We start from the raw sequence: 57671 nt of genomic DNA, 5'->3' as shown, positions 1-57671 counted from the left end.
TGCCCGAAAGCATTTGCAATGGTATCTTTGCGGCCCAGCCGGAAAAAACAACACCGTGGTTGACCAACTGATGTTGGCACAAACCACCAGCGAACAATTGCGCATTGTTGATGACTTTTTTCTGAACTGGTTATCAAGCGGTCAGCAGTACTTCGCCGCTGCAAACGATTCACTCCAACCAACACCAAAAAGAAGATTGGCAGCATGAAACCCAATGACAGTGATCTAAGTCCCATCACCATTTCAGAGTGCATACGCAGCAACCTGGACAAGTTCTTTGATGATCTTGAAGGTGAATGTGCCAAGTCGGTTTACGACATGGTGTTGTCTGCCGTGGAGCGGCCCATGCTTGAAGTGGTCATGGAGAAAGCCAACATGAACCAAACAATCGCAAGCCAAATGCTGGGCATCAACCGCAACACACTGCGCAAAAAACTGCAGCAGCACGGCCTCATCTGATTTTTAATTTTTTACCGGCCGCCTAAAAAACGGCCTCTGAAACCATGACATCAAATCCAACCATCAAACGTGCGCTGCTGAGCGTGTCCGACAAAACCGGCATCCTTGAATTGGCCAAAGCGCTGGCCGATCGTGGCGTAGAAATATTGTCCACGGGTGGCACTGCCAAACTGCTGGCTGAAAAAGGCCTTGTCGTGAAAGAAGTCAGTAGCCACACGGGCTTTCCTGAAATTATGGATGGTCGTGTAAAAACCCTGCACCCGAAAATTCACGGCGGCATTCTTGCGCGTCGCGATTTACAAAGCCACCTCGACGCCATGCAAGAACACGGCATTGGCGCAATCGATTTGGTGGCAGTGAACCTGTACCCCTTCGACAAAGCAACTGCCGGCGACAATGTGTTGCTGGAAGATGCGATTGAAAACATCGACATTGGCGGCCCCGCCATGGTGCGTGCTTCTGCGAAAAACTACACTGGAGTCACCATCATCGTTGACCCCGCCGATTACGGCAAAGTGATCGATGAAATCAAAAGCAACGATGGCGCAACCACTCTGAAAACGCGCAGTGGCCTGGCTGCCAAAGCTTACGCCCACACTGCCCGTTATGATGGTGCTATTGCCGCATTCCTGACCAGCCTTGAAGGCACTGAAGGTGCTTTGGAAGACACACCAGCGCGCATCGAATACCCCGAAGTACTCTCCATGCAATTCCACAAAGTGCAAGACATGCGCTACGGGGAAAACCCACACCAAAGTGCGGCGTTCTACCGTGAAGCGAAAGCACCCGTTGGCTTGCTGGCCAACTACCGCCAGTTGCAGGGCAAGGAATTGAGCTTCAACAACATTGCTGATTCCGATGCAGCCTGGGAATGCGTCAAAACATTCGACGCCCCCGCCTGTGTCATTATCAAACACGCCAATCCGTGTGGCGTGGCTGTGGCCGAAGGCACCTTGAATGCGTACCACAAGGCTTTCAAAACAGACCCCACTTCTGCCTTCGGCGGCATCATCGCATTCAACCGACCAGTCGATGAAGCCACTGCGCAGGCCGTTGCGAAACAGTTTGTAGAGGTGGTCATTGCACCGTCGTTTGATGAAGCCGCACGCGCAGTATTTTTCGCCAAACAAAACGTTCGCTTGCTGGAAATCCCCGTGGAAGCGGGCATGCACAAGTTTGATTACAAACGCGTGGGTGGAGGCCTGCTGGTTCAAAGCCCCGACGAGCGCAATGTGCAGCAAAGTGAAATTAAAGTGGTCAGCAAACGCCAACCGTCTGATCAGCAATGGGCTGATTTGATGTTCGCCTGGCGCTGCGCCAAGTTCGTAAAAAGCAACGCGATTGTGTTCTGCAAAGACGGCATGACCATGGGCGTAGGCGCGGGCCAAATGAGCCGCGTAGATTCCGCACGCATTGCCTCAATCAAAGCACAAAACGCCGGGCTTACACTGGCCGACAGCGCGGTTGCGTCCGACGCATTCTTCCCTTTCCGCGATGGTTTGGATGTGGTGGTCGATGCAGGCGCAAGCTGCGTCATTCAGCCCGGTGGATCCATGCGCGATGAAGAAGTGATCGCAGCGGCCAATGAGCGTGACATCGTAATGGTGCTGACTGGTGTGCGCCATTTCCGCCATTAATTTCAACACCACACTTACCCTGCCGTGATGCGCATACTTGGCATAGATCCAGGCCTGCGCATCACCGGTTACGGCGTGGTCGACATCATCGAGAGCCAGCAAATTTATGTGGCCAGTGGTGTGATCCGTTCCAACTCCGACGCCTCCCTGCCCGACCGTTTACACACCCTGTTCACAGGGCTTTGCGAACTGGCTGAGCTGTACAAGCCCCAAGTTGCCGTGGTTGAAAAAGTGTTTGTGAACGTGAACCCGCAATCTACACTGCTGCTGGGGCAAGCCCGCGGCGCGGTACTTACCGCACTCACCCACAGCGGTTTGGCAGTGACTGAATACACTGCGCTTCAAATTAAACAGGCGATTGTGGGGCACGGCAAAGCCAACAAAGAACAGGTGCAGGAAATGGTGAAGCGTTTGCTGAAACTGCCTGCCCACCCGTCGGCTGATGCGGCCGATGCCTTGGCAGCCGCACTAACCCATGCACAAAGCAGCAAACTGCTGGGTGCACTGGCCGCCAAAGACTTGCCCACCAGTATTTTCAAAACCCGCACCCGAAAGGGCCGCACCAGCTGGAAATGAATTCGCTTGGCGTATAATCAAATTCAGTTTACTGTGATTATGAACAGTGTGGAGAAACTGCAATGATTGGTCGCCTGAAAGGCACTTTGCTGGAAAAAAACGCCCCATGGATTTTGCTCGACGTGCAAGGCGTTGGCTACGAACTACAGGTGCCCATGAGCACGCTGTTCAATCTGCCTGAAATCAACGGCAGTTGTACCCTGCTGACTCACCTTGTGGTGCGCGAAGACGCGCACACCTTGTACGGCTTTCAAAACATTGCCGAAAAAAACTTGTTCAAAACCCTGATTAAAGTGTCAGGCATCGGGCCGCGTACAGCTTTGGCCATTTTGTCGTCCATTTCCACCAACGATTTTTTACTGGCAGTACAAAGCCAGGAAACAGCCCGCTTGGTGAAAATTCCTGGCATAGGTAAAAAAACCGCTGAGCGCTTGTTGCTTGAACTGAAAGGTCAAATTGTGGCGTTGGGTGGCACGGCCAATATTGCAGAAGGCATGCCCTTGCCGATTGGAAATCAAAGTGAAATCGTTCAGGCCCTGTGCGCCTTGGGTTATTCTGACAAAGAAGCAGCGCTGGCCTGCAAAGGTCTGCCTGAGGGCACCAGTGTCACCGATGGCCTAAAACTGGCGCTGCGCAATTTGTCGAAAGGCTAACCGAGAAAGTCCACAATGATTGAACCCGATCGCCTCATAAGCCCAACCAAAACAACGCCCGCTGAAGAAGCATTTGAACGTGCGTTGCGCCCAAAGCATTTGGATGAGTATGTAGGGCAACAAAAAATCCGCGATCAACTCGATATTTTTATTGCCGCGGCACGCGCACGCAACGAAGCACTAGACCATGTGCTTTTGTTCGGCCCTCCCGGCTTGGGCAAAACCACTTTGGCGCATATTCTGGCCCGTGAAATGGGTGTGAACCTGCGCCAAACATCAGGCCCAGTGCTTGAACGCCCCGGTGATTTGGCAGCGTTACTGACCAACCTCGAAGCCAATGACGTGTTGTTCATCGATGAAATTCACAGGCTTTCGCCCGTGGTTGAAGAAATTCTGTACCCCGCGCTTGAAGACTATCAAATCGACATCATGATTGGCGAAGGGCCAGCCGCTCGAAGCGTGAAACTTGATTTGCAACCGTTCACGCTGGTTGGGGCCACCACCCGCGCCGGTATGTTGACCAACCCGCTGCGCGACCGGTTTGGCATTGTGTCCCGGCTTGAGTTTTACACACCCGAGGAACTCTCGCGGATTGTGGCACGTTCAGCCAATTTGCTGGACACCCCCGCGGAAGCCTCAGGCTGTCTCGAAATTGCACGCCGTTCTCGAGGTACGCCCCGCATTGCCAACCGCTTGCTGCGCCGTGTTCGCGATTATGCACAGGTGAAAGCGGATGGCATCATTACTGCTGAAGTGGCCGATGCCGCACTGACCATGCTTGATGTGGACAAGGTGGGCCTTGACCCCATGGACCGCAGATTGCTGGAAACCATCATCCACAAGTTTGGTGGTGGGCCGGTTGGACTGGAAAGTGTGGCTGCGGCCATTGGCGAAGAAAAAGACACCATCGAAGATGTGCTGGAGCCCTACCTGATTCAACAAGGCTACATTCAACGCACACCCCGTGGGCGTATTGCCACCTTGAACACTTATGCACATTTTGGCTTGACCGCACCGGCCAGTTTGGCGGGCACACATGCCGCGAATTTGCATCAGGGTGACCTGCTATAGCAATTTCGGCGGGACTACTTCGCGGTTGCTGTAGCCACCTCGACGGGGTTGCCTTCTTTATCGCCAACTCCGCGGGGTTGCCCGATTCCGCACAGAAAACCGCTTAACCCCTTTTTGAAGCAAGGCATTCAATTCACCCAAGCCCGACAAAACTGATGGTCGGGTCTTGGGTGTCGCCATTGGGCGAGCATTGAAGCCTTGGTTCAAACGGGGCGGTTTTCTTGAATGTGCGGAACAGGCAAACCCACTGCCGAGTTGGCTGTGCAGGCAACGCCAGCGAATCTCCAAATCTCTTGAAAAGTGCGCGGGTGCGTGATCATTCACCGGCCTGGGATTGCTCACCGGCTGAGTTGCAGCCCAATCAGCAGCGGTGTCCCGACCGCCATGCCTTCAAGAAAACCTGCCCGTTTGAATTCACACGCCACGTTCAGCCAAAGGCTGACAATCCGATCGACCTTCAGTTTTGTCGAGCGGATTGAGTCAGTGTGATATCAAAAAGGGATCAACAGGTTTTCGGCTGGCGATTGGGATTTGCGCTGATTGGGCTTTGTCTTAATCAGCGATTGGGATTCGCGCTGAGTGGGCGAGACCAATGCTGAGTGGGCATTAAACCCGCGCTGATTGCCTACAATCAATCCTCAGGCGCCTTCACCGGCTTACCCGCCCCCACCTTGGCCGTGGCTGGCTTTCGCACAGCAGGCTTCTTCGCCGCTACCGGGCGCTTCTCCGTGACAGGTTTCACAACAGGTTTGCTCGCCCACTTCACACCCAAGGCCGCTTCAAGTTCTTCAAGGGCCTCACCGGTGTAAACCGACAAACGCTGCATGGAAGGCAAGGCGTCGTGATCACCTGTAAACGCCACATTGAACTGGCCTGAATAACTCACCACCGTGATATTCAAAGCCTGCCCATGCGGAATCAGGGAGATTGGGTAGAACTGCTCCAAGCGGCAACCCGAGAAATACAAATCACGTGATGGGCCAGGGACGTTCGATATCACTGTGTTGAAAATTGGACGCGTCAAGCCACCTAAGCCTGACACCAATTGCAACATCATTGGCGCCATCAACATGATGGTGTAGTTGTTGATCGCCTCTTTGGGCATGGCCTGCAAATTGGCTTTGGCCAACTGCGTCGAACGTCGAATTTCTTTCAAACGCGTCAGAGGATCGGCTTCGGTTGTGTACAGGTTGGCGATGATAAAGCTGATCGCATTGCCACCATCCAGATCATCAGCCGGGCGAACAGACACCGGCAAACCCGCTGTCAACGATTCTGACGGCAACGCATCGCGCTCCAGCAAATAACGACGAATCGAACTTGAGCAAATCGCCAGAAAAATATCATTCACACTCACCTTGGCTGCCTCGGCCACGGCACGAACTCGTTCCAGCGGATAAGTTTGAGTAGCCAGTCGGCGCGCGCCACCCACGCGTTTGTTCACAATCGACTTGGGGCCGGAAAAAGGCGTGGCCAAAGCTGGGTCGGTTGGCTTGACAGCCTCACGCATCAAGTCCATAAGTGCACGACCCGCGGCAGGCAGAGACTGGCCGCTCAACTTGGCCGCTTCCCAGGCTTCACGCGCCTGGTCTGCAAAATGCTGGGGCTCAGAGTTCTTTTTCTTTCGGCTGATCGTACCGACAGACCAAGGGGCGGGCAGGTTCATGCTTTCTTTGGCCGACTTGCCAAAAATGCGTTCCATCAAACGCATGCCACCCACACCATCCATGAGGGAGTGATGCATTTTCGTGTACAAGGCAAAACGATTGCCGTACAGACCTTCAATCAGGTGCATTTCCCAAAGCGGCTTACGGAAATCCAAAGGGTGCGAATGCAAGCGCGAAATCAGGGTACCCAATTCGCGTTCACCGCCGGGGGCGGGCAAGGCACTGTGGCGGAAGTGATAATCCAGGTCAATTTTGTCAGCCTCAATCCACTTCGGCATCAAGGTTAGCAAGCGGGGACTGGACAAGCGATAGTTAAAGGGCGGTGCAAATTCAAGCGAATTACGAAGCATTTGAACAATGCGGGCAATGGCCTGCTGAGACGTTTCCCCCTCGGGCACCGTAAAAATCGCCATGCTGCCCACATGCATTGGAGCTTCTTTTGATTCGACGTACAGCCAGGATGCATCCAGCAAAGGGATATTTCGTGCCATGTCAGCGGTCTCCACTTCTCATTGTTATTTGAATATGAATATTTAATTAATTTAATAGTGGCAGGATCGCAAAGTCCCGGAGGACCGCCCTACTCCTGCTTACAATACTGTAAGCATACTAGAGACGGGCCATTTCATGACATTCAAATACTCTCTGCGCGTTTATTTTGAAGACACCGATGCTGGAGGCATTGTTTATTACGGCAATTACCTCAAATTCATGGAACGCGCACGAAGCGAATGGTTCCTGCAACAAAGTATCGGCATGAAATCGCTTATGGAGGACCATCAAATGGTGTTCGTTGTCAGCCGAACCGAGCTGAACTACCTGCGCTCTGCTAAACTTGAGGATATTCTTGAAATATCGACGGAACTTACTGAACTTAAGCGAGTTTCTGCAGTCTTCAAGCAAACCGTAACGCGCAATGGCGAGGTCCTTTGCGAGGGTCAAACCAAGGTGGGATGTGTTAACACGCAAACCTTGAAGCCCAGCGCAATTCCCCCTGAAGTGCACGCGCAACTCAACCGATTGATGCCCTAGTGCGTTACAAGAAACGAATCATTTTCCTTACCGCGGATTGTTAATGGATATCTCTACCGACATGTCGTTCATCTCCCTGATCGCAGAGGCCAGCCTGGTTGTCCAGTTGGTCATGTTGATTCTGGTCATGATCTCCCTCATTTCATGGGCCACCATTTTCAAGAAATGGGCTGTATTGAAGCGCACCAAGCAACAGGCTGACAAATTCGAAGAAGAATTCTGGTCGGGCGGCGACTTGAACACCCTCTTCCAACGCGCAGGTATGCGCCGCAACGATGCTGGTCCGCTTGAGCGTATTTTTGAAGCGGGCATGAGCGAATTCTTGCGCGCCCGTGATAAAAAAGGCCTGACCGATTACTCACTGATCATTGACGGTGCACGTCGCGCCATGAAAGCAGCCTTCCAGCGCGAAAATGAAATCCTCGAACGCAACCTGCCCTTTCTCGCATCAGCTGGTTCAGTCAGCCCCTACATTGGACTGTTCGGAACGGTGTGGGGCATCATGCATGCGTTCGTGGGCCTGGCCAACGTACAGCAAGCCACCTTGGCTTCTGTAGCACCGGGTATTGCCGAAGCACTAATTGCCACAGCAATTGGACTGTTTGCGGCCATTCCGGCAGTCGTGGCGTACAACCGTTATGCCAACGACATTGATCGTTTGTCTACCCAGTTTGAGTCTTTCGTTGAGGAATTTTTGAACATTCTGCAACGTCAGCATTAATTTCTGCACCCATGCCAGAAACCAGCAACAGGAAACTTAATCGATGAAAGCCGAACTTGGACGAAAATCCAGACGCGCCATGAACGAGATCAATGTGGTGCCCTACATCGACGTGATGTTGGTGCTGCTGATCATTTTCATGGTCACGGCCCCAATGATTACCCCATCAGTGATTGATTTGCCGTCCATGGCCAACACCAATCCGCCCAAACAAATGCGCCCAATTGAAGTCACGGTGCGCCAGGTGGGCAGCTTGGTGGTGAAGGACATGAAAACCAATAAAACCACTGAAGTGACCTTGGAAAACCTTGCCGCTGAAGTGAAAAAACTGCAGGCCGATGAGCCCGATCGCCCTGTGGTCATTTCTGCTGAGAAAGCCATTCAATACCAGGCTGTGGTCGACACAATGGACGCGCTGCAAAACGCACAAATCCAGAAAGTGGGTCTGCTGGTGAAGCCAAAAAGTAAATGAGCACCGATTTAACCCGCCCACGCAACGGCTGGGACTTTACACCAGCCCATCAAGCATTGCTTTCCAAAATGAGCAAGGAAAGCGGGTTAGAGGCGCGCCTGGAACCACCAGTAGACCACACTGGCGAGAAAGCAGGCCTGACAGTGTCTGTGCTTGCACACCTTACTTTGGTGGCATTTTTCGTTGTGGGGCTCAACTGGAATACCGAAGAGCCAGCCGCGTTTGAAGCGGTATTGTGGTCCGAGATGCCCGCCAATGAGCCGATTGCCGTGCAACAACCCAAGCCCGACCCCGTCCCGGAACCCGAGCCACCTAAGCCTGTGGTTGAAACACCGCCACCTCCAAAGCCGGTGGAACCACCCAAGGCAGATATCGAATTGCCCAAGCCCGAGCCCAAAAAGAAGCCCGAGCCTAAGCCCGAACCGAAGAAACCTGAGCCCAAGCCCGAGCCAAAAAAACCGGAGCCCAAGCCTGAACCGAAGAAGCCCGAGCCCAAGCCGGAACCCAAGAAACCTGAGCCAAAAATTGATCCTGAACTGGCCAAAAAGCTTCGGCAGGAAGAACTTGCCCGCATTATGGGTGGAGCGCCCAACACAGGTAGCACATCTGCAGGCACCAGCAGAAACAAGGCACAGTACAGTGACCGAATTCGGCAATATGTACGGAGTAAACTGGTATTTCCCGGTGCCGACTCAGTCGACGGAAACCCGGAGGCCGTATTCGAAGTCAAGCAACTTCCCAACGGGGAAATTGTCTCTATCACTCAGAAAAAAAGCAGTGGGTTGCCAGCGTGGGACAGCGCTGTGGAGCGCGCTTTGCAGCGTTCCAGCCCACTACCCAGGGCTGAAGACGGTTCAGTCGAACCGGTGCTTGTCCTCTCATTCCGTCCAAAAGACGTTTAATTCATAGTGAAACAATGAACTACGCCAACCAAGCCATGCATTTACAACAATCAACCACCCTGTGGGACCGCCTGCGTCGATCCGCAAGCATCCTGCTGGCCTTCTTTGCCCTGGTAACCATGACAGTGCCGGCGCAAGCGCAACTGAAAATTGACATTACCGGAGTGGGTGCAAATCAAATCGCCTTTTCGGCGGCACCATTTCAGGGCAATCAGGGTTTGCCTGAAGACATTAAAAAGGTGATTGAAGACGATTTGGTGCGCAGCGGATTTTTCCGCTCTATCAATACCACCAGCAATGTTGAATTGAATGAGTCCACGCTAATCGATCCTTCCGCTTGGAAATCAATTGGCGTAGACGCCCTGATCGTGGGTTCAGTGAAAAAGCTGCCAGATGGGCGCCTGGACTTGCGCTTTAACCTGCACGACACTGCCCAGCAGAAGTCACTCGGCAAATTCAGCTACGTGATTGCCCCCTCGGCTTTACGCCTGCATGCTCACAAAATTGCCGATTTTGTGTATGAGAAGATGCTGGGAGAGAAAGGTGTGTTTTCGACCCGCCTGGCCTATGTTGAAAAAGCCCCTGGGCGCTACCGCCTTATTATTTCGGATGCCGATGGCGCCAACCCACAAGTAGCACTGGCCTCCAAAGAACCTATTATTTCGCCAGCATGGTCTCCAGACGGCACACAACTTGCCTACGTTTCATTCGAAACGCGCAAACCTGTTGTGTTTGTTCACACACTTGCAACAGGTCGCCGCAAGGCCTTGGCAAATTTCAAGGGCAGCAACAGCGCACCTGCCTGGTCTATGAATGGCCAGCAACTTGCAGTGGTGCTGACCAAAGATGGTGGGTCACAAATTTTCTCGATGAATGCCGATGGATCGAGCCTGAACCGATTGACCAGCACAGGTGGAATCAACACCGAACCTGCGTACAGTCACGATGGCAGAAGCATCTATTTCACTTCTGATCGTGGAGGTGGCCCACAAATTTATCGAATGAGCACAAATGGCGGTGATGCGACACGTGTGACATTCGAAGGTGGATACAATATCTCGCCTCGAATTAGTCCCGATGACAAAACATTGACATATGTGACTCGTCGAGACGGGCAATTTCGAATTGCCGCACTGGATTTGGCAGGTGGCACAGAAATGCTGCTGACAAATACCGGGCGGGACGAAAGCCCAAGTTTCGCGCCGAATGGGCGTTACATTTTGTATGCGACCAAGTCGGGCGGCAAAGGGACCCTGGCCGTGGTGTCAAAAGACGGACGAATCAAGTACACCTTGAGCAGTTCCGGCGCTGACATTTCGGAACCCACCTGGGGCCCGTTCATAAATGATTGATTTTGAATTTGTTTTAACTGGTTTTACACTAAACATTCTTTAGGTCTGGAGAAAAAAATGAAACACTCAATGGTCAAGTACTTGGCGATTTCCGCAATGGTGGCCGTATTGGCCGCCTGTAGCTCTGCCGTTCCTTTGAACGACAAACCCACAGTTGAATCAAAAACTGGTACAGCTCCCGGCTCTGATGGCCGTGCCGTGCCCACAGTAACCCCAGGCGATGCTGACCCCCTGAACGACCCACAAGGCGTTTTGGCCAAGCGTAGCGTGTACTTCGACTACGACAGCTACACTGTTAAGTCCGAATACCGTGATCTGGTTCAAAACCACGCCAAATACCTGGTTGCCAACCCTAACCGCAAAGTCGTTGTTCAAGGCAATACCGACGAACGCGGTGGTGCTGAATACAACCTGGCTTTGGGTCAACGCCGTGCTGACGCAGTAAAAACACTGATGCTGGCACTGGGCGTGAAAGAAGGCCAAATTGAAACAGTAAGCTTTGGCAAGGAAAAGCCCAAAGCAACTGGCAGCAACGAAGCCGCTTACGCTGAAAACCGTCGTTCTGACATCGTTTACCAGTAATCAAGGAAACTATTCGAGATGACTTTTAACATCAAGCAAAAAGCCTGGGCAATCGCCCTGTTCTGCGCCTTTGCATCCAATTCCGCATTTGCGATATTTGATGACACGGAAGCACGCAAGGCAATTCTGGACTTGCGCCAGCAGGTTAAAGTGCTTGAAGATCGGGTTGCTCGAATGGAAGCCGCGAATCAGGGGCAGCTGTCACTGGCTCAGTCCCTAAGTGAAAAAGACCGAGAGATCGCCCGCTTGCGTGGTGATCTCGAAGTCGCCAACAACAACATTCGAAAGCTGCAGGAAGACAATCGTTTACTGTATACAAACCTTGACGACCGCCTCAAGAAGCTTGAACCGAAAGCCGTTCAACTTGATGGCGAAGAACTCACGGTTCCCCCCGAACAATTCAATGATTACCAGGCCGGACTTGACCATTTCAAGGCTGGCAACTACAAAGACGCAGCCCTGCAATTTCAGGATTTCCTGAACAAGTACAAGCAAAGCAAGCTTGAACCTCAGGTCCGTTACTTCTTGGGCAGTACCCAATTTGCGCAAGGCGAATATAAAACCGCCTTGGTCACGCAACGCGATCTGGCGAAAGATTTTCCGGACAGCCCGCGCGCGCCTGACGCATTGCTTAGCATGGCCAGTTCACAGCTGGAGCTGAAAAGCATCCCTGGTGCAAAAAAAACCTTGGGTGAACTGATTGCCAAATACCCCAACAGCCCCGCCGCAGCGAGCGCCAAGGCGCGGCTCGAAGCGCTGAAATAATCACACAAAAGTAATCACACCCTGTGCGCCCGTAAACGGGTAGACCCAGTTAAAATACCGGCACTTCAACACAAAGGTGCCGGTTCATGGAAGAAATCAACCTTAGCAGCATTCAAAGCACTGTGCTTTGGGCCACATTTGCCGTGGGCCTTGCCTTCGGTGCCATTTCCCATCGCACCCATTTTTGTACCATGGGTGCAATTGCTGACGTGTTCAACTTTGGTGACTGGAACCGCATGCGCATGTGGCTGCTGGCAATCGCCGTTGCCGCACTTGGCCTTCAGGGCCTAAGTATCACAGGACATGCCAACCTCAACGACACTATTTTCTTGAACAGTCAGTGGTCTTGGTTGTCAGGTATTGTTGGCGGCTTGCTGTTCGGCGCAGGCATGGTATTGGCTTCGGGCTGCGGCAGCAAAACCTTGATTCGCCTTGGCGCAGGCAATTTGAAAGCCCTCATGGTTTTCGTGATTATGGGAATTACCGCGTACATGACCCTCAAAGGGGTTTTCGGCGTATTTCGCGCCAATTACCTGGACCCTATTCGTTTTGAATTCAGCAGCAGCCCTTATTTGCCTGAGCTTTTGGCCAATCTGTTCAGCCAGGAACCCGCTGCCCTGACATCCATTTTTGCCATCGCACTGCCTGTAATCCTGTTGATCGTGGCACTGGGAAGCAAATCAGCCTGGAACAGAGAAGTGATTGTTGGCGGTGCCGGCGTGGGCTTAACCATTGTGGCGGCTTGGTGGGTGGTGTTCCAGGTGGCTTACATTCCCGAACACCCAGATACTCTTGAAGCGGCCTATTTGGGCACCTACGCAAACCGTGCGGAAGGCTTCAGCTTCGTGGCACCCTATGCTTACACGCTGGAATGGCTGATGTTTTTCTCAGACGTGACACGGGTTCTTACCGTAGGAGTAGTGGCTTGCTTCGGGGTCATTTTGGGAGCCACCGCCAGCGCGTTATTAGAAAAATCGTTTCGCTGGGAAACATTCCAAGGCGTTGAAGACACGGCCAACCACACAGTCGGCGCAGTACTCATGGGTGTCGGTGGCGTACTTGCCCTGGGCTGCACCGTGGGCCAGGGGCTAAGCGGCGTAAGCACCCTGTCACTTGCATCATTCGTGGCTTTGGGCAGCATAGTTGTTGGCGCAATGGGAGCATTGAAGTATCAAATGTGGCGCGTTGAGCGCATGGTTTAACTTTCATGACAAAGAAGTGATGAAGCGCTTCTTTTTTTTAGAAAGCTCAGTTATACTCTCGGTCTTCGGCGAATTAGCTCAGCCGGTTAGAGCGACGGAATCATAATCCGCAGGTCCGGGGTTCGAATCCCTGATTCGCCACCAAACAAGAAACCCCTTCAGTGAAAACTGAGGGGGTTTTTTCTTTGTCGATCATCTTTTCCACCGCATTCAAGTTACTTGAAAGTACGTTTTTCAAGCTTCACTATCCCAACCAAAAAGATTCAATAACCTCGTCAAAATACTACTTTTAATTTGTATAACAACGATTGCACAAAACCATAATCACGGTTATTCTTTTTAGAAAGATGCATCTAAAAATGCACATCAACAGTAACAACTGTTAACAATCATGAGAAGTGAGACACGCAGTACTTAGTACCTACATTCTTCACTTCTTCTACAAAAACAGCTTGCTAGGAGGAGATACACGTGTTCAAGCTGAATAAACTATCTGCAGTAATCGCCATTGGATTGGGAGCTGCTCTGCCTGTACAAGCCGGTCTTTTAGACGATCTGATCGGTGCCAAATTCAACCCCATCAGCACTGAAAAAGGCGTGGCGGCAGAGGGTCAGAAAGGCTCCTTTAGTTCGCCATTTGAAGAGCCCTTCGTGTACGAACGCTCAGGCGACAACGACAATAACCCAGATGCCACACCCATTCCGGCACCCGAGAAGTGCATGGGCATTGGTGAAAACGGCAAGCTTCGTTGCAAGCCCGCAGCCGGTACCATCTCGTTGCTGCCGAACGGCGATTTCCTATATTTCAACGCGCTGGAGGGAACTGAAGACTTTGAGTTCAGCATCTTGGTGGATTTTGGTCAAAAGGCCATTAACGACCAAACTCGCCGCATGATCATTCCGAAAGATGCGACTTCTGCGACCAACTGGATTCGACCACTTGAGGTGGACTCTGGCGCCAACCCTGACGGTTACGAGATCACCGAACTGCTGCCAGGTCTCGGCCTAACCAACAAGGAAACCAATAGCTCAGACGGTGCCCTGTTCTGCGCAGACGTGGCCATGCTCGCCGATGGTTCCATCATGGCCGTGGGCGGCACTGCTTATTACAGCGAGCCAGGCAGCAACCTGATCGGGTACGGCCTGACCGAACTGGAAGGTCTGAAGACTAGCCGAGTTTACAACCCCAACACCAACCGCTGGATGCAGGGCAACGACATGAACTTTGGTCGTTGGTATCCTGCTTTGATCACCCTGCCCGACAGCAAAATGTTCGTTGCAAGCGGAGTTACAAAGCTGCTAAAACCTGTATATCCTCAGGCACCAGAGCAAAGTGGCCGCAATGTTCCGCAAACCGAAACATTCGATCCGGCAACTGGTAAGTGGACTGTCAACCCGCAAACTGCCCAGCGCTCTCTCCCTCTTTACCCACGACTACATCTGCTACCCAACGGCCACGTGTATTACAATGCGGGAGGTCAAGCCTTTAATCCCTTTGGTCAGTCCTACGATCAAGCGGTTTGGAACATTTCCGCGACTTACAACCCAAAAAATCAGAATTGGTCAGATTTAGCCTACGCTGGCTTCCCGTTGAAATTCAGTGATGCTGGACTTGAATCACTTACACAGGTTCTAAATCCACTTACTGCAACCAATGCCGCAGTCGGTGCTTTAACCAAAACTTTGACAGATGTTGTGATAAAAAGCCCTCAAGCACTTCAGAAGCTATTGAGCGTGGTAACTACCGGCAACCCAGAGCAGCTCCTACAAAAGGTAGTTGGCGCAGGTATGAGAGGCTCCACATTTTCAATCATGATGCCGCTGCGCCCCAACTCCCAAGGTCTGTACAAGGAAGCCAGCTTCCTTACGGCAGGAGGTGTTCTTCCTTTAGTGGGTCTAGCCTCTCCGGGCGGATATATAGCGGTTGGATCTTCGCGTATAGATACCGTTAAAACTGATGGAGACAATATTATTGACTACCAAAGCGAAGTAACAGGTTCTTTGAACGAAACCCGCTGGTATGGGTCTGGAGTGCTGATGCCCGATGACTCAGTGATAGTCTTTAACGGTGCAGATCGGGATGGAGTTGTCGCGCCTGGCATAGAATTTCCAAGAAAAACCGCTGAACGCTTTGACCCAGCGACCAAGAAATGGACGCAAATGGCTGTGGCCAACAAACCCCGCACTTATCACAACACTGCCCTGCTGATGCAAGACGGCCGTGTGCTGGTGGGTGGTCATGCGCCAATTTCCACGTTGTACTTGAAGAACATCAATCTGGCAGCGTTTGGTTTTGCTCCCAATGACGGCCGTGATCCCTCGTTCGAGATTTACACCCCACCGTATGTGAACAATCCAAACCGCCCCAACTTGATTGGTTTCGCAGGCGGCAACTCGACACCCGCTGGCAATGGAAAAACCATGTTGCGCGAATTCCGCAAAGGTCAACAAGTGACACTGGAAATGGCACCTGGAACTGATATGGGCAAAATTGACTCAGTTTCCTTGGTACGCCATACCGTGACAACGCACTTGACCGACGCTGACCAGCGTACCGTTGTTATTCCCAAGAACCAGCTGACCGTGACTGGGCAAAGCGTACGCTTCACCATTCCAGATCAGGCCGCTGTGGTTCCACAAGGCGCTTACATGACCTTTGTGCGTGCCAAGCAAGCGGATGGTTCACTGCTGCCTTCCAAATCTGTCAGCTTCATGTTGAAGCACGGCAATGGACAAGGAGTGATGACTGCCAATGCCCGTCGTTAAAACGAACTGGGTGAAGAAAACGCTGGGCGCCTGCCTGGCGTTTTCTTTTTCTACCCTAATTATCTCAAGCCCCCTGATTGCCCCTAGCGTCGCTTTCGCACATGCTGAACACGGCACCGAGGGAGGTGTTCCAACTGTCAGTCCAAAAACGAAGCTACCCAAAGGTATCTCGCTGCAGGTAGTGAAAAGCAATGCATTTCAGTTTGCATTGGCCACAGACGGCCAACAACAAATTGAAATTTTGGGCGAGGACAAACGCGCCTTTCTAAGATTCAAAGGCAACAAACTGTATGCGGACTTAAACGCAACAGGTTGGCACCGTTCCCGACAACCCGGTGGCGGCCCTATCCCTGACCGTCTCAAAGACAACCCAAAGTTGAAACCCAATTGGGTTTTGCTGGACAAACAACCTGGCTATGGTTGGTACGATCCCCGTTTGATTAAAGAGGACTTGGCTCACTTTAATCTGGCCATGGTTGCCAACGGCAAACCCATCAGTGTTCGAATCGAACGTATAGAGCCCGAACCCATGACAGGTTACTGGCGCCCAACGCTGGTCAACGAAGCTGACTTCACTGGCCTGAACGCCATGGTGCCAGGCCTGAGTGGCAACAACTTCCTACTCAGCCGCATGGGCACGGCCAAAGGTGAGTTTCAGGTGCTGGATGACCAGGGTGTGCCATTCATCGAGCTTCGAAAAGATGGAGTCTGGCTGAACAGCATGCATGCATGGGCAAACTCAGTTGAACTGTTTCATACCCCTGGCACTGAACAAGCACCATGGGTCAAAGTATCAGAAACTGGAACGGTGACCTATGCGGATCCACGACTGGATAAGAAACCCGCAAAGATCTCTGAAACTGGCAGCTGGGTTATACCTGTCAAACTGAAGGAAGGCGAACAACAAAGTTTGCTGAAAGGCGAACTGACATGGCAAAAGATTGTTGAAAACACCAATTAGTGTTTAGCCGCCTGGAATCACCAGGCGGCATTCTTCTTCAAATCCATATTTGCGTGCAAACGGACAGTCCATCACAGGCAGTATCGATGGAATTTGATAGTACTTCTCCACAGCTTCACGTAACACCACGTCTCTGAACCGGGAGTAATTGAAATTGCTGCCGTCTACGATCGTAAAAGGCACGCCTTCAATCACTTGGGTTTGCACTGAAACGTTACTCAGATAATCTTGATAAAGCGCCGGGTCGATCGGCTTGGCTTTGGCCACAATCCGAATGGGTTTGCCGTCCATTTCCCGCCAGTCAACAAAGGTATCGTCATTGCGTGCATGGTATTTTCCAGGACCAAAAACAGGCACCACCTTGCCGTAGTGATAAGTCATCAAGGCGGCAGGCGAATAAGCCACAGTGGTCAATACGCCGTCTGAAGGCATGTCGCGAGTCAACTCATCCAGAATAGCCGGCATTTCGCGGTGAAACAGCACGTCTTCCTGAAAATCCTGTTTTGGCCATACCGATACTTCAGCATGCATCAAGAGACCAAACAACACCAAGTGTGGGATCGACAACACAGCATTGAAGCCAATGTAACGTTTCATCCAGATGCCCGGCGTGCACAAGGCAAGAAGCACAAAGGCAATGGGTAAAAAGCCCAGCACCCAATGCAAGCCAACTGTTTTTTCGAGTGAAATGACAAAAAACAGGGCCAGTGGCACCAAGAGGGCAAACGCCAAGGCGCTTTGGCGCAACCAAACCCGACTGCCCTTGAGCAAACTCCACAAAGCCCACGGAGTAATCAGGTAAATCATCATGCCCAGGTACGTAAGCACCGTGCCCCAACCCAACTGGGCATCTTCATGCCTGTTCACCAGGTTGAACATGATGTTGTTCCAGCAATTATGTAGGTTGTAGCCAATATTCACGCTGGCAAACGGCAAAACACCAGCCAACAACAGAAACAGGTACTTGAAACGCTGCCGCTGAAACAACAAGTGAAACCCAAACGCGAAACCCAACAAGACAGCAAAGTATTTGGACAAAAATGCCAAACCCAAAAAACAACCAGCGAGAAACATTGCCGCACTCGACTCAGTGCGAATCGCTTTGACATAGGTGTAAATGGAAAGGCCCATAAAAAATATCAACGGCGTGTCGGTGGTAACAAACACGGCAAACCACGATACCGGCATTGACAAATAAACAGCACCAGCCAACCAGGCTCGGGGCTCTTGCTCGCGTGGCAACAATTCACGGGCCAGCAGCACCACACCGTAAGCAATAACTGTGGTTAACAGCAGGGTCAGGCTGCGCACCACAATCGGTTCATTGCCAAGATGACTCAGCGCCCACAACCACCAGCCGACCATGGGCGGATGATCGTAATAGCCCCAATTCAGATCAGTCGACCACAAATGGAAGAAAGCCTCGTCGCCAGTCATGGGAAAAAACCACGCCAACCAGAGTTTGATGACGGCGGTCAGCACAACAGTCCAGACAAACAAACTTTTGGCAGTTCTTAACGTCAGCTCGGGTCCTTGGGATCTGGACGAAGAAAAATGACTAGACATGGATATTGGATATCTCAGGAGGCCAAATACACAAGCACACCCACTGAAGCCAAAAAGCCCCAACTGATGCGATCATGAATGGCGAAATGCACTGGGTCATCAATCATTTCCTTGCGGGAGGTCATGATCCAGATTCGCATTAACCAGTACAAAAACAAGGGGCAAATTCCCCACAAAAACTCAGGTGTCGCGTACAACATCGAGCCATTCTGACTGTCGACATACAAGGCCAACACCAATACAGCGACAAATCCACTGGAGATACCCATGGACACCAAGTAACTCAGATCGCTCATGCGATAACCACGGCCTTGAGGCTGGGTGCCCTCAAGCTGCAAAAACTCAAGTTCGGCGCAACGTTTGACCAATGCCAAACTCAAAAACACGAAAAGTGAAATGGCCAATAACCAACTGGAGAGGTCGATGCCCGTACCCACGCCGCCCGCGATTACACGCACGGTGTAAAGCATCGCCAGCAACAAGACATCCACAAAAGCGGTGCGCTTGAATACGAAGGTGTACATCAAGGTAACCACGGTGTACACCAACAACACCAAGGTAAATTGCCAACCCACCGCCAACCAGGCCACCGCAAAGCCGGCAATGCCCAAACACTTCATCAATACAAACGCCTTGGTGATGCTGAGCATGCCGCTGGCCATTGGCCGGTGGCGCTTGCGCGGATGCTGGCGATCCGCATTCAGGTCCATCAGGTCATTCCAAATGTAAGTGGCAGAGGCCAAAAAGCCAAACGCCAAAAAGCCCCACATCATCTTGCCCCACAAAGCAAAATCTGTTTCATGGGCAGCAATCAGAGGCAAGAACAGCAAACCATTTTTGGCCCATTGCTGGAGTCGCATGGCCTTGAGCCAAACTTTGATGCCAGTACTTCGCGTGTCTAGCCGGTTCAATTCAATACCAGCGGCTGCAGCTTTTCCTCGGGTGCGAAGGGAAGTATTCACACCGAATGCCAGTGAAGACTGTTTCCAGATCGGAATATCTACTGAAGCATCACCAAAATACACAAAGGGCCGCCCCTGACTATCCGCCTGAATGGCTGCCAGTTTTTGTTGGCCCTTCAAATTGCTGTGCTCGCTTGCGATGACCCGGGAAAACAGTCCCAAACGGGTGGCAATCTTCAGCACATCTCGACGCATCGATGCGCTGGCCAATACCAATTCATGGCCAGCCGCTTTCAATTGATTCAGTCGCTCCAGCACCATGGGATCAATTGGCAAATGATCCAGCACCGGATCAATTCTTCTAGATACCTCGGTTTTAAATACCCAAGCACCCTGCATCGCCCACAACAACATTGGAAACACATAAAAAATGTTTTGCTTCAACAGCAGCAGGCAACTCTCGAGCAGCACATCCGATGGACTCAAGGTGCCGTCCAGGTCGACGTAAACAATGGGTTTAGTCATTTTGGTTTGGACAAGCCACTGAGCAGTGACTGGGTGGGCTCTTCTTCCCAATGCGCCGCACCAAGAAACACCATCACAATTTGCTTCACGAAATTGTCGAGCATTTCTTTTTCAATTTGCGGCTGATCTGGCCTGACATCCAGAAAATCCGTGGCCGAGTTCATCATCAGGGTAACCACGAGGCTGCAAATCAGAGTAAGGGTGTGCGTGGACAGTCCAGGGAAGATGTTCAACAGCCGCAGGTCGCTGGCCATTTCATTGGTGAAATGTGCAATCTCATTGCGAATGGCATTGCGCAAGGACTGCGAACCACCTGACCTTTCTGAGCTGATAAAACGCCACTCAAGGTGGTGCTGCTTCAGGTAGGTCACAAACACGCTCACCGAATGTCGAATCATGTCCTCGCCTGGCAGGCTGGCTTGGCGAGCCTCTCGCAACAGCCTGCGCAAGGTAATACCGCCGTCCTCGACCAGAGCCAGACCCAGTTCATCGGTGGTTTTGAAATGGCGATAAAACGCAGTCGGCACCACACCAGCCTCTCGGGTAATTTCCCGAATGCCCAGGGCAGTAAAGCTGCTGCCGTTGCCAACAAGGGTAAGCGCAGCCTGCATCAAATTCTGGCGTGTTTGTTCTTTGCGTCGCACCCGGGCCTGTGTTTCGTCCACCGGCTTGGTCGCGGCGCTTAATCTTGTTCTCATGATTCTTGCTCGAGCCTAGTCTGGATTAGTCAACTTCCTGACCTACCCCGTTATTGTAATGAAAAGCGACCAGTTCACAGCTTAACAGCCTGCAAGCCTGTGAAATAGGGCCCAAACACGATGAAAAGAAGTAACAGAACGAAGTCACTTCAAGAATTATTACTGTAATTACGGGTTTTGCGTATTGACTGCATGAACCCAAGACGATTAACTCCCCCTAAAGAGGGTTGGAAAAAGGTGTTAATCCAATAAAGATGTTCATATGCTCACATCTGGTGACACCTTTTCAACTAGCTTTTCCTCGGGAGGAGACATTCATGCCATCAAACCAAATTCTGGTTATTGAGGATCACCCACTTTTCGCAACAGGCATCAAAGACCTGGTTGAATTCGTGGCAACCAACGCAGACATACTCTGCGCGGCCAGCATTGCACACGCGAAAGAATTGTTCAGCAAAAATTCCCCGGCACTTGTGATTACTGACCTGCGTTTGCCAGACTGCCAAGGGCAGGATGTGATTGACACCTTGGCCTTGATGAGTGCAAACCTACCCACCTTGATCATGAGTGGCGACGACACCCTTCTTCACTCCGTGGTACCCAATCAACATGCCCCTTCTTGGACGCTGTCCAAATCGGAAGGCTTTGAACAAACTTCGGCGGTGTTGCTGGAAGCACTCACCCGTGCGGGTGTTCAGGTTCAATGGCGCCCCAATGCGCTGTCCAATCGCCAAACCAACGGCGAACACATCACTGGGCGACTTGGTCAAAACAATGGCATTCAGTTAACGCACAAACAACAACAAGTCATGCACTTTCTGGCCTCTGGCCTTTCCAACAAGGAAATTGCCCGCAAGCTTGATTTATCACCAGAAACTATAAAAACACACTTGCGCGAGATTTTCACGCGTACCGATGAATTATTTTTTTGAAGCGATACGCTGAAAAAATAAATTTGACAAATTGACTCAGTTATACTGTATACTTATACAGTATCAATCTTACTTAAGTTAATTTGTGAAAGGCTATCCTTTTCTTCGCACCATTCCCCAGTTTGTCCCACAGCGCTTTTGCATCGACGCAGTAGGCCAATTGCAGTCCAAACCTCTTTCAATCAAAGGGTTCTACCCAGACTTCCCATTTCTCTATCTTTCCTCAGGTAAGCCTTGGAGTCTCGGAAACTCGTACTTGGTGAAATACGCAGAGGACAAAGTGGGGGTGTCTGCTTACAACTCAGAGACCATCTATTCCAACGCTCGTAGCTTGTTGGATTATGCAGCGTTCTTAGAAAAAGAGTCGTTAGACCCTCTGGAAATGCCCGTAGATAAGTTTGAAAGGGCAACCTACCTTTATCGTGCCGACCTAATTCGCCGTTGCAAAAAGGGTGAAATTAAGGCTTCAACCGCACAAAAACGAATGAGTTGCGTCATCAACTTTTATAGGGGGTTGAGCAATTGGGATTTGATAGACGATGTAATGTTTGAACGGACACACACAGCCAGAACTGCGTTTATTCAAATCACCAACAATGAAGGTTTTGCAAAGCAACTTGCATTAACAACCACGGATTTGGCTGTGCCTATCGCCCCTAAAGTGGCTAGACCTGGGCAAGTAAATGACGGTGGATTGCTCACTCCTTTAACACCGAAGGAGCAGGAAATCTTATGGCAGGAGGTCGCCAAACTTGACCGTTGCTATCAACTGATGTTTCGGGTTGCAACCGAAACTGGGGCACGTTTACAAACAGTGTGCACATTGCGATGGTCGTCTTTGTTGGACGCACAAAGCGTTCACGGCACGTATTACATCGAAATCGGAAAGAATAGTTTGGTGGACTCAAAGTTTGAGAAATCCTATGAATTGCAAATGTCTTCCGAGCTAAGGCAAGACCTTCTAACCTACATTGAATCTCCGTTGGCCAAAGAAAGAAGACAGAGGTCATTTTACGGGGACAACGAGAATAACTACGTGTTTCTTAGCTCTCACGGAGCACCGTTTCTGACCAGTCGCCAAGAGAAACTAGACCGTAGCCCAGAGCCAAAGGCGAGGTATAAGGCGGCCATGCGCGTCCCGAACAAGCCTGCTGTCGCTTGCCCCGAACCTGAGAGGGGCGAGGCGGTTAATCCCGCCGAGCGACAGGCTTGTGACGCTGTATAGCCTCTATTTCTTTGACAAGAATATATCGCCTATTGTCAAAGTTTGATTAATTCTTTGACATTTTTCTATTTCACCGTAAACCTTGTATTTATGCGGGTTTCGCCAAATGTCAAAGTTTGACGGTCAAGGGTATATATCCATGAATGTGAAAAACAGAACCCAGGCCGTCAGTCTTTATCGCAAAATTCCGCGACTCAACGCATCAGCCATGGCATAAAAACCAAAAGCCGGCAACAAAGCCGGCAATGACTATAACTATAAAATGACAGACAGTTCACTATCAGGGCTAGCCGTATTACTGGGTATTGCTTTATACCCATTCTTTGCAAATCACCTTCCCAATCAGCGGCAAAATGCGGCCGCTGTCATTGGTGTGGTTCTGCTTGGATTCGTAATTCTTGGTTACAACACACCACAAGAACTTGAACACGGCACCCCGTTTCATGCAGCACTGCAGGCCGCGTCATTCCTGTTTTTCGGGAGTGCCTTTCTAGGTCGAAAAAGAGGTGTTGTCGCTGCAGAGCGTTCTGCCCTGGTTCCTTTCGCGATCGGCTGCATCACTGCGATTGCAGACATGTTCACCACTTCTGGGTTGGTATACACGGCCTTTATTACTGTTCAAGCGGTCTGTCTGCTGGCAATTACAAAAACCTACAGCAATTTACCCAAAGTTACCCTGATCAAAGCGGTTTATTTCGGTCTGTTGTACTGTTTGGTCAATGGCCTCTTCCACGCATCAACATCGACAGAACTCGCGTGGATACTGGACTACAGGATTGTGGAAATTCTCTTTTACGTCTTGCTTGGTACCTGCGTTTTTCACATGGTGTTTCAAGATTTTTCACGAACCCGTACGAAAAAAGGTCTTGATGGGCAAACAAGAATTGATCAAGACATCATGAAACTGGCGTTTCGAGGGCGCCGGGTTTTAAAGGACTTTCGTCACGATTTGCGCCAGCCCTTGAGTACCTTAGGCATATTGGCCAGCGTGGGCAAAGCCATTTCGAAAGACCCTGAAGTTACAGCAAGATACCAACACATTCAAACCGCACAAAAAGCGTTGAAAAATATGCTGGAAGATTTCTTTGACCAATTGGGCAATGCAATCCGGTATCCGCAAGATGAAAACGCCGCCCCTATGATGCCGGTAACGGTACATGACATTCTTGGTCCGTTAATCGAAGAATACAGAATGCTGGCCGAGGTCAAAGCGCTTCAAGTTCGCTATGTACCCAGCGAAATTACGGTGACGAGTAACAAGGAAGCTTTGGCCAAGATTATCCGCAATGGTCTGGACAACGCCATCAAATACACCAACAAGGGGGGTGTTGTGGTTGGTCTGCGCAGACGAAAGGGACGGGTATGTATTCAAATTGTGGACACAGGTTCTGGCGTTGAGAACAACAAAGTAGCTGCTCACAACAAAGGCTGGGGCCACGGTTCAAGTATCGTTCGCGATTTGAGCGAACAGATACTCGCCAAAACTGAATGCCGCAACCGCTACTACAATGGCAAATTGGCTGGCTCTGTGTTCGAGGTCATCTTGCCGGAAGAAGCCGAAGTTAGCCATCACAGCAAAAGACCCGCTTTCAATACTCAAACTGTATTTGAAGCACAGGTCATGGCGATGAGCCACGATCATCTTCTGGAAATTCGGCGTCGACTTCCGGTACAAGGATTTGACAAAGTCGAGTTCAGTCTCAATGGTGCTTATCGCGCCTACCTTACCGCCCTGCGTAAAGGCATGTCACCTGTGTATATCCTTTACGCCGGCGACCCAGCCCAAAAAATGCATGCAATCGAGCAATTGAAACTTTTAGGCTCTTTGTTAGACTACGAGCCCTGCTGTATTTTGATTTACAACGCGAGCCTTGAAAACAATCCCCAAGTTGAATTCGGGCGTGAAATGATTAGGGTCCCCTGGATTCCAGGGCAAGCCGATATTAGTCTTGGGGTCATTTCCGAGCTATTTCCCACTCGAGACAACTCCTTGAGTACATTCAGCGAAGCAGCAGTCCATTCTCAAAACACAAACAAGAATTTGGGCAGTAAATCATTGCTGGCGAACTAGGTTTGGCAAATACACACCGCCTGCTTATTTGGCCACGTGTAAAGCGCCCAAGATCGCAGGCCTGCTTGCACCAGTGATTGAAGGGCAATTGCCAGTTGCAGCCAACACGTACTGCACGCCAAGCCAGGCAAAAGCAGCGGCCTCAACCGCCTGAGTTGGCAAGCCCAAATTCTCAATCGGCAGGAAATCTGCTGGCGCACATTCACAGCGTAGCTGATTAATGAAGGTGCTGTTTTTTGCACCGCCACCGCACACATAAACCTGCTCAACCAAAACAGGTAAACACGACTTTACCGCTCTGACAGCTAGAGCCAGTAGGGTCGCCATGATGTCTTCCGATGAAAGCTCATTAGAGTCTACCAAACACGACTCAAACCAGTGCGCACTGAAATCATCACGACCAGTGCTCTTGGGCCAGGGTTGATGAAAGAAAGGATGGGTCCAAAAACCTTCAAGCAAAGTGTCGTTCGGGCTGCCCATCGCAGCAATTTCACCGTCATTGTCCATAGGCAAGCCAAAAGCGCGCTGAGCCCACAGGTCCATCAAACAGTTGGCTGGACCACAGTCACCACCAGTCAATTCTTGCCCCTGTCCGTTAAGCACCGTGAGGTTTGAAAATCCACCCAGGTTCAACACAGCGGTTTGGTCGTAAATACCTTTGCCATTCAACCATGCTCGGTGAAAAGCAGGAACCAGCGGAGCACCCTGCCCGCCCAAGGCAACGTCTTTTGAACGCAGGTCATTCACCACATCTATCCGGGTTTTACTGGCCAGCAAAGCTCCATCCAGCATTTGGTAGGTGTATCCGAGATCGGGCCGATGGCGAAGTGTTTGACCGTGTGCGCCAAGCACCCGAACATCAGCCGGCTCTAATCCGAGAAAACACAACAATTCATTCACGGTGCTTGCATACAGCTCCGTCAGGTCTTTTCGAGCCTGCAGAAAAATCGCAATAGGATCAGAATTGGAAGGAAAACGGGGGGGAATTTCTTGCAGCAGTAAGAGAGTTTCTCTCAAACTCTGCGGAAACTCAGCGCTAAGTACGCCGAGAAACCGCATTTCCTGAGTTTTGGAATCAATCTGAACCGCTGCGACGTCAACACCATCTGTACTGGTGCCAGACATGGCGCCCAAGGCAATCATGATTTACTGGGCACGAGCCAAGCGTTGGGCGGTGGCCAGCTCCATGCGGCGGTCAAGCGCAAGCTGTACGCGCTTGAATTCACCGAATGAATTTCGATCCAATGGTTCAGCCTGAGCCACGGTAATGCTTAAAGGATTTTTCGGAACCCGGTTGACGCGGAACTCATAGTGCAAATGTGGCCCGGTTGCCCAGCCTGTGGCACCCACGTATCCGATCACATCACCCTGTTCTACTTTCTGGCCAACTTTAACGCCTTTGCCAAAACGAGAAAGGTGGGCATAGGCCGTGCTGTAGCCGCTGTGGTGTTGAATTTCCACAAAATTGCCGTACCCGTTTTGCCAGCCAGAAAACTTCACTGTGCCGCTGGCTGTGGCCATAATCGGCGTGCCTGTGGGTGCGGCGTAATCCACGCCATTGTGCGCCTTCCAGCGTTGTTGAATGGGGTGGAAACGACGAGGAGTGAACCCTGAAGAAATTCTGGAGAAAGCCAAAGGCGATCGCAGGAAAGATTTTTTAAGGCTACGACCTTCTTCGTTGTAATAACCCGCGTTTCTATTTCCACTTGGCGCAAACCAATAGGCTTTGTAAGGTTTATTGTTGTTGACGAACTCAACCGCCAACACACGCCCCGAACGCGCCGACCGACCTTCAAGTGTAAGGTCTTCGTACACTACCTTGAACTCATCGCCCTTTTGCAGTTCGCGATGAAAGTCAATGTCAGATCCAAAAATTTCCGTCAGTTGAATAGCCACTGAATCGGGCATACCTGCCTTGTCAGCAGCGGCAAACAGAGATGACTCAATTCGGCCGGAGCGGAAAACTATCTGTTTCTCAAAGTTGACAGATTCAAGCTTCGAGACAAATTGCCCATTCAGCTTCTGAACCAGGATCGACTCTTGGCTGTCTTCATCGATGCCGCTTTTGTAGCGGAGCCACTGCAGATCGCCATCAGCGGTTTGCTGAACTGTCAACACACGGCCTGCACGCAGGTTTACCAAATTACGCGCGGTTTTGTCTTGGCCCAAGAAAGTGGCCAGGCCAGCAGTGTTCACACCCATGCGCTCAAGTAAACCCACCAGTGTGTCACCACGGCGAATTCGCTCTTCGGCAACCAATGGATCAAAGGTGTAAACGCCCTCATCTGCGAGGTTAAGTTCAACTGCCTCTACAACCACTTCCGAATTAATTAGAGCGGAATCAACCGGGGAATTTTGAACAGAGCCAGCAATTGCAACCACTGCACCGAGAACAGGGAATGAAAAAAACCCTACAATGACCCACTTTCTGTGATTGTGGGATTGGGGAAGCGCGGAGTCGGCAAATTGCCACCCCGACTGGATAAAGCGCTTGGTAAGAGAAAAGCCCTGTCCCCACGCGGCGATTGCTCGCTCTAATAAATTCTGAAGCATCATGTTTTAGTTTTAAAGGTGTGAAATTTCACGTGCCGATCGCCCACAATCAGCTTTATTTTCAAAAATACAACACTGAAGTTTGCCAGAGTGTAACAAAGGATTGCCAAATGAACCAGTCACCTGATAGTAGGCCCCCCAAAATTACGGAAATTACTGAGAATTTGTCTGATTCCGTTCGGCACGCCCTCGATGTGACCAAGCGTGGCTGCGAAGAACTGTTGATTGAATCGGAATGGATTCAAAAACTGGTTCATAGCGAGAAAACAGGCAAACCCCTGCGCATTAAATTGGGATTGGACCCCACGGCACCCGACATTCATTTGGGCCACACAGTGGTACTCAACAAGCTTCGACTATTGCAAGATTTAGGCCATCAAGTCATTTTTCTGATTGGCGACTTCACGTCCATGATTGGCGATCCATCAGGCCGGAACAGTACTCGACCGCCATTGACCAAGGAACAGGTTCAGGAAAACGCGAAAACCTACCATGAGCAGGCCGTTAAAATTCTGGATCCCCAACGCACAGCAATTGAATTCAACAGTAAATGGCTGATGCCCTTGGGTGCAGACGGCATGATCCGCCTGGCCAGCAGCTACACCGTGGCGCGCATGCTGGAGCGTGATGACTTCACGAAACGGTATCAATCCGGTACGCCGATTGCCGTGCACGAGTTTTTATACCCGCTTCTGCAAGGCTACGACTCAGTTGCGCTGGAAAGCGATTTGGAGTTGGGTGGCACTGATCAGAAATTCAACTTGCTGATGGGTCGAGAGCTGCAAAAACAAAATGGCCAAAGCGCGCAATGTATTTTGACCATGCCGCTGTTGGTGGGCACCGATGGTGTGGACAAAATGTCGAAGTCCAAGAACAACTACATTGGCGTAACAGAGACACCTTCCAATATGTTCGGCAAGGTGATGTCAATTTCTGACGAGCTAATGTGGAACTGGTACACCTTGCTTAGCTTTAAATCCCTGGCTGATATTGAAGCGCTGAAACAAGCCTGCGCCAGCGGTGAAAACCCACGCAACGCCAAAGTGGCACTGGCCCAAGAGTTGGTCGCGCGTTTTCACACCCCACAAGCAGCGGTTGACGCACTGAACGAATTCGAAGCACGGTTCAAGCAGGGGGCCTTGCCCGAGGACATGCCCGAGATCAACCTGAATTTGCCGGAAGGTGACGCGGACGCAGGTTTGGCCTGGGTACTGAAAGCTGCCAGCTTGTGTGAAAGCAGCAGCGACGCGAACCGAAATATCCAGCAGGGCGGCGTAAAAATTGACAGCGAGAAGATATCCGACAAAGCCACCCGCTTGGGCAAAGGCACTTACGTGATTCAGGTTGGCAAACGCCGCTTTGCGAAGGTGCACCTGAATTGAACAGCCAAGCTCTTGATTTTGGTGCAATTGTCAGCAAAAAACCGGTGGGATCGCGCTTCATTCTGGTGCGCCATGGAGAAACGGACTGGAACAAGGAAAAGCGCTTTCAGGGCCACACCGACATTGCCCTGAATGCGCACGGCCTGTTGCAAGCTCAATTGCTTCGCAAGTACTTTGATTCGCTGGAAGCGCGAGAAATTTCGCTTTACGATCAGTGCGTCAGCAGCGACTTAACTCGGGCACACACCACCGCATCGACGATTCACGGCTCCAAAACACCCGCCATGCAGTTGTATAAAGGCCTTCGGGAACGTGATTACGGTCATTTGTCGGGCTTGACTGGCGATGAAATGCAGGTCAAAAGCCCCAATGAATTTGCTGGTCTAAAAAACCGAATCCCCGACTCTCCCCTGTCCGGAGGGGAGAGTCTGGCCCAGTTCTACCAAAGGGTGGTATCTACGTTTCAGCAAATTTGCGCGGTCAGCACCCACAAAACAATATTGCTGGTGGCCCACGGCGGTGTACTCGATTGTATTTACCGATACTGCACTGGCGAGCTGTTGCATACGCAGCGTGAATGGCAACTGCCCAATTGCGCGCTCAATGTGGTCGATATTGATCCCCAAGGCAATAAAAGTGTGAAACTGTGGGCCTGGACCGGGCATTTGAACCACGACAAACCGGGCCAAAACATGGACGAAGTCGATGGTCGAATCGCTTGAAATCATTTAGAATATTGGGCTTGTCTTGAACCCAATCCTTTCCGGAAATCGTTATGTTTGACCGCCAAAAGGGCATCGCCCAAACCGACCCAGAATTGTGGACTGCCATGCAGCAGGAAACCACCCGCCAGGAAGACCACATTGAGTTGATCGCGTCTGAAAACTACGCGAGCCCAGCCGTGATGGAAGCCCAGGGTTCACAGCTGACCAATAAATACGCCGAAGGCTACCCCGGCAAGCGCTATTACGGCGGTTGCGAACATGTGGACACAGTTGAAGATCTGGCCATTGAGCGCCTGAAAAAACTGTTTGGCGCCGAAGCCGCCAACGTGCAACCCAATTCAGGCTCACAGGCCAATCAGGCTGTATTTTTTGCCTTGCTCCAGCCTGGCGACACCATCATGGGCTTGTCGCTGGCTGAAGGTGGTCACCTGACCCACGGCATGCCACTGAACATGTCTGGCAAGTGGTTCAACGTGGTTTCTTACGGCCTGAACAAGGAAGAAGCCATTGATTATGACCAGGTGGAAGCTTTGGCCCGTGAACACAAACCCAAAATCATCATCGCGGGTGCATCGGCCTACGCTCTGCGTATCGACTTTGAGCGCTTTGCCAAAATCGCCAAGGAAGTGGGCGCCTACTTCATGGTGGACATGGCCCACTACGCGGGTCTGATTGCTGCGGGTGTGTACCCCAACCCTGTACCGCATGCTGATGTATGCACATCGACCACGCACAAATCGCTGCGTGGCCCACGTGGCGGCATCATCTTGATGAAAGAGGAACTGGCCAAGAAAATCAATAGCGCAATTTTCCCCGGCATTCAGGGCGGTCCCCTGATGCATGTGATTGCTGGCAAAGCAGTGGCCTTCCACGAAGCCCTGCAACCTGCATTCAAGGAATACCAGCAGCAAGTAGTGTTGAATGCCAAGGCTTTGGCTGAAACCCTGGTTGAGCGAGGCTTGCGTATCGTGTCTGGCCGCACCGAAAGCCACGTGATGCTTGTTGACCTGCGTGCCAAGGGTATCACCGGCAAAGCTGCCGAAGCGGCTTTGGGCAATGCACACATCACAGTGAACAAGAACGCGATTCCGAACGACCCCGAGAAGCCATTTGTAACCAGCGGCATTCGCTTGGGTAGCCCTGCAATGACCACACGTGGCTTCAAGGAAGAGCAGGCCCGCGCAGTCGGTCACCTGATCGCCGACGTACTTGAAAACCCGGAAGACGAAGCCACATTGGCCACAATCCGCGCCAAGGTCAAGGAATTGACCAGCCAGTTTCCTGTTTACAAGTAAGCAAGGGGCCACGGCGTCATGAAATGCCCTTTCTGTGGCAACGCCGACACCCAGGTGGTCGATTCGCGCACGTCTGAAGAAGGCGACGCGATTCGACGCCGCAGGCAGTGCAGCAGCTGCGGCAAACGTTTCACGACCTACGAACGGGCCGAACTGTTTTTGCCCGCAATCGTCAAGAAAGACGGTTCACGCGTCGAATTTTCACGAGACAAACTTCGCGGCAGTTTGATGCTTGCCTTGCGCAAACGCCCGGTTCGCGCCGAGGCCATTGATGACGCCATTTCGAGCATTGAAGAAAAACTACTGGTGAGTGCCGCCCGGGAAGTAGACACGAAGTTTTTGGGTGAGTTGGTGATGCAACAACTCAAACAACTCGATACAGTGGCCTACATTCGTTTCGCATCGGTCTACAAAAGCTTTGAAGACCTGCAAAGTTTCTCTGAAGAAATTGCACATTTAACTGCCCCAGCCAAAAAAGGCGCCTAAAAGTAACTGTGAAGTAACTGAAGCCATGGCCACCTTTTCACCCACCGACGAACACTGGATGCAGCATGCGCTGAACCTGGCCTGGAAGGGACAGTACAGCACCACGCCGAACCCGCGCGTGGGTTGTGTGTTTGTGCGCGATGGCGTGGCGATTGCGGAGGGCTTTCATGCCAAGGCAGGTGAAGGCCATGCGGAAGTGCAAGCCATTGCCGACTCCAGGGCTCGCGGTGTCTCCCTGGCAGGCAGCACCGCCTATGTAACCCTGGAACCCTGCGCCCACCATGGGCGCACCGGCCCCTGTGCGGAAGCACTGGTGGCAACGGGTGTAGCGCGGGTTGTAGCGGCGGTGCTAGACCCCAACCCGCTGGTGTCAGGCAAAGGCATGGCGATTTTACAAGCGGCTGGCATTGAGACCGCGCACGGTGTGTTGATTGAACAGGCGCGCTGGATTAACCGTGGTTTTTTCAGTCGCATGGAACGCCAACGCCCCTGGGTGCGCTTGAAAGTGGCCAGCAGCGCCGACGGTATCAGCGCGCTGAACAATGGGGCAAGCCAGTGGATCACCGGCGAGGCAGCCCGGCTGCATGGCCACCACCTGCGTGCGCAAGCCTGTGCGGTGCTCAGTGGCATTGGCACAGTAAAAGCCGACAACCCGCAACTGAATGTGCGCGGCATTGACACGGAACGCCAGCCCTTGAAAGTGATTGTGGACAGCAAGCTGGAAATTTCACCCGATGCCCGCCTGCTTCAATCCGGGCGCGTACTGATTGCACACACTGAACCACACAGACCGGGCTGGCTGACGACACACCCGAACGCAGCAAATATCGAGGCCTTGAACGTGGCGCCAGTGGCGGCAGGTTTGCATGCTGGCAAAGTAAAAACGGATTTGCTGCGCCTGTTACAAGAGCTGGCACAACGTGGTATCAATGAGTTGCACCTCGAGGCAGGCTTCGGCCTGAACGGTTCATTCCTGCAAGCGGGCCTAGTCGATGAAATTGTGCAATACATTGCCCCTCGATTTCTGGGGCCAGGCCAAGGCCTGTTCCGCCTGCCAGAACTCGAAGCCCTGCCCGCTTATGTCAGCTGGGCAATTCAGTCATTTGAACAAATTGGACCAGACCTGCGAATTACGTGGGTTCAAAATAATCAGGAGTAGTAGCACCCATGTTCACCGGAATTATTGAATCAATCGGTCAAATCAAAACTGTTGAGCCCTTGCAGGACTCAACTTATGCAGGAGTACGTCTTGCAGTGCATGCACCCTCGCTCGACTTCTCAGACGTCAAACTGGGGGACAGCATCGCCATTCAAGGTGCCTGCATGACCGTGGTGGCCATGCAAGATCAAACCTTTCACGTGGACGTCTCGCAGGAAAGCTTGTCGAAGACCGTGGGTTTAAGTCAACCCGGTGAAGTGAACCTGGAAAAAGCCATGCGCCTGTCCGATCGTGTTGGCGGTCACCTGGTCAGCGGTCATGTGGATGGTTTGGGCAGTGTGGTTGATTTTTCGCCAGTCGGTGAAAGCTGGCACTTGCAAATACGCGCGCCAAAATCCCTGTCGCCTTTCTTCGCCTACAAGGGTTCGGTCACAGTGAATGGCGTCAGCCTGACCGTGAATCAGGTCGATGACCATGCAAGCGGCGAATGCGATATTCACATCAACCTGATTCCGCACACGGTTCAAATGACCACCCTGAAACATTTGAAAGCGGGCAGCCCGGTGAATCTGGAAATTGACCAGATCGCCAGGTACTGCGAGCGAATCGTGAAGACCATGAATTTGAATCAGGGCTGAGCTTGCACGCTACCAAACAGGGCCTTGGCTTTCGATTTGGTATTGTCTGAATCAGCGCCCAAAGCCAAGCCAGTGATCATCACGGGCCCTTCTGGCAATTCTTTGCCGAACGCCTTACGTGCATCAGCCTGCAAATCCCGGTTTTCTGAAACCAGCTCAGCTGCGCTGGCCATATCGCGAAGCACAATGTTTTTCACACGGTCAGTGTAGGGATTATCAAACACCTGCCCTACTTTTTCACCCGGCGTACCCCACACATAACACAGGGTGGCCGCGGGCAAGCGCTCACCGGAAACAGTGCGCGCAGCGGCCAATGCAAGGCGGGCTCCAAGACCAATTTTGCTTTCATCCACCTGGACAAAAGCGCACAGTTTTGCGCCCGCATCGTCGCCCGCCTTGGTCTGCAAATTCGCCTTTGCTGGTTGGGTTAATACCTGCCATTCCCAACCCAATGTCTTCAATGCCTTCGGCTTATCAAACAGATGCACCAAGGTGCCGTAAGCCTTGTCTGCGTCAGCAAGCAACACTGTTTTCTCGCCGTTTTTCTGCAAGCTGAACTCGGTGTGTGCTGCAATGTCCGGGTGAAACTGGGGTTTCCATACAGCAGGAATTCCGGCAGACACATCGGTCGGCCATTGGGGCAAGGCCTCGGAGGCATGCAAAGGCATGCTTATGCAGATCAAGCTGGCTGCGAGTGCGCCAGCCACGCGTGCCTTTTTGGCACCTGTCCCATTTGGGGTTTTCATCAGCTCCTGTTTCACTGTCTGCATTTTTTCCTCACGACTAATTTTTGTCAGACCTCACCTGTTGGGTAACGTTCGACCCAATCTTCAGGGACACAACCTTGCAATACGGCCTGTTGCAAATCTTCGGGCTCGTCGATGTCAAGTTGCGCCTCAAACCATGTGGCTTCAATGCCAAGTCCGTCAAGTGCTTCACGGGTTTGTGCAGCCACCTGCGCACCTCCCCATTGAATATGGCCAGAAAATACGGAGGACACACAACGCGTGCAGGCCAGGGCTACATAACCCCCGTCCAGCGCAGGGACGAAGGCCAATTCATGTTGTTTGGCGGCTTTTTCAAGTGCGCGCAGATCGTTCAACGTGAACTGCACTGCATCTGGCCCCAACAGCACAACCACCTCACTGTGCTTCAAATGGGTTTGAACTGCAGTTTGCATGCGCACACCCAAATGCCCTTCCGGTTGAATGCAGCGTGTCACCTGTCGCGTGGCCAGTAATGAACCCCACTGTGCGTCACTGCCGCCATCAGTCCACAAGACCACATTCACACCACTTAATTTATCAAGTGTACTGAGCAACAGATATCGGGCAAATTCTGCGCATTGTTCAGCGCCCAACATGGGCTCCAGCCTGGTTTTTACACGCCCAGCCTGTGGATATTTCGCAAAAACAGCCACAGTCAAAGGGATCTTTTCACGCGCATCTGCATACTGCCGCGCCAGCTCGGTAGCAGGCACCCCACGCCAGTACTGATAGCGAAAGCGCCACATCAACAGGATTGTTTTCCATGCGCCCTGGGTGTCCCAGCGCCGGCCAGAAGTAATCACGGGTGTGCCAATTGGCAAAAAGCACGGTGCAGCCACCTGTTTCAAGCGCTTGCTCCATTCAATGTCTTCCATCAAGGGTTGCTCAGGAAAACCGCCAACCTTTTCAAACAGCAGTCGACTGGCGAACAGGGCTTGATCACCCGTGGCGATTTTGCTGAAGCGGGAGCGATGATTCATGAGCCAAGCCACTACAGGCAACCACCTGCTTTGCCCGGAAATTCGCACATTGAACCGACCCCATACAGACTGACCGCCGCGAGCCTGAAGCGCCTGCGAAAAACCGTTCCATGCAGCAGCATTCAGGACAGTGTCCGCATGCAGAAAAAGCAGGATGTCACCCTTGGCCGTGGCTGCACCGCAGTTCATTTGTCGCGCACGACCTTTTTGGCTTTGAATGGCAGTAATTTGCAGATGCACTGCCAAGGATTGCAGGGTTTGCCAGCTTGCATCGCTCGAACCGCCATCGACCAAGATGATTTCATCACAAGGTCGAAGCAATTCAGTCAAGGCGTGAATTCGCGGGGTGAAACTGTCACGGTCAATGGTGGGTACTTCGTTGAACACAGGCACCACAATCGACACGGAAGGCGCAGCAAAAGGCACCATATGCAGGCTTTAAAAGAACAGGGAGGCCAGTCCCAGGAAAATAAAGAAGCCCATGCTGTCAGTGGTAAAGGTCAGCAGCACGGAAGACCCCATGGCTGGGTCACGCCCCATTTTCTCCAAACCCAAAGGCACCAGCACACCAATCAGCGAGCCAACCAACAGGTTCAACATCACAGCAAGGGTCATCAACAAGCCCAACATGACGGCGTTGGGTGACCCGAAATACAGGCCCCATGCCGCAAGGCCTGCCACGCTGCCCCACACCAAACCGTTCAAGCCAGCAATGGCCAGTTCTTTCTTCAGCAACAATTTGAAATTCGCAGCGGTTACCTGGCCAAGTGCCAGCGAGCGAATCATCAAGGTCATGGTCTGGTTGCCCGAATTGCCCGCAATACCCGCCACAATGGGCATCAAAGTGGCCAAGGCGACGACTTTGGCAATCGTACCTTCGAAGGAGTCAATCACGCGACTTGCAAAAAAAGCGGTGCACAGATTCAGACCCAGCCACATCCAACGGTTTTTGGCAGACTCCCACACCGACGCAAACAGATCTTCTTCTTCACGCAAACCAGCACTCGAGAGCAGGTCTGCTTCGCTTTCCTCGCGAATCACATCCACGACTTCATTCACGGTCAGGCGACCAATCAGCTTTCCGGATGGATCAAGCACGGGCGCCGACACAAGATCGTAACGCTCAAAGGCCTGCGCAGCTTCATAGGCATCGTCCAATGCAGACAGCATCAGCACTTCACGACTCATCACCTCGCTCACCAGGGTTTCTGGTTCATTTACCAAAAGGCGGTCCAAGGGCAGACTGCCCTTGAAGTGATCGACCCGATCGACCACAAACACCTGATCGGTTTGATCTGGCAATTCGTCAAACCTGCGCAGGTAGCGCAACACCACTTCCAGTGTCACATCATCGCGAATTGTCACCATGTCGAAGTCCATGCGCGCACCCACCGTGTCTTCCGGGTAACTCATGGCTGCGCGTAGTTGTTCGCGCTCTTCAAGGCTCAGGCTGCTGGCCAGTTTTTCCACCACATCGCGTGGCAAATCGGGGGCCAATTCCGCAATTTCATCTGCGTCCAGAGATTCGGTGGCAGCGAACAGTTCTTCGCTGTCCATGGACTTGATCAGGCTTTCACGAACGGCATCGCTCAATTCAAGAAGAATGTCGCCATCGCGTTCAGAGCGCACCAGGCTCCACACCAACATCCGCTCTTCTTGCGGCAAACTTTCCAGTACATAGGCCACGTCAGCAGGGTGCAACAGATACAGCTTGTTACCCAGTTCGGTCAGGTGCTGTCGGTGCACCAGCTCTTCGACCAGGCTTTGCCGCTGCGGATTGACTGTGGTTTGCTGGTTGTGAACAACGCTTTCAATGACTTTCTGTTTGCGCAACATCGCCTGCACTTCGGCCAGGGCCCTCTGTGCATCATCGAGATCGTGAGGCAGCTCAATCGCTGGCTCTTGATCGTTGTAGTCGATGTTTTGTTCGCTCAAGTCAAAAGTCCCGAATCAGGATTACAAAAACTGGAATGCCACCACGGCCACCAATGTTGGGCCGAGCGCCGCAATCAACAGCTTGCCTGCATTGATGGAGCCGTCGTTGAAATACTTTTGCAAAATCGCAAATCCCGCCGGATTGGGCGCATTGGCGATCACGGTCAGGCCGCCGCCAGTCACGGCACCTGCCACCAGCGCATATTTGAACTGCTCATCCACACCTTCAACCAAAGAACCCAGGTAGGTCAATGCCGCATTGTCTGTGATTGCGGTCAAGGCAGTTGCACCGTAATACAACGCAGTGGGGCTCATTTCCTTCAACACATCTTGAAGCCACCAAGCCTGCATACCGCCCAACACCACCAAACCAGCCAGGAAAAATGCCACCATCAAGCCTTCTTTCAGAATCAGGCGGTCCTGGTAGCGGCTGTATGCGCTGGTATATCCCAGGAAAAACAGGAACAGCCCCATGAACATGGCCGCATGGTGCGCAAACACCACCACCCCGACCAAAAACAGCAGGTGTGTGGCAATCACCCAGATTGGCATGTCCTCTTTGGGACCATTCTCGGCTGGCTTTTTCATCGCTGTCAGTTCTTTGGCAAACAGGAAGGTGACCGCCGTGGCATTCACAAACACGGCAATCGCCGCCTTCCAGCCAAACATGGTCAGCATGTACTGCATGTCAAAGCCCCACTTCGCAGCCACCATCAACACAGGTGGCGCAGCAAATGGGGTCAATGTACCGCCGATCGAAATATTCACGAACAACACGCCCAGCGTGCCATACATCAATTTGTTGCTGATGCCTTGTGAATAGAAACGATCGCGCAGCAGGAAGGCCGCAAGAGTCATGGCTGCCGGCTCTGTGATGAAAGAGCCCAGCAATGGCACAATCGACAAAGTGGTGAAAAAATAAGCCACTTGCCTGTCAATCGGAATGACAGAAGCCACCACTCGAACGATTCTTCCTGCCAGTACCAGAATCGGCTTGCTGGCTGCAATGACCATGATCGCGAACACAAACAAAGGTTCGGTGTAATTGCGCGTGTCGACATAATCCAGTGCTGCGGTTTGACCGATCACGAAGAACATGAAGACAACCAGCACCATGGCCCAAAAGCCAAACACCGCCTCCACTTCACCCAGCAAATGCCACAAACCCGCATGGTTGGGCTGTGTGTGTGCAAGTCGTTCAAAGTACTTGGTTGAAAACGTGTGTATGACCGCAATGGCGAACAGACTTGCGCCAATGATCTCTATGGTGGTCGGGTTCATGTCGGGTCCCTTTGATTATTTTTTATAGTTGATTGTTGGAAAACAGCGCCTTGCCTTCACGATCAAGCACCGACGAAACAGGTACCCAACCACGCAGGCTGTTGATCAACCACATGGCTTGAGCGCGTTGCAAGTCTTGCACAGTCAGCGCAGTTTGCCGAATCGTATTTTCCCTTAAAAGGCATTGGCGCAACACACCGGGCAACAAATAAGTGCCTGAGTCTGTAGATATTTGTGGTGTTAAATACTCGCCATCAATTTTCAGAACAACATTGCAGCGACAAGTTTCAGTCAAGTGGCCATGCTGGTCGTACAGCAACACATCAAAATCACCCTGTGCCTGCTTCTGAAAAAATTCGTATTCGGGCCGATGTGTGGTTTTGTGCAAAATAAACTCGGAAGGCGCCAGCATCGCCCGGTCAGCCAGGCGAATTTGAACAGGTGCATCGCTCAAGGCAAACGCATGCAATTCCAGTTTGAACTCGCCGACCGCGTTCAGCAGGCAGCGCGCACGGAAAACCCCCTGGCTATGCTCGGCAGCAGTTTGATGCAAAGTTTTCTTTACTTCGGACAGAGTGAACACGTAGGAAAAATTGTCGGCACTGGCGGACATCCGTTGCAGGTGTTCATCCAGATTCACCCATTGCCCCTGTTCCAGACGCAATGTTTCAAGCACCTGAAAATCACAGGTGGCCTGCCGCAGGAAAGTTGTTTTCTGCCACCACTCCTTCTTTTCATCTTCTTCGGTTGAATACCAGGTAATGCCACTGCCTACGCCGTATTCCAGAACACCGTCGTGTTCAATCACGGTACGAATCGGCACATTGAAATGTGCATGACCACCAGGACTGAGGACTCCCAAAGCACCGCAATAAAAATTGCGTGGAACCGCTTCCCATTCAGCGATTCGCAGCATGGCCTGCGATTTCGGCGCCCCAGTGACACTGCCGCATGGAAACAGGGCTGCAAACAAGTCCGCCAAGGTAACACCAGGCGCAGTTTGACCAATGATGCTGGAAGTCATTTGATCCACCGTGGGCAAATGCATGACATCAAACAGCGACCGAACCTGCACTGACCGTGGTTTGCAAACTTTCGCCATATCGTTGCGAAGAAGGTCTACGATCATGACGTTTTCTGCACGGTCTTTTTCGCTGTCGCTCAGCACACCAAATCCACTGGACACGGGATTGCGGGTGCCTTTCATTGGTGCGGTTTGTAGTTCTGTACCATCCCACTGAAAAAACAATTCCGGGGACAGGCTAATTGCGTTGAACGCACTGCCACGCAAGAACAGACTCTGGGGCGCAGCTTGTGTCAAATACAAATGCTGAAACAAAGCCCAGGCATCAATGCCGCCACTTGGCGCCTTAAGGCGTGTGGTCAAATTGATTTGATAAAATTCGCCCGCCTCGATGGCCTTGCGAACCAGTTGAAATGAATCTGAATATTCACTGTGCGTTTGCTGGTCTTGCCAAGGAGAAAACCCACCGTCGAGGGCAAGCGCTTGAAGCTGCTCAAGTGGATAAACACGCACCTGCCCCGCATCAAATGCGTGAAATTCAATCAAGGGGAAATTCGGGTTGCGACACACTTGCAATGAAGCATCAAACGCGCAGGCCGCTTCATAACTCAAACCGCCCACAACATACATGCCTTGCCGGGACAAGGCGTGTGCTTGCACCAGAACGGATTCAACTTCGTCCGGAACAAAACTACCCAGTACAGCCACCGGTTTGCCGATAGCAACACACAGTCCTTCCGGCGCCTGGGCGTTGGTCATTCTGGCGTGCCATGCGGCGGCTACAAACTGAGAAGACATGAAGAACAAACGCCCGCGCTACCCGTGAAACATCAATTGTAACGCGGCTTTGCGCAGAACTCAGCGATCTGACTGACCCAGGTGGAAGAACTCGTACACTGCATCTTTTTTGGCAATCGTGTCGGCAATGCCCATTCGAATTAACTCACGGGTGTAGTTTGCTTCGAACAGCAGGTAACTGGCCAAAGAGGAACCACTGGCCTCCGTAGCCCCCAAAGCCGACAACAAAGTGCGCACCGGGCGGGGCAAATCTTTCGTGTGGCGTGCTGCAATTTCATCAATCCTTTCGGAAGGTGAAATCACCAACAGCTCAATCGGTTTCAATGTAGTTTTCGTGGCCATTTCGGGCGGCAACAACCCCAGCGTTTTGTTGACACGGCTCAAACGCTCAATGTCGATCGACAAACTGTCCAAAAAAATGGACGCCATGGCATGGCCTGCAATTTGAGCCAGGCTGGGATACGCATTCTGGATTTCAACACGCTGCGTATGGTCTTTGTCCGATTGACTGGAGCCAATCACCATCACCCGGTTTGCCCCCAGATGGATTGCGGGACTAATTGGGGCCAATTGGCGAATGGAACCATCACCAAAATGCTCCATCTGCCCCTCGATATTTAGTTTCACTGCTGGAAATACAAAAGGAATTGCTGCAGAGGCCAACAGATGCTCGACAGTGATCCGATCGGGCAATGCCACCCTTTGCGTTCTGGCCCAGCTTTCAATGGCCTTCTGGGTTTGAAAGAAGGTTACGCTGCGACCAGAACTGTAGCTGGATGCAGTCACTGCCAAAGCGTGAATGGTGCCGTTTTCAAGTGCTTCATCCAGCCTTCGAAAATGCAACAACTCGTGCATTAAGTGCGAGAGAGGGGAATTGTCGAGCAGGCACTTGGGGCGCTTGCGAAGCATCCAGCCAATCGAAAGTGCAGACAACCAGCGTGCACCGGTGCGAATAATACCCAAGGAGTCTGAGCGGAATACTTGATCTGAGCTGAAGTTCTCCCAGACTTTGAGCATGCGGTCCGTAGACTGATAAAAGTTGCGACCTGCACAAGCCAAGGCTGCCGCATTAATTGCACCAGCCGAAGTACCGCACAAAATTTTGAATGGAAAATCGAATTCGCGTTTGTTTTCTTGCTCAAACCACTTGGCAAGCTGATGCAAAACACCCACCTGATAAGCGGCCCGTGCGCCGCCGCCTGACAACACCAGTCCGGTGATGTCATCATGCTCTTCACTGTGAAATGTGTCTTGATCGCTCATGAAACCATTGTGCGACACATTTCGAATAAGTTAAAACAAAAACAGGCGTGTCTTGCACGCCCATTTGTTGTTTTAAAGTGCTACTTTTAAAGCGAACTGACCCGCTCAGAATTCGCGTCGAGAACAGCCAGTGCAGTCATGTTGACGATACGACGTACCGTAGCCGACGCCGTCAAAATGTGTACAGGTTTGTCTGAACCCAGCAAAATTGGCCCCACAGCAATACCGTTACCTGCAGCCGACTTCAGCAAATTGTATGAAATATTGGCTGCATCAATGTTTGGACACACCAGCAAGTTGGCTTCACCGGTCAAGGTAGAACCCGAGAAGATGGTGTTACGCACCTGCTCGTCGATGGCACAATCACCGTGCATTTCGCCGTCTACTTCCAGCCAAGGGGCAATGTTGCGAAGAATCTGGAGCGCCTCGCGCATTTTCACAGCCGAAGGCTGATTGCTCGAGCCGAAGTTGGAATGCGAGAGCAAGGCTGCTTTAGGCTGAACACCCAAACGCAGCATTTCTTCGGCAGCCATCAAAGTAATCTCGGCAATTTGCTCAGCCGTTGGATCGTAATTCACGTGCGTGTCGACCAAAAACACCTGACGGTTGGTCAACATCAGACCGTTCATGGCACCGTAGGTGTTGCAACCCGCGCGGCGACCCAACACTTGATCCACATAGTGCAAATGCAGCGAATGGGTACCAAAGGTACCGCAGATCATGCCGTCTGCATTGCCTTTGTGAATCATCATCGAACCAATCAAGGTGTTGCGGCGACGCATTTCTATTTTCGCGTAGGCCTCGGTCACACCCTTGCGCTTGGTCAAGTCGTGGTACATGCGCCAATAGTCTTTGTAGCGCTCATCGTACTCGGGGTTGATCAACTCAAAATCTACACCAGGCTTGATACGCAGGCCGAAACGTTCCAGACGGCGCTCGATCACGGCTGGGCGACCAATCATGATGGGTTTGGCAATGGCTTCATCAACCACCACCTGCACCGCACGCATCACGCGTTCATCTTCACCCTCGGCGAAAACAATGCGGGAGGTTTGCGGCGTTTCGGCTACACAACGTTTGGCCACCGCAAAAATTGGCTTCATAAAGGTGCCAGAATGGTACACAAACTGCTGCAACTGGTCTTTGTAGGCTTCCAGATCAGCAATTGGACGTGTGGCTACACCGCTTTCCATGGCGGCTTTTGCCACTGCAGGCGCAATGTGCACGATCAGGCGGGGATCGAAAGGTTTTGGAATCAGGTACTCAGGACCAAAGCTTAAATTCTGCGTACGGTAGGCCGATGCCACGACATCTGATTGTTCCTTGCGAGCCAGCTCGGCCACTGCGCGAACTGCCGCAATTTCCATTTCTTTGGTGATGGTGGTTGCACCCACATCAAGCGCACCCCTGAAAATAAAAGGGAAACACAACACGTTGTTTACCTGGTTCGGGTAGTCGGTACGGCCGGTACACATAATGGCGTCGTCGCGAACTTCCTTCACCTGTTCAGGCAAAATTTCCGGTGTGGGGTTGGCCAAAGCCAGAATCAGGGGCTTGGCAGCCATGGCTCGCACCATATCCTGTTTCAAAACGCCACCAGCTGACAAACCCAAAAACACATCTGCATCTTTGATGACATCGGCCAAAGTACGCGCATCGGTGTCTTGGGCAAACAGGTCTTTATCGGGATCCATGTTGGTGGTGCGGCCTTTGTAAACCACGCCATCAATGTCGGTGACCCACACGTTTTTACGCGGCAGACCCAACTCAACGAGCAACTCAAGGCAAGCCAAGGCGGCAGCACCTGCGCCAGACACCACAAACTTCACTTCATCCAGTTTTTTACCGATTACTTCCAGGCCATTCAAAATGGCTGCACCCACCACGATAGCGGTGCCGTGCTGGTCATCGTGAAACACCGGAATATTCATGCGCCCGCGCAAGGCGCGTTCAACTTTAAAACAATCTGGCGCCTTGATGTCTTCCAGATTGATGCCGCCAAATGTCGGCTCAAGGGAAGCAATAATTTCAATCAGCTTGTCGGGGTCGTTCTCGTTGATTTCAATATCAAATACATCGATACCCGCAAACTTTTTGAACAGTACCGCCTTGCCTTCCATGACAGGTTTAGCGGCTAACGGACCAATGTTGCCCAAACCAAGCACTGCCGTGCCGTTGGTAACCACACCCACCAGATTTGCTTTGGCGGTGTATCGCACAGCGGTTGACGGGTCCGCCTCAATTTCTTCGCAAGCTGCTGCAACCCCGGGGGAATAGGCCAAAGCCAAGTCACGCTGGTTAACCAGGCTTTTTGTCGCCGAAATCTGCAATTTCCCAGGCTTTGGAAATTCATGATATTCAAGGGCGGCCTGCCTGAAGCGCTGATCCATTGGTTGAGCCATATAATCTTCTCTTTGAGGTGAACAACAGAACCGAAAATTATAGGCTCAGCCAGTGAAGCTGTCCCTAGGGGTTTCCACAAATCGCGCAACTTGTTGGCGCCACTCACTAACAAGGGTGAAGAATTGAAGCAGTCCAGCCTTAGCAATCTTGTTCAACCCTTTCACGTCATGGAACTGGTGAAAGCGGCAGACGCCCTGCAAGACCAGGGAAAACAGGTGATTCATCTTTCGATCGGTGAACCCGACTTTCCCATGCCAGAACCTGTTGAGCAGGCATTGGTCCGAGCGGTTTCAGAGCACAAAACCCGTTACACTGCGGCCCTGGGCTTGCCCGAGCTGCGTGAGGCCATTGGCCGGTATTACCAAAGCAATTTCAAGGTTGAGATACCGGCCCACCAAATCGTAATCACATCGGGAGCATCGGCCGCGCTTATGTATGCCTGCCTTGCGCTCATCAACCCGGCCGACCATGTGCTGCTAACCGACCCCGGTTACCCATGCAACAAAACCTTTGTGCAAATGGCGGGTGGTATTCCTGATTTTGTGCAAACCCATGAAGCACAAAACTTTCAACCCAGTTGGGCCGATTTGAGCGCTCAGTGGACGCGACAAACCACAGGTGTACTGTTGGCCTCGCCCAGCAACCCGACCGGCACCCAACTCAGTGCACAAGCCATGCAGGAAATTGTCCACGGCGTAAGCACACGGGGCGGTTTTGTAATCGTCGATGAAATTTACCAGTCGTTGTGCTACGACCACTCCGCGCAAAGTGTACTTCAGGTGACTGGGGCACCCAGCGAACAACTACCCTTGGTGGTTATCAACAGTTTTTCAAAGTATTTTGGCATGACGGGCTTGCGCCTTGGATGGATGGTGGTACCAGAAACCATGTTGCCTGCCATTGAACGATTTGCCCAGAATTTAAGCATATGTCCCAATACACCCGCGCAATGGGCGGCATTGGCCTGTTTTGCACCGGAAACACTGGCTATTTGCGAGGAGCGACGACAGGTATTCAAGGCGAGAAGGGACTTTGTGGTGAGTGCACTTCCGAAAGCAGGGATCGAGCTGCACTCGACACCAGACTCTGCATTTTACGTTTACGCCAAGTCGCCCTATGACAGCGATCGCTATTGCGAGGAATTGCTGGAAAAGGCTTTGGTGTGCGCTGTCCCCGGCAAGGATTTTTCAGAATTCCGGGGAAGCGAGATGATGCGGTTGTCTTACGCCAATTCGATGGACAATCTGGAAACTGCCATCGAACGGATACGAATTTTCAACCAAGGCCGGTAACCTTGTGGACTAACCTTCTGTGCCGGCCACGGTGACTGCGGATACTTTCTGGCCATTTTCACGCGAAGCGACCAAGCTGCCTTGTTGGTAGGTTGAATCAATACGCGACTTGAGCGCCAAAACCTTGCCAGGGTAGCCGCCATCGTTGCCGTGAATGGCTGCACCCACATACCAGCGCAAACCGGCACTCACGGAACCCGTGCGGCGGGTGTATTCGCGAATGATTTTCGCACCGACACGCATGTTCATTTCAGGATTCAGAGGCGACCAGTCACCGGGCGACAAAGCCTCAAACTTGTCTTTGTGAATTTTCGGCATCACCTGCATCAAACCGCGGGCTCCCACCGGACTTGCGGCGAAAGGATTGTAGGAGGATTCAATGCCCACAATCGCCAGGATCAGGGTGGGCTCTACTTTCTCTTCCTTGCCAACCTTGTAAGCCAATCGCACAATTGACTCTACAGCCTCGGGCGACACGCTGTAGCGCTTGGCCAGATAGGAGGTAATTTGACGTTGACCTGCGGTCAAAGGCTTACTCGAATCAATCGAATTGAACTTCACTGGCATCAAGTTTTTGGAACCCGAAGGGCTTGCCGAAGACTTGGCTGTGCTGTTGACCACCTCGGCGCCACCAGCTGCGAGGCCTGTGCTGAGCAAATCTATTTCAGTGGCGAAAATTGCCTGCACTGGGGCAGAGAAAAACACCTGACTGCGAAGTTCGGCGTTGGACAGCAAAATAGCCACTGCGCCTGCCACCAGAACTGACGTTGCTACACCGAGACCGGTAACAGCATGTTTCAAAGATTGAATTAAATTCTGAGACTGGACCTGCTGGCCATTAACGCTCAGAACGGTTTCGTACTGCTTCATGCAACCTCCTCTGCTACGCAAACGCAGGCTTAACCCTGCATTGTTTGACTCAGCGGTGCATCTGCCTCCATTTTGTCCGTGAGGCAGAACGTTCTGCTTTAACCAACGACTACAAGTACTGCATGGTTAAAGCACTCTTAAGATGAAGTTAGGCTGACTTGAGTTCCCTCAAGTTTCACCCTCCAACTGCGTTTGTGTGACTTAGGTGATACCTGTCACAAAGCTGACCGGATTCTAGGGTCAACCCGGGCAGGGGTCAATGCAAAATCTGGTAGAGTCTTTCTACTCAAAACAAGAACTTACCCCCATCGCTAGGCGTTATGCGCTTTTGGGGGGCTTGAAAAAGCCCTCTAGGTGTGGGTTGTAATTTCTTGTTAACTGTTCCTTTCGGACCACAAACAGGCAGTTTTTTTCACAATGCGATACAAGAACCTTCGAGACTTCATCGATTTACTCTACAAAGAAGGTGAACTTCAGCGAGTACCTGAATCCGTCAGTCCAATCCTGGAGATGACCCACCTGTGCGACAAAGTGCTACGCGCCGAGGGGCCTGCTCTATTGTTCGATGCGCCGCAAGGCTATCAACATCGGGTATTGGGCAACCTGTTTGGCACACCCAAACGGGTGGCTATGGGCATGGGCGCAAGCAACACCGAGGCGCTGCGGGACATTGGCCGCACTTTGGCTTATCTGAAAGAACCTGAACCACCCAAGGGAATGCGAGACGCACTGGACAAGTTGCCTTTGGTGAAACAGGTGCTGTCAATGGCCCCAAAAGTGGTCAGTAAAGCACCATGCCATGAAAACGTAGTAGAGGGTCCGGACGTTGACTTGAACCAGATACCCATTTGGACTTGCTGGCCCGATGATGCAGCCCCTTTACTCACTTGGGGTTTGGTGGTCACCAAAGGCCCAAATCGCAAACGCCAAAACCTGGGTATTTACCGTCAACAACAAATTGGCAAAAACCGGCTGATCATGCGCTGGCTCGCCCACCGGGGCGGTGCGCTCGATTTTCGCGACCATGCACTGAAGTATCCCGGTCAACCTTTTCCAATTTCAGTGGCACTAGGTGCCGACCCCGCGACTATTCTGGGTGCAGTGACGCCCGTTCCCGACACACTGTCTGAATACCAGTTCGCAGGTTTGCTGCGCGGCAGCCGCACTGAACTTGTGGCTTGTAAAGGCAATTCGCTTCAGGTGCCAGCCGAGGCCGAAATGGTGCTGGAAGGCCACATTTACCCCTATGAGCACCCCATCGCAGTGGCGGCCCGCAAAGGAAGAACCGATGGCGAAGTGCCCGAGATACGCGACGGCGTCACCGTGCTCAGAGAACCCCCGCCTGTGCCCGGATACCTGAAAGGCTGGGACTGCGCACTGGAAGGTCCATACGGAGACCACACTGGCTATTACAACGAGCAAGACTGGTTCCCGGTATTCACGGTAGACCGCATTACGTTACGCAACGATGCGATTTATCACAGCACCTACACCGGCAAACCACCCGACGAACCTGCTGTATTGGGCGTGGCATTGAACGAGGTGTTCGTGCCAATACTGCAAAAGCAGTTTCCCGAAATTGTGGACTTTTACCTGCCGCCAGAGGGTTGCAGCTACCGCATGGCGGTTATCTCCATGAAAAAAGCGTATGCCGGACATGCCAAGCGAGTCATGATGGGTGCCTGGAGCTTTTTGCGCCAATTCATGTACACCAAATTTATTGTGGTCGTCGACGACGATGTGAATGCGCGTGACTGGAAAGAGGTAATTTGGGCGATTACAACCCGAATGGACCCCGTGCGGGACACCGTATTGATACAGAACACCCCGATTGATTATCTGGACTTTGCAAGCCCTGTAAGTGGCTTGGGTGGCAAGATGGGACTGGACGCGACCAACAAGTGGCCCGGAGAAACCACGCGCGAGTGGGGCCGAAGCATTCAGCCCGACCCCAACCTGGATGAGCGAGTACGAGAACTTATGAGTCGCTTGGGTCTGTAGAGTGCCCAGGCACCGAACGGGAAGCCCAAGGGCTTTTCGTTTGAAACCAGAACATGCCAGCCGCCAAGGCGATTGCGCCTAGACCAGCGCGCAATGCCACCTTGGAAATGGGCTGTCGAAAACGAAGCAGTACAGTGGAGGCCAACATGCCAAGCAAGGGATACTTTTTTAAGCCCTCTTGCCAGAATTGACCACCCAAGCTAGCCACCGGACCCAGTGCGCGCATGTTGCGCTGCCCAAGCCAGCCACCAAACTGCCTGAACACATTGACCCAGGCAAATTCTTTTTTCAAAGTATCGATTTGCCCACCAAACTCCATGCGCTCTAGCTGGGCTTTCATCATCAACAATTCTTTGCGTGCTTCCAGTGCATCAAACTTTTTGCTCATGACTGCTCCCGGGGCTCGCTACCCAAACTGTCAAGCACCGCCTGTTTGTCCCGACCCAGTTCGGCCAATGTCGCTTCAAACAATGGGGGTTGCGAGGCCAGGGTGTCTTTTAATTGCACATAAAAGTACACACCCAAAACTGCATAGAAAGCGACGCATCCGGCAATTGCGAGAAAACGATGCGTATCCCATGCCAATGCAATCACCAAGATACAAGCAAACAACGAAGCAAATGCAGCGGCCAATGCAGTCAACAATGACCAAACCACGGTCCGCACCGTGGTTTGACGTACCTGAGCCAACTCGACGCCCGCCAACTCCAAGCGGGTTTGGGTCATGCCCAATAAACTGGCCACAACCCTTTTCAGTGCTGCCCTTGCATTTGGATTAAGCACAGCCAACCTTTAACGACGGTTAATAATCAAACCCAACACAAACCCCACTGCCGCTGCAATACCCACTGCCTTCCATGGGTGATCATGCACATAATCATCGGTGGCACGCGCTGCGGCTTTGCCTTTTTCGAGAACGGCCGACTGGGCGTCTTGCATCACCTCTTTCGCGCGGCGCAAACTAACCAGGGCTTTTTCACGAAGTTCAACTGCACGTTCACCTGAGGATGAAGCTGCGGCTTTCAACAGATCTTCTGCATCGCTCAACACAATTTTCATGTCACTAAAGAGTTTGTCTTTGCTGTTGTCCATATTTGTTGGCCCCGTGCTGGTGAATGAAAGTAATGAATCAGTCTAACAAAGGAAAACCCAGATTGGGAAAGGCTTGCGGGCAAGCGCATCATTTTTGGTTTGAATTATTCCGCCCTGTATAAAAACTCGAGCAAGCTTTCCATGGGACCCCAGCTGTCGTAAGCCCTGGGGCTTTTTACCAAAACACCAACAGCCCACAATTGCCCCTCGCGGTCTCGCAGGTAACCACCCAAAGAACGCACTCCATTGAGACTACCGGTTTTCAGATAGGCGAATCCATCCACATTGGTCACGCGTCGATGAAGGGTACCGTCTGCACCGGCGCGCGGAAAACTGGCGAGAAAATCGGGGAAATCCGATCGAGCCGCCATATTGCGCAGAAACTCGACCAGGCCTTTTGCATCAATCCGGGTGTCACGGGACAAACCCGATCCATTCTCGAAAAACCAGTCATTGGATGAAATTCCCTGCTGCTTCAACCAATCCTTAAGCTGCACATTAAAAGCCTCCGGAGTGCCTGCCACCGCCAATTCAAGATGGCGAGCCATCACATTGCTAGACCATTTGTTGATCTGCTTGATCAGGTCACTCAGTGGCTTTCCATAATGCGTATACAAGGCAATGGTGTTGGCTGGCGTCACCCCTTTAATCACCTGCCCGCCTTGTGGCCCGGCAAACTTGCCGCCCAACTGCAACCAAATTTCCTGTACCCACGATTCCCACAGCCAATCCTGCGCGGGCACACGAATGGGCAAGCGCGATTGACCGCAACGACGCGGGTAGTTGCCCTTCACAGTCACCACTACATCGCGCCCAGCCTTTGCAAAGTCTACGGACATGCCGTTTTTCCAGGCACCGCAACCGCCACCAGTCAAATTGATTTCCGAAACAAAAGCCCAGTCTTTTGGCGCCTCTTCAGGCACAACCACCACTGTGCTTTCATTGATTTTCAGGTCAATCGACATTGCACCAAAATTCAGCAACAGGGCATCGGGCTGGGCATGATAAGCACGGTGAGGAGCATCATCAAAAGCATCTTCCTCAGCAAGGCCAAGGCTGGGCAGTTGTTCGGCAAAAGCGGAGTCATCCAACACAACCGGGCCGTTAATGATATCGACGCCTTTGGTTCGAAGCTGTCGAAGCGAAGCCCACAAGTCTGCACTCAAAAACGCCGGATCTCCGCTGCCTTTGATGTACAAGGGACCAGCCAACACACCATCCACTGGCTCAGAAACGGCATGAAATCCCGTTTTGAATCGATAAGTCGACTCAAGCTTTTGCAAAGCCAGCGCCGTTGTAAATACCTTGGCCACAGAGGCAGGATTGACCAACTGACTGGAACCGTGGGCGTAAGCGTGCGGTTTTCGGTGAACGAAAGGTGCAATGGGTAGTGCGTAGGCTGTGAAATTGTCTGCTGCAATGCCTTTTTTGACGAAGGCCTGAGTCACGCTATTGGGAAAAGCCCGCACTTGGGGATCCAGGGGGCTGGACCATGTGGCTTGCGGCAAAGCAAGACTCAAGAGGACGATAACACCACCTAGTTTACGAACTGACACGCGTGAAATCCTGAAGTGCAATTGTGAACTTTCAGGATATCATTCGTGCCACCTTGTGGCGCTTGGCACAGGTCCTCAGGTGTGTTTCTTCGGATCCTTTTTACGCTCCCAAGGTCGCGTGGGAGACTCTGTCGCCGGCGCATCCTGAACTGGTGCCTCCTCGGGACTTACCGAAGGGGAGGCCACAGTGGTATCGGCTTTGCCCACTGCGGGCGGTGCGGTCACAGTCGGATCAGTTGCCACCGAGTCGTCAACACCTTTGGGCAACCAGCGTTGCCGCCCTTGGGCGAGAGGCACAGCCTCTTCGGGCGTACCTACCGGTGCAGAACCCGGCTCAACCGGCACGGCATGCATCCCGGCCGGTTCAAGCGACGTCTTTTCCTGCTTGAAGGCCGAGTTCCGAATCTCGGGTTTCACCACTTCGATTTCATTGGCCAGCATGTAGTCGTTCATGTCGCGCCAACCCTCAAACACGCCGGACTGGTGTGTATTCGGGTTCAACGTAAAACAATCCTCCAGCGCACGCCCAGAATGCCTGCACGCCGCGCCCACCGCCTTGCTGTCTTCCATGGACAACTTGCCTGTCAGGCCCGGGATCTGCGACAGGTCGCATGAACTCAGCATGGTCGCAGCACCCGCCACCATTAATATCTTCAGTTTTTTCATAATCCAGTCCTGATTGACTACCTCTACAGGTGATAACGTCCGGTTCCTGGAAAAATTGATAGACATTTGCGGGGATGTTGGTGTTTTTCTTCTAATTGTTGCTTTAACCACAATCTTTTCTTGTGCATCGCACACAAACCCAGTAGACTTCGCTCCAGATTGCAAATCAACGGGTCGTTTTACGATTCTCACCATTGGACCGCGTTGGGTTGCCTTTGTTGGCACAAGCTCTTGAAGCTGTGCTTTGCCCATCGCCGCCAGTTCTCTTGCGACCATCCGGAACAACTAAGTTCCTAGCCGCGTCGTCTCATTTCTGTTCGTCGATGAATTTTTAAGTCCACATCGAATTGGAACTTTTATTATGTCTATGTCATTTGATGACATGGGTCTTGCCGCGCCTTTGCTGCAAGCCCTGAATGCTTTGAACATTACTGCCCCTACACTCGTACAACAAGAAGTCGTGCCCCTGGGCAAAGACGGTGGCGACCTGATGGTCTCCAGCCAGACCGGTAGCGGCAAAACTTTCGGTTTCCTGCTGCCCGTTATGCACCGCATGATGACCGGCGAACAAAGCCCCATGGAAATGCTGGCTGGCCCGGAATGTCTGGTGCTGTGCCCAACACGTGAACTGGCCCAACAAGTTAGCCAAGATGCGATCAACCTGGTGAAATTCACCAAGGGCGTTCGCGTAGCAACTGTTGTTGGCGGCATGCCTTACGGCAAGCAAATGGCCAGCCTGCGTGGTGCACGCATTGTTGTGGGTACACCTGGCCGATTGCTCGATTTGGCCCAGCAAGGCAAATTGAACTTGAGCACAGTGACTACATTGATCGTTGACGAAGCCGACCGCATGCTCGACCTGGGCTTCTCTGAAGACCTGGAAGCCATCGACCAACTGTGCGGTAACCGCATTCAAACCTTGATGTTCTCCGCCACCTTTGCCAAGCGCATTATCGGTTTGGCCGAAAACATCATGAACAACCCAAAGCGCATTGAAATGGCGGCTCAGAACGAAGCCAACACTGACATCGCCCAAAAACTGATGTGGGCTGACAACCGTGGTCACAAGCGCAAGCTGTTGAACCATTGGCTGGAGCACCCAGACATGGTTCAAGCTGTTGTATTTACAAGCACACAAATTGATGCTGAAAACCTGGCCCGCGATTTGGCCGACGAAGGCGTTCGTGCCTGCGCCCTGCACGGTGGCATGCCACAAGTAGTGCGTAACCGCCGTTTGGCCAGCGTTCGCAAAGGCGACATCAAGGTACTGGTTGCAACCGATGTTGCTGCCCGTGGCCTGGACGTGCCTGCAATTTCTCACGTCATTAACTACGGCATGCCCATGAAGTCGGAAGACTATGTGCACCGCATTGGCCGTACCGGCCGTGCTGGCCGCAGTGGCGTGGCAGTAACCTTGGCCGAAGCCTGCGACATCATCAGTGTTCGTGGCATCGAGCGTTTCATCAATTCACGCATTCCCGAAGAACAGGTTGAAGGCCTGGAGCCACGCGGCAACTTCACACAGGCACCACGTGGCGGCAAGCCAAGTGGCGGCCGTGGTCGTTCTGGTGGTGGCGGCTACGCTGGCAACAGCGGTGGCCGTTCCGAAGGCCGCAGCTTTGGCAGTGGCGAGCGCAAGTCCTACGGCGACAAGCCTTCTTATGGCGACCGCAAACCCTTCGAAGCGCGTGAAGAGCGCAGCTTCGGCGAACGCAAATCTTATGGTGACAAGCCTGCCTTTGGCGAACGCAAGTCCTACGGTGACAAGCCGGCCTTCGGTGAACGCAAGTCTTTCGGTGACCGCAAGCCTTATGAAGCCCGCGAAGAGCGCAGCTTTGGCGACCGCAAGCCGTTTGTTCAAGGCGAAGAGCGCAGCTTTGGTGATCGCAAGCCATTCGGTGACCGCAAGCCATTCGGCGACAAGCCTTCATTTGGCGATCGCAAACCCTTCGGTGAGCGCAAGTCGTTTGGCGACAAGCCCTCCTTTGGTGATCGCAAGCCTTCCGGCTTTTCAGGCAACTCCGATGCACCGAAAAAGTGGAATCGCGATGCAGAACGTCCAAGCTTCCCACGCTCTGAAGAGCGTGCTCGCCCGGCCTTCCGCGCAGAAGGTACAGCGCCTTCTGGCCCAAAGCGTGAACACGCTTCTGGTGCACGTAAAGAAAACGCGGCGCGCAACATGGGTGACCGTGGTGGCTTCAGCCGCCGCCGCGCTGGCTAAAAAAGCAGCGTAAAAGCAGCACCGGGGGAAACCCCAAGAAAAACCCTCAGCCGAAAGCCTGAGGGTTTTTTGTTTTTATGCGACAATTTGAGGCTTGTTGACCAACCAAGCAGGAAACCTCCCACCGTGCGGCCAAATTCCAAAAGCAAGTGGCTGGCGCAAAGCGCTCGACTATCCCGTTTCATGGCAGACCGGGGCATGATCATCTCCGTGATCTATCTGTTTTCCCTGCTGGTAGGCCTGCTAGCCGTAGGCTTCGCGTGGATGTCAGACTTCGCTGGGGAGTGGAACAAGGAACTGTTTTCCGAGCACATGTGGATCGCGCTGCTCTTGCCCCCCATTGTGTTTCCAATTGCACTGTGGCTGGTCAACACAATTTTTTGGGGATCAGGGGGCAGCGGTATTCCACAAGCCATTAAAGTCACAAAGCATCCTAAGCCCCGCCTGATGGAACGGCTGTTGGGACCACGCGCCTTTATGGGCAAGCTGCTGATCACACCGTTTGTGATTGCTGCGGGTGCAGCTGCTGGTCGTGAAGGACCCACGGTTCAAATTGGTGCTGCGCTGATGGCCTATGCAGGCCGTTTTCCCAATATTGCCAAACTGTTTGACACACGTTCGCTGATCATTGCCGGTGGCGCTGCAGGGGTTGCCGCTGCCTTCAATACGCCACTGGGTGGCTTAATGTTCGCCTTTGAAGAACTGGGGCGCCGCAAAACAATGCGACACACCTCGGCACTGCTGATGGCGATTGTGCTGGCTGGTTTGGTCGCCCTGATTCTTCAAGGTAACTATTCGTACTTTGGTTATTCAAATGCCACCATTGATTGGGGGCAGGAATGGCTGGTTATCTTCACGCTGGCCATTCTGACAGGGATCGTCGGTGGTTTGTACGGGCGCAGTATGTTGATCCTGGTGTCGAGCACCAGCTTTCTGGGCGGTTTGCGCAGCCGTTTTCCTTACCGCTTTGCGGCTGGTTGTGGCGTTGTACTCTCCTTGATGGCACTGGTGTTTGGTGCAGAGGTGTTTGGTGCAGGTTACGAGGAAACCAAAGCCGCACTTCAGGACAGCGAAGAACTGTCACCCATGTTCTGGCTCACAAAAATGGTGGCCACTGTAGTGTCGTTTGCCAGCGGGGTGCCAGGTGGCGTGTTCTCGCCGACCCTGTCGATCGGCGCGGGTTTTGGTCATTTTTTTGCAGGCCTCACCAACAGTGAAACCGCGCCCTTAATGCTGTTGGCCATGGTAGGTGTATTGTCTGCTGTTACTCACTGCCCGATCACCGCATTCGTCATTGTGCTGGAAATGGTCGACAACCACGATTTGGTCATGCCGCTGATTTTCGTGTCAGCCATCTCCACGCAGGTCAGCAAACGGATTTTGCCAGCATCCATTTACCACTTGCTTGCAAATCAAATCAAAGTCAGCTTTGCTCAAACCGAATCAGCGCCGGAACCAAAACCTACAGAAACCACCAGCCTTGACGACAAAAAATGAGCAAACGCTCAATTAGCAAGTTTGGAGCAGGAAAAATTGCTGGATTGTCGGCGGTCGCTGTGTTTTGCGCAATCAAACCTGCACATGCCATCGACAGCGTGGTTCAACGGTTAAGCAACCCGGAAATGCACTGCGGCCATCAACCTACACTTGACTTGTTCAACGGTGTGGTCAACGCGCTTTCGGAGTCACAGAGTACCGCAGCCGCGCTGACTCTTCGCCGGGAAGACAGACGACTGGAAATATTGATTCATTTCAAGCCAGGGCAAACCGAAATTCCGTCGAACTGTCTGCCCAAACTCGAGGCTTTGAATGAAGCCACCAAGGCGGGAAAATCTGGCCCGATTTTGATTCGCTCGAGCACTCAAACCGAGGGCAGTGCGGAACTGGATCTGGCCGTGGCCAGCCAAAGACTGGATGCTGTTCAAACTTATTTCAGGGACAATCGACTGGCCCGCAAAGCATTTGTCCTGGAGCTGCACCCTGACACCTCGAGCCCACTGTTTGGCGATGCAGTTCGGCTGCCCAATATGGTGGAAATTTATTCCAGTCCAGCCAACTGATCAAACCCCAAGCGGTCACTGAGGCGACTCAGTAAAGTTGCCAACTCGGCAGCCGAACGCACCTTGAGTTTGTCAAACACATTGGCACGGTGAACTTCAACTGTCCGCATGGAAATGTCCAACTCAGAGGCGATCACCTTGTTCAGCTTGCCCTTGGCCACCAAAAACATGACCTCTCTTTCGCGAGGTGACAGGCGATCAATGCGCTCAGACCATTGCTTCAATACTTCCAGATTCACCAGGAATTCACCTGATTTTTGAAGTGCCTGCTTGACTCGCTCAATCAAACGCTGATCGGTGGTAGGCTTTTCATAAAAATCGAACGCACCATTTTTTACAGCTTCTACAGCAGTAGAAATATCGCCATGCCCAGTCAAAAAAATGACAGGCAGACGGTCAAGACTGTAGCCGCTGCGCTTGAGCCACTCGAACACCTCAAGACCCGACATATCGGGCATGCGCAAGTCGAGTAACAGGCAAAGCTCGGCATCACTGCTGACATATTCATCGAGCCTGGACTTGAAGCTTTCAAAGTTCGCAAACCCTTGCATGGGAAGATCCACGGTTTCGAACATCCATTTCATGCCCTCGCGCAGATCGTCATCATCGTCAAGCAGCAATACCTGCACTTTTTTAGTTGGCTCCAACTGACTGTTCCCCTTCCATGGATTCTCTGACTGCCATTGGCAAGTCCATTGTAAAACACGTGCCGCCGGTGGGCACCGCTTCTGCCTTCAAGCGACCACCATGTGACTCAGCCACCGAACGACACAGGCTTAAACCCAGGCCCAATCCGTCAGGTTTGGTCGACACCAAAGCCTCGAACATTTTCTCAGTGTTGTTCAAGCTCAAACCTGGGCCATCATCGCGCACTGAAAACTCAAATGAGTTTTCCAACTGCCGCGCGCGTATCCACACATTGCGAATTCGTTGCGAAGCAGTGAACGCCTCGGATGCGTTTTTAACCAGATTCACCAAGGCCTGCTCCACCATGATTCGATCGATGTACAGCACGAAATCGGGTGTTCCAATGTCAAAATGCAAACGCACCTGGTGAAGCATCGCGGTGGAATTCACCATGAACTGAATCGAATCGATCAAATCGACCACACGAACATTCTCGCGAGTGGGCTTGCGTTTGCGCACCAGATTTTGAACTGAGCCAACCACACGGCCAGCGCGCTGCGCCTGATCACGCAACTTTTCAAACAACTGGCCATACATCTCAAGACTGGCACCTCGCTGGCTTAAATTCATGCCGGCCTGCGCGTACGACACCATGGTGGCCAGTGGCTGATTCAACTCATGTGCAATGTTGGACGCCACTTCCCCCACCAAAGCAAATCGTGAAGCGGCTTGCAATTTCTCCCGCTGCTCGGCAATAAGTGACTCGGAACGTTTGCGATCGGTAATATCGATCACCGAGCTCATCCAGCCAGTGTGCACACCGCGGCCGTCTTTCAGCGGCGCCTCAACAATCAGCACATCAATGAACTTGCCGTTCTTGTGCTGGTAAATGGTTTCAAACCCTTCAGGCGGAGCATTGCCAGAAATAACGTCGGCCACCAACCTTTTGTATTCCTCGGTACTTTTGCTGGGCCAGTAAGGCAAGGGCTGGGGAATGCCAATCAACTCCTCGGGTTTGTAACCCACCATATTGCAAAACGCCGGGTTCACATAGCGAATAAAACCCTGCAAGTCCCAAACGCGCAAACCCACGGCCATGGAGTCTTGCATGGATTGGCGAAACAACTTTTCTTCTTCCAGGCGCGCTTCAATTTCCAGACGACGGCGAGAATCGCGCCACAACATGATGAAGCTCAGCAGCAACAACAACAGCAAAAATGCCAAAGCCCCGGTAATGCCGTAGTTGAACAATCGGGGGCCCTCTTGAATGCTGTTGACCCTGAGTTGAAATTGCAGCCCGCCAAGTTCCAGCGAAGTGGTGTGCATGTAAACCCCGGCACCTGGGCTGGCTTTGACCAGACGCGACAAAATTGCCCCGCTGGCATCGAGAAGCTCCACCTGGTTATCTTGCGCAAACCACCAAGGCAGCTCTTTTTCCAGCATCAGGTCGAGATCGATCAAACCCGCGGTAACAGCCTCACCACGCTGAGCCACACTGACATTGGCCACATAGTGCCGCCCTTGAAATAAAAAGGGTCCAACCAACCCGTCCAAGCGAGACTCGTAACGTTGATTGACTGGCGCGGAAATCAATTGACGAACCGCTTCGAGGTCGTACTCATCAAAATTGTCTTCCAGATTCACAATGGGAATTAGTTCTGGTCCACGAAATACAGCCACCAGTTCACCTGAACTACGACTGAGCTGATTCAAGCTTGCAGCCAGCCGTGCCGATGGATAAATGAGCGAATCGTTTGTTAGCGCTTGCAGCGAATTGATCAGACCGCCCACTTGAAACTGAATGTTCTGGCGAGCCCACAGTGCATCTGCAATCAGTTTTGCCTGGTTTTGATCCCGTTC

Annotated in this window: 51 protein-coding genes and 1 tRNA gene (1 of these 52 running past the window's edge); 31 read left to right on the top strand and 21 right to left on the bottom strand. The window is 52.2% G+C overall.

Annotated elements, in window-relative coordinates; translation table 11 throughout:
• From dusB to ruvB, 6 genes are all read left to right on the top strand, one after another.
• Positions 1–208, top strand: the end of a protein-coding gene (gene dusB, locus B4N58_RS05400) for a tRNA dihydrouridine synthase DusB (RefSeq protein WP_083797186.1). 842 nt of this gene lie to the left of the window's left edge; 208 of the gene's 1050 nt are visible here — the last part of the coding sequence; the start codon falls outside the window, past its left edge; it ends in the stop codon at positions 206–208.
• The gene (locus B4N58_RS05395; protein ID WP_008251565.1) at positions 205–459 is read left to right on the top strand and encodes a Fis family transcriptional regulator; all 255 of its coding nucleotides are present in this window, start codon (positions 205–207) and stop codon (positions 457–459) included. The genes dusB and B4N58_RS05395 overlap by 4 nt, the downstream gene beginning before the upstream one ends.
• Positions 460–503: 44 nt before the next feature.
• On the top strand, positions 504–2096 hold the full coding sequence (gene purH, locus B4N58_RS05390; RefSeq protein WP_291746666.1) for a bifunctional phosphoribosylaminoimidazolecarboxamide formyltransferase/IMP cyclohydrolase: 1593 nt from the start codon (positions 504–506) through the stop codon (positions 2094–2096).
• Positions 2097–2123: 27 nt separating this feature from the next.
• On the top strand, positions 2124–2672 hold the full coding sequence (gene ruvC / locus B4N58_RS05385) for a crossover junction endodeoxyribonuclease RuvC (RefSeq protein WP_008251567.1): 549 nt from the start codon (positions 2124–2126) through the stop codon (positions 2670–2672).
• 62 nt (positions 2673–2734) lie between these two features.
• Positions 2735–3325 (top strand): Holliday junction branch migration protein RuvA, encoded by a 591-nt coding sequence (gene ruvA, locus B4N58_RS05380; protein WP_008251568.1) that lies wholly within the window; start codon positions 2735–2737, stop codon positions 3323–3325.
• A 15-nt stretch (positions 3326–3340) separates the two neighbouring features.
• Entirely contained in the window at positions 3341–4396 is a 1056-nt protein-coding gene (ruvB, locus tag B4N58_RS05375) for a Holliday junction branch migration DNA helicase RuvB (protein WP_008251571.1), read from the top strand.
• 631 nt (positions 4397–5027) lie between these two features.
• On the opposite strand, the gene B4N58_RS05370 is transcribed toward ruvB, so the two are convergent.
• Positions 5028–6554: a WS/DGAT/MGAT family O-acyltransferase gene (locus B4N58_RS05370; protein WP_008251579.1), complete on the bottom strand. Its 1527-nt coding sequence runs from the start codon at positions 6552–6554 to the stop codon at positions 5028–5030.
• Between the two features lie 136 nt (positions 6555–6690).
• On the opposite strand from B4N58_RS05370, the gene ybgC reads away from it, so the two are divergent.
• From ybgC to B4N58_RS05315, 11 genes are all read left to right on the top strand, one after another.
• Positions 6691–7095 (top strand): tol-pal system-associated acyl-CoA thioesterase, encoded by a 405-nt coding sequence (gene ybgC / locus B4N58_RS05365; protein WP_008251581.1) that lies wholly within the window; start codon positions 6691–6693, stop codon positions 7093–7095.
• Between the two features lie 43 nt (positions 7096–7138).
• Positions 7139–7816: a protein TolQ gene (gene tolQ, locus B4N58_RS05360; protein ID WP_040513351.1), complete on the top strand. Its 678-nt coding sequence runs from the start codon at positions 7139–7141 to the stop codon at positions 7814–7816.
• 43 nt (positions 7817–7859) lie between these two features.
• On the top strand, positions 7860–8288 hold the full coding sequence (gene tolR / locus B4N58_RS05355; RefSeq protein ID WP_291746651.1) for a protein TolR: 429 nt from the start codon (positions 7860–7862) through the stop codon (positions 8286–8288).
• A complete protein-coding gene (locus tag B4N58_RS05350) occupies positions 8285–9190 on the top strand; it encodes an energy transducer TonB (RefSeq protein WP_291746648.1) in 906 nt (301 codons plus the stop codon). Before tolR ends, B4N58_RS05350 begins: the two co-directional genes overlap by 4 nt.
• Before the next feature lie 14 nt (positions 9191–9204).
• Positions 9205–10542 carry a Tol-Pal system beta propeller repeat protein TolB gene (gene tolB / locus B4N58_RS05345; RefSeq protein ID WP_291746646.1) on the top strand — a complete coding sequence of 446 codons (1338 nt, stop codon included), beginning with the start codon at positions 9205–9207 and terminating at the stop codon, positions 10540–10542.
• Between the two features lie 57 nt (positions 10543–10599).
• Positions 10600–11124, top strand: a complete 525-nt coding sequence (gene pal, locus B4N58_RS05340) for a peptidoglycan-associated lipoprotein Pal (RefSeq protein ID WP_291746643.1) — start codon at positions 10600–10602, stop codon at positions 11122–11124.
• An 18-nt stretch (positions 11125–11142) separates the two neighbouring features.
• Positions 11143–11889, top strand: coding sequence for a tol-pal system protein YbgF (gene ybgF / locus B4N58_RS05335; RefSeq protein ID WP_291746640.1), 747 nt, complete (start codon positions 11143–11145; stop codon positions 11887–11889).
• Between the two features lie 86 nt (positions 11890–11975).
• On the top strand, positions 11976–13091 hold the full coding sequence (locus B4N58_RS05330; protein ID WP_008251614.1) for a YeeE/YedE family protein: 1116 nt from the start codon (positions 11976–11978) through the stop codon (positions 13089–13091).
• A gap of 67 nt (positions 13092–13158) precedes the next feature.
• Positions 13159–13235, top strand: a tRNA-Met gene (locus B4N58_RS05325).
• Between the two features lie 327 nt (positions 13236–13562).
• Positions 13563–15857, top strand: coding sequence for a galactose oxidase-like domain-containing protein (locus B4N58_RS05320; RefSeq protein ID WP_291746636.1), 2295 nt, complete (start codon positions 13563–13565; stop codon positions 15855–15857).
• On the top strand, positions 15844–16818 hold the full coding sequence (locus B4N58_RS05315; protein ID WP_008251648.1) for a hypothetical protein: 975 nt from the start codon (positions 15844–15846) through the stop codon (positions 16816–16818). The genes B4N58_RS05320 and B4N58_RS05315 overlap by 14 nt, the downstream gene beginning before the upstream one ends.
• Before the next feature lie 3 nt (positions 16819–16821).
• On the opposite strand, the gene B4N58_RS05310 is transcribed toward B4N58_RS05315, so the two are convergent.
• The 3 genes from B4N58_RS05310 to fabR all read right to left on the bottom strand — a co-directional run bounded on the left by B4N58_RS05310 (position 16822) and on the right by fabR (position 20509).
• Positions 16822–18300 carry an ArnT family glycosyltransferase gene (locus tag B4N58_RS05310; RefSeq protein WP_008251650.1) on the bottom strand — a complete coding sequence of 493 codons (1479 nt, stop codon included), beginning with the start codon at positions 18298–18300 and terminating at the stop codon, positions 16822–16824.
• Positions 18301–18398: 98 nt separating this feature from the next.
• A complete protein-coding gene (locus tag B4N58_RS05305; RefSeq protein WP_008251653.1) occupies positions 18399–19811 on the bottom strand; it encodes a UbiA family prenyltransferase in 1413 nt (470 codons plus the stop codon).
• Positions 19808–20509, bottom strand: a complete 702-nt coding sequence (gene fabR, locus B4N58_RS05300) for an HTH-type transcriptional repressor FabR (protein ID WP_008251655.1) — start codon at positions 20507–20509, stop codon at positions 19808–19810. Before fabR ends, B4N58_RS05305 begins: the two co-directional genes overlap by 4 nt.
• Positions 20510–20826: 317 nt before the next feature.
• On the opposite strand from fabR, the gene B4N58_RS05295 reads away from it, so the two are divergent.
• From B4N58_RS05295 to B4N58_RS05285, 3 genes are all read left to right on the top strand, one after another.
• Positions 20827–21441: a response regulator transcription factor gene (locus B4N58_RS05295; RefSeq protein ID WP_291746628.1), complete on the top strand. Its 615-nt coding sequence runs from the start codon at positions 20827–20829 to the stop codon at positions 21439–21441.
• A gap of 259 nt (positions 21442–21700) precedes the next feature.
• The gene (locus B4N58_RS05290; RefSeq protein WP_291746625.1) at positions 21701–22666 is read left to right on the top strand and encodes a hypothetical protein; all 966 of its coding nucleotides are present in this window, start codon (positions 21701–21703) and stop codon (positions 22664–22666) included.
• Between the two features lie 262 nt (positions 22667–22928).
• On the top strand, positions 22929–24737 hold the full coding sequence (locus B4N58_RS05285) for a sensor histidine kinase (protein WP_008251659.1): 1809 nt from the start codon (positions 22929–22931) through the stop codon (positions 24735–24737).
• Positions 24738–24761: 24 nt separating this feature from the next.
• On the opposite strand, the gene B4N58_RS05280 is transcribed toward B4N58_RS05285, so the two are convergent.
• The gene (locus tag B4N58_RS05280) at positions 24762–25880 is read right to left on the bottom strand and encodes an anhydro-N-acetylmuramic acid kinase (protein WP_291746620.1); all 1119 of its coding nucleotides are present in this window, start codon (positions 25878–25880) and stop codon (positions 24762–24764) included.
• Between the two features lie 3 nt (positions 25881–25883).
• Positions 25884–27119 carry a peptidoglycan DD-metalloendopeptidase family protein gene (locus B4N58_RS05275; protein ID WP_008251662.1) on the bottom strand — a complete coding sequence of 412 codons (1236 nt, stop codon included), beginning with the start codon at positions 27117–27119 and terminating at the stop codon, positions 25884–25886.
• Positions 27120–27400: 281 nt separating this feature from the next.
• Between B4N58_RS05275 and tyrS the strand changes: the two genes are divergently transcribed.
• The 6 genes from tyrS to B4N58_RS05245 are packed head-to-tail and all read left to right on the top strand — an operon-like array spanning position 27401 to position 32975.
• On the top strand, positions 27401–28672 hold the full coding sequence (gene tyrS / locus B4N58_RS05270; protein WP_291746617.1) for a tyrosine--tRNA ligase: 1272 nt from the start codon (positions 27401–27403) through the stop codon (positions 28670–28672).
• Positions 28669–29394: a histidine phosphatase family protein gene (locus B4N58_RS05265; RefSeq protein WP_291746614.1), complete on the top strand. Its 726-nt coding sequence runs from the start codon at positions 28669–28671 to the stop codon at positions 29392–29394. The genes tyrS and B4N58_RS05265 overlap by 4 nt, the downstream gene beginning before the upstream one ends.
• Before the next feature lie 53 nt (positions 29395–29447).
• Positions 29448–30692 (top strand): serine hydroxymethyltransferase, encoded by a 1245-nt coding sequence (gene glyA / locus B4N58_RS05260; RefSeq protein WP_291746611.1) that lies wholly within the window; start codon positions 29448–29450, stop codon positions 30690–30692.
• An 18-nt stretch (positions 30693–30710) separates the two neighbouring features.
• Positions 30711–31178, top strand: coding sequence for a transcriptional regulator NrdR (gene nrdR / locus B4N58_RS05255; RefSeq protein ID WP_291746608.1), 468 nt, complete (start codon positions 30711–30713; stop codon positions 31176–31178).
• 25 nt (positions 31179–31203) lie between these two features.
• The gene (ribD, locus tag B4N58_RS05250) at positions 31204–32337 is read left to right on the top strand and encodes a bifunctional diaminohydroxyphosphoribosylaminopyrimidine deaminase/5-amino-6-(5-phosphoribosylamino)uracil reductase RibD (RefSeq protein WP_008251681.1); all 1134 of its coding nucleotides are present in this window, start codon (positions 31204–31206) and stop codon (positions 32335–32337) included.
• 8 nt (positions 32338–32345) lie between these two features.
• Positions 32346–32975, top strand: a complete 630-nt coding sequence (locus B4N58_RS05245) for a riboflavin synthase (protein WP_008251683.1) — start codon at positions 32346–32348, stop codon at positions 32973–32975.
• On the opposite strand, the gene B4N58_RS05240 is transcribed toward B4N58_RS05245, so the two are convergent.
• From B4N58_RS05240 to B4N58_RS05210, 7 genes are all read right to left on the bottom strand, one after another.
• Positions 32966–33721, bottom strand: coding sequence for a DUF3047 domain-containing protein (locus B4N58_RS05240; protein ID WP_291746603.1), 756 nt, complete (start codon positions 33719–33721; stop codon positions 32966–32968). The two genes, B4N58_RS05245 and B4N58_RS05240, sit on opposite strands and share 10 nt — an antisense overlap.
• 47 nt (positions 33722–33768) lie before the next feature.
• Positions 33769–35151, bottom strand: coding sequence for a TIGR04283 family arsenosugar biosynthesis glycosyltransferase (locus B4N58_RS05235; RefSeq protein WP_291746600.1), 1383 nt, complete (start codon positions 35149–35151; stop codon positions 33769–33771).
• A 9-nt stretch (positions 35152–35160) separates the two neighbouring features.
• Entirely contained in the window at positions 35161–36657 is a 1497-nt protein-coding gene (gene mgtE / locus B4N58_RS05230) for a magnesium transporter (RefSeq protein WP_008251691.1), read from the bottom strand.
• Between the two features lie 21 nt (positions 36658–36678).
• Positions 36679–37938, bottom strand: coding sequence for a putative Na+/H+ antiporter (locus B4N58_RS05225; RefSeq protein ID WP_008251692.1), 1260 nt, complete (start codon positions 37936–37938; stop codon positions 36679–36681).
• 22 nt (positions 37939–37960) lie between these two features.
• The gene (locus tag B4N58_RS05220; RefSeq protein ID WP_291746596.1) at positions 37961–39760 is read right to left on the bottom strand and encodes a bifunctional chorismate-binding protein/class IV aminotransferase; all 1800 of its coding nucleotides are present in this window, start codon (positions 39758–39760) and stop codon (positions 37961–37963) included.
• Positions 39761–39820: 60 nt separating this feature from the next.
• Positions 39821–41023 carry a patatin-like phospholipase family protein gene (locus B4N58_RS05215; protein ID WP_291746593.1) on the bottom strand — a complete coding sequence of 401 codons (1203 nt, stop codon included), beginning with the start codon at positions 41021–41023 and terminating at the stop codon, positions 39821–39823.
• 86 nt (positions 41024–41109) lie between these two features.
• Positions 41110–43425, bottom strand: coding sequence for an NADP-dependent malic enzyme (locus tag B4N58_RS05210; protein ID WP_040513353.1), 2316 nt, complete (start codon positions 43423–43425; stop codon positions 41110–41112).
• 93 nt (positions 43426–43518) lie between these two features.
• Between B4N58_RS05210 and B4N58_RS05205 the strand changes: the two genes are divergently transcribed.
• A complete protein-coding gene (locus tag B4N58_RS05205) occupies positions 43519–44718 on the top strand; it encodes an aminotransferase class I/II-fold pyridoxal phosphate-dependent enzyme (protein ID WP_291746589.1) in 1200 nt (399 codons plus the stop codon).
• A gap of 9 nt (positions 44719–44727) precedes the next feature.
• Here B4N58_RS05205 and B4N58_RS05200 read toward each other — a convergent pair whose 3' ends face one another.
• Positions 44728–45588, bottom strand: coding sequence for a lytic transglycosylase domain-containing protein (locus B4N58_RS05200; RefSeq protein ID WP_008251698.1), 861 nt, complete (start codon positions 45586–45588; stop codon positions 44728–44730).
• Between the two features lie 417 nt (positions 45589–46005).
• Here B4N58_RS05200 and B4N58_RS05195 point away from each other — a divergent pair, with 417 nt between their 5' ends.
• On the top strand, positions 46006–47589 hold the full coding sequence (locus tag B4N58_RS05195) for a UbiD family decarboxylase (RefSeq protein WP_008251700.1): 1584 nt from the start codon (positions 46006–46008) through the stop codon (positions 47587–47589).
• Here B4N58_RS05195 and B4N58_RS05190 read toward each other — a convergent pair.
• The 5 genes from B4N58_RS05190 to B4N58_RS05170 all read right to left on the bottom strand — a co-directional run bounded on the left by B4N58_RS05190 (position 47567) and on the right by B4N58_RS05170 (position 50903).
• A complete protein-coding gene (locus B4N58_RS05190; RefSeq protein ID WP_008251706.1) occupies positions 47567–47977 on the bottom strand; it encodes a hypothetical protein in 411 nt (136 codons plus the stop codon). The genes B4N58_RS05195 and B4N58_RS05190 overlap by 23 nt on opposite strands.
• Positions 47974–48372: a phage holin family protein gene (locus B4N58_RS05185; protein ID WP_255348728.1), complete on the bottom strand. Its 399-nt coding sequence runs from the start codon at positions 48370–48372 to the stop codon at positions 47974–47976. Before B4N58_RS05185 ends, B4N58_RS05190 begins: the two co-directional genes overlap by 4 nt.
• 9 nt (positions 48373–48381) lie before the next feature.
• Complete coding sequence (locus tag B4N58_RS05180; RefSeq protein WP_008251715.1) at positions 48382–48681, bottom strand: DUF883 family protein; 300 nt, start codon at positions 48679–48681, stop codon at positions 48382–48384.
• Between the two features lie 104 nt (positions 48682–48785).
• Positions 48786–50237 (bottom strand): D-alanyl-D-alanine carboxypeptidase/D-alanyl-D-alanine endopeptidase, encoded by a 1452-nt coding sequence (gene dacB / locus B4N58_RS05175; protein WP_291746577.1) that lies wholly within the window; start codon positions 50235–50237, stop codon positions 48786–48788.
• A 75-nt stretch (positions 50238–50312) separates the two neighbouring features.
• Positions 50313–50903: a hypothetical protein gene (locus B4N58_RS05170; protein ID WP_050771229.1), complete on the bottom strand. Its 591-nt coding sequence runs from the start codon at positions 50901–50903 to the stop codon at positions 50313–50315.
• A gap of 361 nt (positions 50904–51264) precedes the next feature.
• On the opposite strand from B4N58_RS05170, the gene B4N58_RS05165 reads away from it, so the two are divergent.
• The 3 genes from B4N58_RS05165 to B4N58_RS05155 all read left to right on the top strand — a co-directional run bounded on the left by B4N58_RS05165 (position 51265) and on the right by B4N58_RS05155 (position 55184).
• Entirely contained in the window at positions 51265–53124 is a 1860-nt protein-coding gene (locus tag B4N58_RS05165; RefSeq protein ID WP_291746570.1) for a DEAD/DEAH box helicase, read from the top strand.
• A 126-nt stretch (positions 53125–53250) separates the two neighbouring features.
• The gene (locus B4N58_RS05160) at positions 53251–54621 is read left to right on the top strand and encodes a chloride channel protein (protein WP_291746568.1); all 1371 of its coding nucleotides are present in this window, start codon (positions 53251–53253) and stop codon (positions 54619–54621) included.
• Entirely contained in the window at positions 54618–55184 is a 567-nt protein-coding gene (locus B4N58_RS05155; protein ID WP_291746566.1) for a hypothetical protein, read from the top strand. Before B4N58_RS05160 ends, B4N58_RS05155 begins: the two co-directional genes overlap by 4 nt.
• Here B4N58_RS05155 and B4N58_RS05150 read toward each other — a convergent pair.
• Together B4N58_RS05150 and B4N58_RS05145 are read right to left on the bottom strand one after the other, a co-directional pair.
• Positions 55163–55831, bottom strand: a complete 669-nt coding sequence (locus B4N58_RS05150) for a response regulator transcription factor (RefSeq protein ID WP_008251726.1) — start codon at positions 55829–55831, stop codon at positions 55163–55165. The two genes, B4N58_RS05155 and B4N58_RS05150, sit on opposite strands and share 22 nt — an antisense overlap.
• A partial coding sequence (locus B4N58_RS05145; protein ID WP_291746561.1) for a two-component system sensor histidine kinase NtrB occupies positions 55818–57671 on the bottom strand: 1854 nt, incomplete at its 5' end. The genes B4N58_RS05150 and B4N58_RS05145, both read right to left, overlap by 14 nt.

Source organism: Limnobacter sp. UBA3528, from assembly GCF_002377005.1.
GTDB lineage: Bacteria > Pseudomonadota > Gammaproteobacteria > Burkholderiales > Burkholderiaceae_B > Limnobacter.
The sequence above is the reverse complement of the archived record's forward strand: the minus strand, read 5'-3'. Positions and strand labels throughout refer to the sequence as shown.

Coding starts and splice junctions, on each gene's coding strand:
- B4N58_RS05395 (WP_008251565.1), top strand. CDS start 205: ATGAAACCCAATGACAGTGATCTAAGTCCCATCACCATTTCAGAGTGC.
- purH (WP_291746666.1), top strand. CDS start 504: ATGACATCAAATCCAACCATCAAACGTGCGCTGCTGAGCGTGTCCGAC.
- ruvC (WP_008251567.1), top strand. CDS start 2,124: ATGCGCATACTTGGCATAGATCCAGGCCTGCGCATCACCGGTTACGGC.
- ruvA (WP_008251568.1), top strand. CDS start 2,735: ATGATTGGTCGCCTGAAAGGCACTTTGCTGGAAAAAAACGCCCCATGG.
- ruvB (WP_008251571.1), top strand. CDS start 3,341: ATGATTGAACCCGATCGCCTCATAAGCCCAACCAAAACAACGCCCGCT.
- B4N58_RS05370 (WP_008251579.1), bottom strand. CDS start 6,554: ATGGCACGAAATATCCCTTTGCTGGATGCATCCTGGCTGTACGTCGAA.
- ybgC (WP_008251581.1), top strand. CDS start 6,691: ATGACATTCAAATACTCTCTGCGCGTTTATTTTGAAGACACCGATGCT.
- tolQ (WP_040513351.1), top strand. CDS start 7,139: ATGGATATCTCTACCGACATGTCGTTCATCTCCCTGATCGCAGAGGCC.
- tolR (WP_291746651.1), top strand. CDS start 7,860: ATGAAAGCCGAACTTGGACGAAAATCCAGACGCGCCATGAACGAGATC.
- B4N58_RS05350 (WP_291746648.1), top strand. CDS start 8,285: ATGAGCACCGATTTAACCCGCCCACGCAACGGCTGGGACTTTACACCA.
- tolB (WP_291746646.1), top strand. CDS start 9,205: ATGAACTACGCCAACCAAGCCATGCATTTACAACAATCAACCACCCTG.
- pal (WP_291746643.1), top strand. CDS start 10,600: ATGAAACACTCAATGGTCAAGTACTTGGCGATTTCCGCAATGGTGGCC.
- ybgF (WP_291746640.1), top strand. CDS start 11,143: ATGACTTTTAACATCAAGCAAAAAGCCTGGGCAATCGCCCTGTTCTGC.
- B4N58_RS05330 (WP_008251614.1), top strand. CDS start 11,976: ATGGAAGAAATCAACCTTAGCAGCATTCAAAGCACTGTGCTTTGGGCC.
- B4N58_RS05315 (WP_008251648.1), top strand. CDS start 15,844: ATGCCCGTCGTTAAAACGAACTGGGTGAAGAAAACGCTGGGCGCCTGC.
- B4N58_RS05305 (WP_008251653.1), bottom strand. CDS start 19,811: ATGACTAAACCCATTGTTTACGTCGACCTGGACGGCACCTTGAGTCCA.
- fabR (WP_008251655.1), bottom strand. CDS start 20,509: ATGAGAACAAGATTAAGCGCCGCGACCAAGCCGGTGGACGAAACACAG.
- B4N58_RS05295 (WP_291746628.1), top strand. CDS start 20,827: ATGCCATCAAACCAAATTCTGGTTATTGAGGATCACCCACTTTTCGCA.
- B4N58_RS05285 (WP_008251659.1), top strand. CDS start 22,929: ATGACAGACAGTTCACTATCAGGGCTAGCCGTATTACTGGGTATTGCT.
- B4N58_RS05280 (WP_291746620.1), bottom strand. CDS start 25,880: ATGATTGCCTTGGGCGCCATGTCTGGCACCAGTACAGATGGTGTTGAC.
- tyrS (WP_291746617.1), top strand. CDS start 27,401: ATGAACCAGTCACCTGATAGTAGGCCCCCCAAAATTACGGAAATTACT.
- glyA (WP_291746611.1), top strand. CDS start 29,448: ATGTTTGACCGCCAAAAGGGCATCGCCCAAACCGACCCAGAATTGTGG.
- nrdR (WP_291746608.1), top strand. CDS start 30,711: ATGAAATGCCCTTTCTGTGGCAACGCCGACACCCAGGTGGTCGATTCG.
- ribD (WP_008251681.1), top strand. CDS start 31,204: ATGGCCACCTTTTCACCCACCGACGAACACTGGATGCAGCATGCGCTG.
- B4N58_RS05245 (WP_008251683.1), top strand. CDS start 32,346: ATGTTCACCGGAATTATTGAATCAATCGGTCAAATCAAAACTGTTGAG.
- B4N58_RS05240 (WP_291746603.1), bottom strand. CDS start 33,721: ATGAAAACCCCAAATGGGACAGGTGCCAAAAAGGCACGCGTGGCTGGC.
- B4N58_RS05235 (WP_291746600.1), bottom strand. CDS start 35,151: ATGGTGCCTTTTGCTGCGCCTTCCGTGTCGATTGTGGTGCCTGTGTTC.
- B4N58_RS05225 (WP_008251692.1), bottom strand. CDS start 37,938: ATGAACCCGACCACCATAGAGATCATTGGCGCAAGTCTGTTCGCCATT.
- B4N58_RS05220 (WP_291746596.1), bottom strand. CDS start 39,760: ATGTCTTCTCAGTTTGTAGCCGCCGCATGGCACGCCAGAATGACCAAC.
- B4N58_RS05215 (WP_291746593.1), bottom strand. CDS start 41,023: ATGAGCGATCAAGACACATTTCACAGTGAAGAGCATGATGACATCACC.
- B4N58_RS05210 (WP_040513353.1), bottom strand. CDS start 43,425: ATGGCTCAACCAATGGATCAGCGCTTCAGGCAGGCCGCCCTTGAATAT.
- B4N58_RS05200 (WP_008251698.1), bottom strand. CDS start 45,588: ATGAAGCAGTACGAAACCGTTCTGAGCGTTAATGGCCAGCAGGTCCAG.
- B4N58_RS05195 (WP_008251700.1), top strand. CDS start 46,006: ATGCGATACAAGAACCTTCGAGACTTCATCGATTTACTCTACAAAGAA.
- B4N58_RS05190 (WP_008251706.1), bottom strand. CDS start 47,977: ATGAGCAAAAAGTTTGATGCACTGGAAGCACGCAAAGAATTGTTGATG.
- B4N58_RS05180 (WP_008251715.1), bottom strand. CDS start 48,681: ATGGACAACAGCAAAGACAAACTCTTTAGTGACATGAAAATTGTGTTG.
- B4N58_RS05170 (WP_050771229.1), bottom strand. CDS start 50,903: ATGAAAAAACTGAAGATATTAATGGTGGCGGGTGCTGCGACCATGCTG.
- B4N58_RS05165 (WP_291746570.1), top strand. CDS start 51,265: ATGTCTATGTCATTTGATGACATGGGTCTTGCCGCGCCTTTGCTGCAA.
- B4N58_RS05155 (WP_291746566.1), top strand. CDS start 54,618: ATGAGCAAACGCTCAATTAGCAAGTTTGGAGCAGGAAAAATTGCTGGA.